At 69.5% G+C, this 54,079-nt stretch carries 52 protein-coding genes and 2 pseudogenes (1 of these 54 only partly in view); 26 read left to right on the plus strand and 28 right to left on the minus strand.

Going from position 1 to position 54,079, the window contains the following annotated elements:
- Positions 1-757, minus strand: the 5' portion of a protein-coding gene (locus ACHMXA_RS06425) for an enoyl-CoA hydratase-related protein (protein ID WP_395319431.1). Its footprint begins 59 nt before the window's first position; only the first 757 of its 816 coding nucleotides appear in the window; its start codon is at positions 755-757; its stop codon lies beyond the left edge, outside the window.
- Between the two features lie 32 nt (positions 758-789).
- Positions 790-1,158, minus strand: coding sequence for a DUF2917 domain-containing protein (locus ACHMXA_RS06430; protein ID WP_395319433.1), 369 nt, complete (start codon positions 1,156-1,158; stop codon positions 790-792).
- An 82-nt stretch (positions 1,159-1,240) separates the two neighbouring features.
- Between ACHMXA_RS06430 and ACHMXA_RS06435 the strand changes: the two genes are divergently transcribed.
- Positions 1,241-2,176, plus strand: coding sequence for a LysR substrate-binding domain-containing protein (locus ACHMXA_RS06435; RefSeq protein WP_395319435.1), 936 nt, complete (start codon positions 1,241-1,243; stop codon positions 2,174-2,176).
- Positions 2,177-2,198: 22 nt separating this feature from the next.
- Here ACHMXA_RS06435 and ACHMXA_RS06440 read toward each other — a convergent pair whose 3' ends face one another.
- Positions 2,199-2,714: a fasciclin domain-containing protein gene (locus ACHMXA_RS06440; protein WP_256099054.1), complete on the minus strand. Its 516-nt coding sequence runs from the start codon at positions 2,712-2,714 to the stop codon at positions 2,199-2,201.
- A gap of 474 nt (positions 2,715-3,188) precedes the next feature.
- On the opposite strand from ACHMXA_RS06440, the gene ACHMXA_RS06445 reads away from it, so the two are divergent.
- The 3 genes from ACHMXA_RS06445 (at position 3,189) to ACHMXA_RS06455 (ending at position 4,700) form a co-directional block, all read left to right on the plus strand.
- Entirely contained in the window at positions 3,189-3,413 is a 225-nt protein-coding gene (locus ACHMXA_RS06445; RefSeq protein ID WP_019655612.1) for a hypothetical protein, read from the plus strand.
- Positions 3,406-4,185 carry a hypothetical protein gene (locus tag ACHMXA_RS06450; protein WP_395319438.1) on the plus strand — a complete coding sequence of 260 codons (780 nt, stop codon included), beginning with the start codon at positions 3,406-3,408 and terminating at the stop codon, positions 4,183-4,185. Before ACHMXA_RS06445 ends, ACHMXA_RS06450 begins: the two co-directional genes overlap by 8 nt.
- Before the next feature lie 77 nt (positions 4,186-4,262).
- The gene (locus tag ACHMXA_RS06455; protein ID WP_395321238.1) at positions 4,263-4,700 is read left to right on the plus strand and encodes an EamA family transporter; all 438 of its coding nucleotides are present in this window, start codon (positions 4,263-4,265) and stop codon (positions 4,698-4,700) included.
- Here ACHMXA_RS06455 and ACHMXA_RS06460 read toward each other — a convergent pair.
- Complete coding sequence (locus ACHMXA_RS06460; protein ID WP_395319440.1) at positions 4,690-5,961, minus strand: MFS transporter; 1,272 nt, start codon at positions 5,959-5,961, stop codon at positions 4,690-4,692. The genes ACHMXA_RS06455 and ACHMXA_RS06460 overlap by 11 nt on opposite strands.
- Before the next feature lie 133 nt (positions 5,962-6,094).
- A complete protein-coding gene (locus ACHMXA_RS06465) occupies positions 6,095-8,269 on the minus strand; it encodes a malate synthase G (RefSeq protein WP_395319442.1) in 2,175 nt (724 codons plus the stop codon).
- 211 nt (positions 8,270-8,480) lie between these two features.
- On the opposite strand from ACHMXA_RS06465, the pseudogene hisC reads away from it, so the two are divergent.
- Positions 8,481-9,464: pseudogene (gene hisC, locus ACHMXA_RS06470) on the plus strand (histidinol-phosphate transaminase); the annotation flags it as partial.
- A 12-nt stretch (positions 9,465-9,476) separates the two neighbouring features.
- On the opposite strand, the gene ACHMXA_RS06475 reads toward hisC, so the two are convergent.
- Positions 9,477-10,217, minus strand: a complete 741-nt coding sequence (locus tag ACHMXA_RS06475) for an IclR family transcriptional regulator (protein WP_395319444.1) — start codon at positions 10,215-10,217, stop codon at positions 9,477-9,479.
- 120 nt (positions 10,218-10,337) lie between these two features.
- Between ACHMXA_RS06475 and ACHMXA_RS06480 the strand changes: the two genes are divergently transcribed.
- The 6 genes from ACHMXA_RS06480 to ACHMXA_RS06505 all read left to right on the plus strand — a co-directional run bounded on the left by ACHMXA_RS06480 (position 10,338) and on the right by ACHMXA_RS06505 (position 16,971).
- Positions 10,338-11,276, plus strand: a complete 939-nt coding sequence (locus tag ACHMXA_RS06480; protein WP_395319446.1) for a hydroxymethylglutaryl-CoA lyase — start codon at positions 10,338-10,340, stop codon at positions 11,274-11,276.
- Positions 11,269-12,459 carry a CaiB/BaiF CoA transferase family protein gene (locus ACHMXA_RS06485; protein WP_395319448.1) on the plus strand — a complete coding sequence of 397 codons (1,191 nt, stop codon included), beginning with the start codon at positions 11,269-11,271 and terminating at the stop codon, positions 12,457-12,459. The genes ACHMXA_RS06480 and ACHMXA_RS06485 overlap by 8 nt, the downstream gene beginning before the upstream one ends.
- Before the next feature lie 4 nt (positions 12,460-12,463).
- Positions 12,464-13,444, plus strand: coding sequence for a Bug family tripartite tricarboxylate transporter substrate binding protein (locus ACHMXA_RS06490; RefSeq protein WP_395319450.1), 981 nt, complete (start codon positions 12,464-12,466; stop codon positions 13,442-13,444).
- Positions 13,445-13,486: 42 nt separating this feature from the next.
- Positions 13,487-14,413: a LysR family transcriptional regulator gene (locus tag ACHMXA_RS06495; protein ID WP_176665982.1), complete on the plus strand. Its 927-nt coding sequence runs from the start codon at positions 13,487-13,489 to the stop codon at positions 14,411-14,413.
- 61 nt (positions 14,414-14,474) lie between these two features.
- Positions 14,475-14,927 carry a DUF2214 family protein gene (locus ACHMXA_RS06500; RefSeq protein WP_395319453.1) on the plus strand — a complete coding sequence of 151 codons (453 nt, stop codon included), beginning with the start codon at positions 14,475-14,477 and terminating at the stop codon, positions 14,925-14,927.
- A 7-nt stretch (positions 14,928-14,934) separates the two neighbouring features.
- Entirely contained in the window at positions 14,935-16,971 is a 2,037-nt protein-coding gene (locus tag ACHMXA_RS06505) for a spermidine synthase (protein WP_395319455.1), read from the plus strand.
- Positions 16,972-17,061: 90 nt separating this feature from the next.
- On the opposite strand, the gene ACHMXA_RS06510 is transcribed toward ACHMXA_RS06505, so the two are convergent.
- Complete coding sequence (locus ACHMXA_RS06510) at positions 17,062-17,406, minus strand: hypothetical protein (RefSeq protein WP_176665985.1); 345 nt, start codon at positions 17,404-17,406, stop codon at positions 17,062-17,064.
- Positions 17,407-17,537: 131 nt separating this feature from the next.
- Between ACHMXA_RS06510 and argS the strand changes: the two genes are divergently transcribed.
- From argS to ACHMXA_RS06545, 7 genes are all read left to right on the plus strand, one after another.
- Complete coding sequence (gene argS / locus ACHMXA_RS06515) at positions 17,538-19,223, plus strand: arginine--tRNA ligase (RefSeq protein ID WP_395319457.1); 1,686 nt, start codon at positions 17,538-17,540, stop codon at positions 19,221-19,223.
- Positions 19,224-19,234: 11 nt separating this feature from the next.
- Positions 19,235-20,011 (plus strand): SPOR domain-containing protein, encoded by a 777-nt coding sequence (locus ACHMXA_RS06520; RefSeq protein WP_395319459.1) that lies wholly within the window; start codon positions 19,235-19,237, stop codon positions 20,009-20,011.
- 157 nt (positions 20,012-20,168) lie between these two features.
- The gene (locus ACHMXA_RS06525; RefSeq protein ID WP_176665988.1) at positions 20,169-20,816 is read left to right on the plus strand and encodes a thiol:disulfide interchange protein DsbA/DsbL; all 648 of its coding nucleotides are present in this window, start codon (positions 20,169-20,171) and stop codon (positions 20,814-20,816) included.
- Positions 20,817-20,968: 152 nt separating this feature from the next.
- Entirely contained in the window at positions 20,969-21,694 is a 726-nt protein-coding gene (lptA, locus tag ACHMXA_RS06530; protein WP_395319462.1) for a lipopolysaccharide transport periplasmic protein LptA, read from the plus strand.
- Complete coding sequence (lptB, locus tag ACHMXA_RS06535; protein ID WP_395319464.1) at positions 21,691-22,485, plus strand: LPS export ABC transporter ATP-binding protein; 795 nt, start codon at positions 21,691-21,693, stop codon at positions 22,483-22,485. The genes lptA and lptB overlap by 4 nt, the downstream gene beginning before the upstream one ends.
- 21 nt (positions 22,486-22,506) lie before the next feature.
- Positions 22,507-24,096, plus strand: a complete 1,590-nt coding sequence (gene rpoN / locus ACHMXA_RS06540) for an RNA polymerase factor sigma-54 (protein ID WP_395319466.1) — start codon at positions 22,507-22,509, stop codon at positions 24,094-24,096.
- A gap of 126 nt (positions 24,097-24,222) precedes the next feature.
- Positions 24,223-25,797: a phospholipase D family protein gene (locus ACHMXA_RS06545; RefSeq protein ID WP_395319468.1), complete on the plus strand. Its 1,575-nt coding sequence runs from the start codon at positions 24,223-24,225 to the stop codon at positions 25,795-25,797.
- 10 nt (positions 25,798-25,807) lie between these two features.
- Here the strand turns inward: ACHMXA_RS06545 and ACHMXA_RS06550 are convergent, their stop codons facing one another.
- The 6 genes from ACHMXA_RS06550 to ACHMXA_RS06575 all read right to left on the minus strand — a co-directional run bounded on the left by ACHMXA_RS06550 (position 25,808) and on the right by ACHMXA_RS06575 (position 30,709).
- A complete protein-coding gene (locus ACHMXA_RS06550) occupies positions 25,808-26,452 on the minus strand; it encodes a LysE family translocator (protein ID WP_176665993.1) in 645 nt (214 codons plus the stop codon).
- A gap of 40 nt (positions 26,453-26,492) precedes the next feature.
- On the minus strand, positions 26,493-26,861 hold the full coding sequence (locus ACHMXA_RS06555) for a hypothetical protein (RefSeq protein WP_395319470.1): 369 nt from the start codon (positions 26,859-26,861) through the stop codon (positions 26,493-26,495).
- Between the two features lie 10 nt (positions 26,862-26,871).
- Complete coding sequence (locus tag ACHMXA_RS06560) at positions 26,872-27,519, minus strand: YceI family protein (protein ID WP_176665994.1); 648 nt, start codon at positions 27,517-27,519, stop codon at positions 26,872-26,874.
- A gap of 79 nt (positions 27,520-27,598) precedes the next feature.
- Positions 27,599-28,189 carry a YceI family protein gene (locus ACHMXA_RS06565; RefSeq protein ID WP_395321240.1) on the minus strand — a complete coding sequence of 197 codons (591 nt, stop codon included), beginning with the start codon at positions 28,187-28,189 and terminating at the stop codon, positions 27,599-27,601.
- Between the two features lie 2 nt (positions 28,190-28,191).
- Complete coding sequence (locus tag ACHMXA_RS06570; RefSeq protein ID WP_395319473.1) at positions 28,192-28,785, minus strand: cytochrome b; 594 nt, start codon at positions 28,783-28,785, stop codon at positions 28,192-28,194.
- Positions 28,786-28,876: 91 nt separating this feature from the next.
- Positions 28,877-30,709, minus strand: coding sequence for an ATP-binding protein (locus ACHMXA_RS06575; RefSeq protein ID WP_395319475.1), 1,833 nt, complete (start codon positions 30,707-30,709; stop codon positions 28,877-28,879).
- An 82-nt stretch (positions 30,710-30,791) separates the two neighbouring features.
- On the opposite strand from ACHMXA_RS06575, the gene ACHMXA_RS06580 reads away from it, so the two are divergent.
- Positions 30,792-32,039 (plus strand): class I SAM-dependent RNA methyltransferase, encoded by a 1,248-nt coding sequence (locus ACHMXA_RS06580; RefSeq protein WP_395319477.1) that lies wholly within the window; start codon positions 30,792-30,794, stop codon positions 32,037-32,039.
- Here ACHMXA_RS06580 and ACHMXA_RS06585 read toward each other — a convergent pair.
- Positions 32,025-32,513, minus strand: coding sequence for a surface-adhesin E family protein (locus ACHMXA_RS06585; protein ID WP_395319479.1), 489 nt, complete (start codon positions 32,511-32,513; stop codon positions 32,025-32,027). The genes ACHMXA_RS06580 and ACHMXA_RS06585 overlap by 15 nt on opposite strands.
- A 116-nt stretch (positions 32,514-32,629) precedes the next feature.
- On the opposite strand from ACHMXA_RS06585, the gene ACHMXA_RS06590 reads away from it, so the two are divergent.
- The gene (locus ACHMXA_RS06590; RefSeq protein ID WP_395319481.1) at positions 32,630-33,061 is read left to right on the plus strand and encodes a putative toxin-antitoxin system toxin component, PIN family; all 432 of its coding nucleotides are present in this window, start codon (positions 32,630-32,632) and stop codon (positions 33,059-33,061) included.
- A 28-nt stretch (positions 33,062-33,089) separates the two neighbouring features.
- Here ACHMXA_RS06590 and ACHMXA_RS06595 read toward each other — a convergent pair whose 3' ends face one another.
- Positions 33,090-34,010, minus strand: a complete 921-nt coding sequence (locus ACHMXA_RS06595) for a hypothetical protein (RefSeq protein WP_395319483.1) — start codon at positions 34,008-34,010, stop codon at positions 33,090-33,092.
- Entirely contained in the window at positions 34,007-35,704 is a 1,698-nt protein-coding gene (locus ACHMXA_RS06600) for an FMN-binding glutamate synthase family protein (protein ID WP_395319485.1), read from the minus strand. Before ACHMXA_RS06600 ends, ACHMXA_RS06595 begins: the two co-directional genes overlap by 4 nt.
- Positions 35,705-35,759: 55 nt before the next feature.
- On the opposite strand from ACHMXA_RS06600, the gene ACHMXA_RS06605 reads away from it, so the two are divergent.
- Together ACHMXA_RS06605 and ACHMXA_RS06610 are read left to right on the plus strand one after the other, a co-directional pair.
- Positions 35,760-36,554 carry a UPF0149 family protein gene (locus ACHMXA_RS06605; protein WP_176666002.1) on the plus strand — a complete coding sequence of 265 codons (795 nt, stop codon included), beginning with the start codon at positions 35,760-35,762 and terminating at the stop codon, positions 36,552-36,554.
- Positions 36,555-36,609: 55 nt separating this feature from the next.
- Complete coding sequence (locus ACHMXA_RS06610; protein ID WP_395321242.1) at positions 36,610-37,800, plus strand: nitrate/nitrite transporter; 1,191 nt, start codon at positions 36,610-36,612, stop codon at positions 37,798-37,800.
- On the opposite strand, the gene ACHMXA_RS06615 is transcribed toward ACHMXA_RS06610, so the two are convergent.
- Genes ACHMXA_RS06615 through ACHMXA_RS06625 form a run of 3 tightly spaced genes read right to left on the minus strand, consistent with a single transcriptional unit; the run spans position 37,790 to position 39,545 of the window.
- Positions 37,790-38,113: a GNAT family N-acetyltransferase gene (locus ACHMXA_RS06615; protein ID WP_395319487.1), complete on the minus strand. Its 324-nt coding sequence runs from the start codon at positions 38,111-38,113 to the stop codon at positions 37,790-37,792. The two genes, ACHMXA_RS06610 and ACHMXA_RS06615, sit on opposite strands and share 11 nt — an antisense overlap.
- Positions 38,110-38,607 carry a nuclear transport factor 2 family protein gene (locus ACHMXA_RS06620; protein WP_395319489.1) on the minus strand — a complete coding sequence of 166 codons (498 nt, stop codon included), beginning with the start codon at positions 38,605-38,607 and terminating at the stop codon, positions 38,110-38,112. The genes ACHMXA_RS06615 and ACHMXA_RS06620 overlap by 4 nt, the downstream gene beginning before the upstream one ends.
- A 41-nt stretch (positions 38,608-38,648) precedes the next feature.
- Positions 38,649-39,545, minus strand: coding sequence for a LysR family transcriptional regulator (locus tag ACHMXA_RS06625; RefSeq protein WP_395319491.1), 897 nt, complete (start codon positions 39,543-39,545; stop codon positions 38,649-38,651).
- Between the two features lie 99 nt (positions 39,546-39,644).
- Between ACHMXA_RS06625 and ACHMXA_RS06630 the strand changes: the two genes are divergently transcribed.
- Positions 39,645-40,829 carry an Acg family FMN-binding oxidoreductase gene (locus tag ACHMXA_RS06630; RefSeq protein ID WP_176666006.1) on the plus strand — a complete coding sequence of 395 codons (1,185 nt, stop codon included), beginning with the start codon at positions 39,645-39,647 and terminating at the stop codon, positions 40,827-40,829.
- A gap of 43 nt (positions 40,830-40,872) precedes the next feature.
- Here the strand turns inward: ACHMXA_RS06630 and ACHMXA_RS06635 are convergent, their stop codons facing one another.
- Complete coding sequence (locus ACHMXA_RS06635) at positions 40,873-41,397, minus strand: CinA family protein (RefSeq protein ID WP_395319494.1); 525 nt, start codon at positions 41,395-41,397, stop codon at positions 40,873-40,875.
- A gap of 5 nt (positions 41,398-41,402) precedes the next feature.
- Positions 41,403-41,930: a phosphatidylglycerophosphatase A gene (locus ACHMXA_RS06640; RefSeq protein ID WP_395319496.1), complete on the minus strand. Its 528-nt coding sequence runs from the start codon at positions 41,928-41,930 to the stop codon at positions 41,403-41,405.
- A gap of 209 nt (positions 41,931-42,139) precedes the next feature.
- Between ACHMXA_RS06640 and ACHMXA_RS06645 the strand changes: the two genes are divergently transcribed.
- Positions 42,140-43,597, plus strand: coding sequence for an MFS transporter (locus ACHMXA_RS06645; RefSeq protein WP_395319498.1), 1,458 nt, complete (start codon positions 42,140-42,142; stop codon positions 43,595-43,597).
- A gap of 10 nt (positions 43,598-43,607) precedes the next feature.
- Here ACHMXA_RS06645 and ACHMXA_RS06650 read toward each other — a convergent pair whose 3' ends face one another.
- Positions 43,608-45,323, minus strand: a complete 1,716-nt coding sequence (locus ACHMXA_RS06650; protein ID WP_395319500.1) for an FAD-dependent oxidoreductase — start codon at positions 45,321-45,323, stop codon at positions 43,608-43,610.
- A 20-nt stretch (positions 45,324-45,343) separates the two neighbouring features.
- Complete coding sequence (locus ACHMXA_RS06655) at positions 45,344-46,375, minus strand: Bug family tripartite tricarboxylate transporter substrate binding protein (RefSeq protein ID WP_395319502.1); 1,032 nt, start codon at positions 46,373-46,375, stop codon at positions 45,344-45,346.
- Positions 46,376-46,472: 97 nt separating this feature from the next.
- On the opposite strand from ACHMXA_RS06655, the gene ACHMXA_RS06660 reads away from it, so the two are divergent.
- Positions 46,473-47,369 carry a LysR family transcriptional regulator gene (locus tag ACHMXA_RS06660; protein ID WP_395319504.1) on the plus strand — a complete coding sequence of 299 codons (897 nt, stop codon included), beginning with the start codon at positions 46,473-46,475 and terminating at the stop codon, positions 47,367-47,369.
- Between the two features lie 34 nt (positions 47,370-47,403).
- Positions 47,404-48,114 (plus strand): DUF3053 domain-containing protein, encoded by a 711-nt coding sequence (locus ACHMXA_RS06665; RefSeq protein ID WP_395319506.1) that lies wholly within the window; start codon positions 47,404-47,406, stop codon positions 48,112-48,114.
- 24 nt (positions 48,115-48,138) lie between these two features.
- Here the strand turns inward: ACHMXA_RS06665 and thiL are convergent, their stop codons facing one another.
- From thiL to apaG, 5 genes and pseudogenes are all read right to left on the minus strand, one after another.
- Positions 48,139-49,095, minus strand: a complete 957-nt coding sequence (gene thiL / locus ACHMXA_RS06670; RefSeq protein ID WP_395319508.1) for a thiamine-phosphate kinase — start codon at positions 49,093-49,095, stop codon at positions 48,139-48,141.
- A 30-nt stretch (positions 49,096-49,125) separates the two neighbouring features.
- Positions 49,126-50,334: a YbdK family carboxylate-amine ligase gene (locus tag ACHMXA_RS06675; RefSeq protein ID WP_176666015.1), complete on the minus strand. Its 1,209-nt coding sequence runs from the start codon at positions 50,332-50,334 to the stop codon at positions 49,126-49,128.
- The gene (locus tag ACHMXA_RS06680) at positions 50,331-51,602 is read right to left on the minus strand and encodes a cation:proton antiporter (protein WP_395319510.1); all 1,272 of its coding nucleotides are present in this window, start codon (positions 51,600-51,602) and stop codon (positions 50,331-50,333) included. The genes ACHMXA_RS06675 and ACHMXA_RS06680 overlap by 4 nt, the downstream gene beginning before the upstream one ends.
- Positions 51,599-53,580, minus strand: a pseudogene (locus ACHMXA_RS06685) (site-specific recombinase). Before ACHMXA_RS06685 ends, ACHMXA_RS06680 begins: the two are co-directional and overlap by 4 nt.
- A gap of 64 nt (positions 53,581-53,644) precedes the next feature.
- Positions 53,645-54,040 carry a Co2+/Mg2+ efflux protein ApaG gene (gene apaG / locus ACHMXA_RS06690; protein ID WP_176666018.1) on the minus strand — a complete coding sequence of 132 codons (396 nt, stop codon included), beginning with the start codon at positions 54,038-54,040 and terminating at the stop codon, positions 53,645-53,647.
- Positions 54,041-54,079 lie beyond the last annotated feature (39 nt).

The following is a 54,079-nucleotide window of genomic DNA, read 5'->3' on the forward strand; positions in this document are numbered from 1 at the left end:
AGCTGGGCTTGTCGATCAGCTCGCGCTGGCGCTCGCTCTCGTAGTGCAGCTGTTCCTTCAGCGTGTGGCGCTCCGAAGCCTCGAAGGCTTCGCGCGCCTCGATCACCGCGTGCGCCGGCAGGCGGGCCAGGCGCTGCGCGATGCCCTTGGCCTCTTCGAGCAGTTGCCCGTCATCCACGCAGGCCCAGATCAGGCCCCATTGCACTGCGCGGCCCGCGCCCACGCGCTCGTCGAGCAGTGCCATGCCCATGGCGCGGGCTCGGCCGGCGCGACGCGGAATGGCCCAGGTGCAGCCCAGGTCCGGCACGATGCCCAGCTTCGGCAGGAAAGGCAGGTAGAAGTAGGCGCTGCGTGCCGCGATGGTCACGTCGGCCGCGAGCGCCAAGCCCACGCCCGCACCGGCGGCCGGACCGTTCACCGCCGCGACCACCGGCACCGGCAGCGTGCGCAGCGTCTCGATCAGCGGATTGCTCAGACTCTGCATCCACTCGGCGGTCTGCGTGCCGAGCGACTTGCCCTCTTCGGGCGGCGCCATCGCGCTCAGGTCGGCGCCCACGCAGAAGGCCTTGCCGGCGCCGGTGAGGATCACGGCGCGCACCGATCGGTCGTCGCGGATGCGTTCCAGCGCGTCGCGCAACTCGACCTGCAGGCCGTGCGCGATGGGGTTGAGCTTGGCGGGCAGGTTCAGCGTCAGCGTTGCGATGCCGTCGGCCTGCTCCTGGAGGATGAAGGGTTGTGCGGGGGTGTCGGAACTCATGGCATCGATGGTTCGATGCGCATGGGGCCCGGTCAAGCCGGGGACAACCCGTGGGGCCGCAGTCGCCATGGCGACCATGCGCGCGGCGAAGGCGCGGGCAGCGGCATTGCGGCCGGGCGTGCGTCCGACACCGTGATGCACGACGGCTCCAGCGCCGACACCAGCACGCGCCGGTGGTCGCCGCCCTCGAAGCGCTCGCCGGGCTCCAGCACGATGTCGCGCGTGTCGCTGTCGATGGTGATCCACACCGAGCCGCTGCGGCATTCGATGCCCACGCCTGCGCCGTCGGGCACGGCGAAGACCGAGCGCTTCGGCAGGCTCACATGGAAGCGGGAAGTGCTGGACGAGAAAGTCACGGAGGGAAAGGAAGAAGAGGTGGAAGAGGAGGACGAGGTGCTCATGGCAAGCTCCATTGCATTCACTATGCGAATGAATATAGTGAGCCGAGTCCCTCTTTGCACACGGTCATTTGGAACTCGTTGCATGCGTACAGAGAATGCGAAAGCCCCCGGCGCCGTCGGCGGCGAACTTCCCCCGCTCGAACTGCTGCGCAGCTTCGAGGCGGCAGCGCGACGGCTGAGCTTCACGCTGGCGGCCGCCGAACTGCACCTCACGCAGTCGGCCGTCAGCCGGCAGATCCAGCAGCTGGAGGCCAGCCTGGGCGTGCTGCTGTTCGAGCGTCGCCACCGCGCGCTGTCGCTCACCGAGGCCGGCGGCGTGCTGCAGCGCGCCGTCACCGACAGCCTGGAGCGTTTGCGCGACGCCACCGCGCGGGTGCGCGCGAGCTCCGCGCCGCGGCAGGTGGCGATCACCACCACGCCGGGCTTCGCGTCGATCTGGCTCATACCGAAGCTGGCGCGCTTCACCGGCAGCCATCCGCAGGTCGACGTGCGCGTGTCGGCCACGCTGGACGTGCTCGACCTGGAAAGCAGCCGCATCGACCTCGCGGTGCGCTTCGTGCCCATCGGCCGTGGCGTGGGGCCGGCGCTGTTCGAGGAGTCGGTGATCCCGCTGTGCGCGCCGCAGGTGGCTGCATCGCTGCGCGAGCTGTCCGATTTCTCGAAGCTCACGCTGCTGACGGTCGAGTACCCCGACCACGGCGAAGCGCCCACCGCCGACTGGGAGCCCTGGCTCAAGGTGATGGGGCTGGACGACCTGCGCATGAAGAGCACGCTGCGCTTCACGCAGTACGCCGATGCCGTCTCGGCCGCAGTGGCGGGCCAGGGCGTGGTGATAGGCCGGCTGCCGCTGCTGAGCGAGCTGGTGCGCGACGGCCGGCTCGTGGCGCCGCTGGGCGAGGGCGTTGCCTCGCACCGCGGCTACTTCATCGAGATGTCCAGGCGCGCCGCGGGCAACCGCGACGCGCAGGAGTTCGCGCAGTGGCTGCGCGACGAGGCCGAGGCCGCGCAGCGCAATTGACGAAAGCGCAGAGCCGGGTCGGTCAACCCGGCAGCAGCACCTTGTTCACGACGTGGATCACGCCGTTCGACTGGTAGACGTTGGCGATCGTCACCGTCGCCGTGCCGCCCTTGGCGTCGGTCACCAGCACGTTGCCGCCGCTCATCGTCGCTGTCAGCGTGCCGCCGCTCGCGGTCTTCAGCGTGGCCTTGCCGCCGCCTGCGTTGATCGCGCTCATGAGCGCAGCGCCATCGAGCTTGCCGGGCACCACGTGGTAGGTCAGCACCTTGGTCAGCGTGGGCTTGTTCTCGGGCTTGAGCAGCGTGTCCACCGTGCCGGCGGGCAGCGCCGCGAAGGCCGCGTTGGTGGGCGCGAACACGGTGAAGGGGCCGGGGCTCTTCAGCGTGCCGACGAGATCGGCTGCCTTCACGGCGGCGACCAGCGTGGTGTGGTCCTTCGAGTTCACGGCGTTGTCGACGATGTCCTTCGTCGGGTACATCGGCGCGCCGCCGACCATCGGGTTCGATGCGCCGCTGCTGCTGTTGCCGCTCATGCCCATGCCGCCTGCGCAGGCTGCGAGAAGGACAGAGACGCTGGCTGCGATCACGAGTTTCTTCATTGAAGTCTCCTGGAAAGATGATGGATGGTTCGTTCTCGAGGCTCTCTGTGGAAACCGCCAACAGCTCGGAGGCGCGATGCGCTTGAACCTGATACGCCACCTGCGCGCGATTGGATTCATTCGCCTGCCACGTAGGCTTTGCGCCACACAAGCGATGCGCGGCACTTGCGCATCGAACGCGTGCTCGACAGAATCCGCCCTTCGTTTTTCAGCAACAGTTTTTGCTCCCTTCGCGCCCGGCGACGATCGACCTCCCGGGTGCCACACCAATCCAATGAACCGTTTCCTGAACACCTGACCCGCACACCGACCGCCCCGGCCGGACGTGCATCCATGCATCCGCCGAGGCCCATCGACAAAGGCCCCGCGCAGCCATTCGCCGGGGCTTTTTTGTTTTTCGGAGTGTGTGCACATATGAGTGCTCAACGAAGGGCCCGCGACGACGACAAGCGTCTGGGCCGGTTCTATTTCTCGGTGCCGAACGCGGCACCCCGCAACCCCGTGGTGGCCGCACTGGCACGCCGTGAAGCGAGCCAGAAGGCCGGCCGCCACCTGCGCACCCACAGTGCCGAGCGGCGCGCGCAGAAGGTGGCGCTGCAGAAGGCAGCGCGCAGCATCGGGAGGTCCGACGATGCGTGAAGACATGGACAAGGTCATCGTCGAGCGGCCGCGAAGCGGCTGGCGTGTGCAGGGCGACGGACGCAAGTGGCGCAACGGCAAGGAGGCAGGTTCGCGCATCGGCATGAAGCGCGGCTACAAGCACAGAAAGTGGCTCAACGAAAACCTCGCGCCGCTCAAGCGCTGGCTGCACAAGCAGGTGCACCGGCCTTGGGACAAGGTGTATGCGGAGCTGTGCAGCGGCATCGACAAGCGCAGCACCGTGCAGGCGCACATCTTCGAGCACATCGAGGACTTCGTGGACCGCGGCGCGGTGATGCGAGATGGCGAAGTGCTGGTGCGCGCTTCCCGGTGGGGGCGCGGCGATCGCGTTCCGCTGGAGGAGGCCTCCAGGGTGGAGCTTTTCGTGCATCCGGTCACCGGCATCCTGCTGCCCAATCGACGCGTCGCACAGGCGCGGCAGCGCGAACGCGGCGAGAGGAACGGGCAGCATGGAAAGAATGAGGAGCTGTCGTTCGTCGAGATCGACGAACTCACGCAATGGCACCGCGTAAACGGCGACTGGTTCGAGATCACCTTGGCAACCACGCCGCCGATGAAGGCGCCCGGTGTCTGGGACAAGCGTTTCGACGTGCTGCGACGCTGCTTCGTCAGGACCACGTGTGCATGGGGCCGGCCGGAGTTCGGCGAGTCGAGCAACCAAGTCATGTACGGTCGCCCCGACGTCTATGCCGCAACCAAGCGCCAGCTCAGCCGCAAGGAGATCCGCGCGCGCCTGGGCGAAGACGCCTGACGCCGTTCGTCAGGTAGAGCAAAGTCGCATCGCGCATGATGAAGACGCCCGCGCTGTCGCCGATGAAAGAAAGCACGATGAACCTCGCCGCCTCGAACTGGTTTCTCTGGGCCGTCCTGTCGGCCGTCTTTGCCGCGCTGACGGCCATCCTCGCCAAGCTCGGCCTGGCCGGCGTCGATTCCGACATGGCGACGCTGGTGCGCACCGTGGTCATCTTCGCGGTGCTGCTCGTGTTCGTGAACGCCACCGGCAAGTGGACGAACCCGCTGCAGCTGTCGCCGCGCACCTGGCTCTTTCTCGTGCTCTCGGGGCTCGCGACCGGCGCGTCGTGGGTCTGCTACTTCCGCGCGCTCAAGGTGGGCGATGCCTCGCGCGTCGCGCCGGTCGACAAGCTCAGCGTGGTGCTGGTCGTGCTCTTCGCCGTGATGTTCCTCGGCGAGCGGCCCTCCGGCCGCGAATGGGCGGGCGTGGCGATGATCGCGGGCGGCGTGCTGATGCTCGCGATCAAGCGCTGAGCTGCGCCGCCGGCCGTGCGGACGCACGCGGCAGCAGGAAGAACGCCAGGTTGCCCGCGGCCAGCATGCCCGCCACCGTGAAGAACACAGCGCGGAACGGCTCGACGCCATTCGCCACGGCCCACGACGCGGCCACGCCGGTGGTCCACTGCATCAGCGAGACGCCGAGGAACATCGCCATGTTCATCAGCGCCATCGCGCGCCCCGTCATCGCGGCCGGGTAGGCGTTCTTGGTGTACGCGTACTGCAGCACGCTGTAGCCCGAGAGAAGGCCGTAGACGATCGGCAGGCCGATGTCGATCGCACGCGAATGCGTCAGCGCCATCGCGCCGAACATCAGCGTGCCCGCGAGCGCGCAGCCCATCATCCAGCGCGTGCGCCGCGCGCCTCCCGGGTCCATGCGGCCGAAGAGCGTGGGGCTGATCATGCCGGCGACCGTCATCACCAGCGCGACGTTGCCGCTCGCCACCAGCGAGAGGCCGTGCCGCTCGTGCAGCACCGGGCCGAGCCACAGCCCGCGCAGCGTGATGAAGGCCGCGTACGACACGCAGGCGAAGCACAGCAGTCCCAGCGTATGCGGCATCGCGAACAGCGGGAGCAGCTCGCGCACGGCCTTGCGCAGCGACTGGCGCTCCGCCCGTTCCGGCAGCGCGATATCGGCCGCGCGCGCAGGCTCGCGCACGCGCCAGAAGATCAGCAGCCACGAAAGCACCGCGAACGCCGCCAGCACCGCATAGCCCACGCGCCACGACGAAGCCTCGATCAGCAGCGCCAGCGGCGTGCCGGTGAACAGGATGCCCATGCCAGCCAGGCTCATCACCAGCCCCGACATCGCAGTGAAGCGCGAGGCATCGAAGTGCCGCGCGATGAACACCGTGCAGGCCAGGAAGGCCGGCGCGCAGCCCACGCCGACCAGCGCCTGCCCCAGCAGCAACGCGTGGAAGTTCGGCGCCATCGCGCACAGCACCGCGCCCGCGACGGCCAGCGGAAAGGCCGTCAGCACCGTGCGGCGCACGCCGAAGATGTCGATCGACACGCCCATCGCGAGCTGCATGATCCCGAACATGAAGTGGAAGGTGCCCGCCCAGGTGCCGAGCTGCTGCGGCGTGAGCCCGAAGTGGCTGGTGAGCGGCGTGGCCATCATGGCCCCGACGGTGCGGAAGGCCTGGCTCAGGGCGAAGGCGGTGGCCAGGGCCACGAGCATGGCGGCCGTGGAGGAAGACCAGCGCGGCGGAGGCGGCGATGCCGCGTTCGTGTTCATCGGGGAAGAAGGGCGGGAGGCGAAGGGGACCTCGTCGATGCTAACGGCAGGCCGCCCATCATGCAGAACGGCGCCCGAGGGCGCCGTTCGTGCGTGCGTCAGGCCCGGCGCGACGCCGGGCCGGCGAAGGAGATCAGGCCTCGCCCTTCACCTTCAACCGCCACGCATGCAGCAGCGGCTCCGTGTACCCGCTCGGCTGCTCGATGCCTTTGAACACCAGGTCCTGCGCCGCCTTGTAGGCAGCCGAGGCCGTGAAGTTGCCGGCCATCGGCTGGTACAGCGGATCGCCCGCGTTCTGCTCGTCGACCACCTTGGCCATGCGTTGGAAGGTTTCGTCGACTTGCGCCTTCGTCACCACGCCGTGCAGCAGCCAGTTGGCGATGTGCTGGCTGGAGATGCGCAGCGTGGCGCGGTCTTCCATCAGGCCGACGTTGTGGATGTCGGGCACCTTGGAGCAGCCCACGCCCTGGTCGATCCAGCGCACCACGTAGCCGAGGATGCCCTGCACGTTGTTGTCGATTTCCTGCTGGCGCTCTTCGGCGCTCCACTTGGCTTCGGCGGCGATCGGCACCTGCAGCAGGGCGTTGAGGATGTTGTCGCGCTCGGCGTCGGCGTCGATCTTCTCCAGCTCCTGCTGCACCGCGGTCACGCTGACCTGGTGATAGTGCAGCGCGTGCAGCGTGGCGGCGGTGGGCGAGGGCACCCAGGCGGTGTTGGCGCCGGCCTTGGGGTGGCCGATCTTCTGCTCGAGCATGGCGGCCATCAGGTCGGGCATGGCCCACATGCCCTTGCCGATCTGAGCCTTGCCGCGCAGGCCGCTGGACAGGCCGACGAGCACGTTGTTCTTTTCGTAGGCGCCGATCCACGCGCTGGACTTCATGTCGCCCTTGCGGATCATCGGGCCGCCCTGCATGGCGGTGTGCATCTCGTCGCCGGTGCGATCGAGGAAGCCGGTGTTGATGAAGGCCACGCGCGCGGCGGCCTCGGCGATGCAGGCCTTGAGGTTCACGCTGGTGCGGCGCTCCTCGTCCATGATGCCCAGCTTCACGGTGTTGGCGGGCAGGCCCAGCAGCTGCTCGACGCGGCCGAACAGTTCGCTGGCAAAGGCCACTTCGGCCGGGCCGTGCATCTTCGGCTTGACGATGTAGATGCTGCCGGTGCGCGAGTTGCCCTTGCGCTTGAGGTCGATGGTGGCGATGGTGGTGGTGACCACGGCGTCGAGGATGCCTTCCGGAATTTCCTTGCCGCCTTCGTACAGCACGGCCGGGTTGGTCATCAGGTGGCCCACGTTGCGCAGGAACATCAGCGAGCGGCCGTGCAGCTTCAGGGGCTTGCCGTCGGCACCGGTGTATTCGCGGTCGGGGTTCAGGCCGCGGGTGAAGGTCTTGCCGCCCTTGGCGACTTCTTCCGTGAGCGTGCCCTCGACGATGCCCAGCCAGTTCGAGTAGGCGACCACCTTGTCGGCCGCGTCGACCACGGCCACCGAGTCTTCCAGGTCGAGGATGGTCGACAGCGCGGCTTCGAGCACCAGGTCGCTCACGCCGGCCGCGTCGCTCTTGCCGATGGGCGTGGAGCGGTCGATGCGGATGTCGAGGTGGATGCCGTTGTGCTTCAACAGCACCGACGAAGGCGCGGCGGCGTCGCCCTGGTAGCCGACGAACTGCGAGGCATCGGCCAGGCCGGTGCTGCTGCTCTGCAGCGCGACGACCAGCTTGCCGTCCTTCACGCTGTAGCCGGTGGCGTTCTTGTGCGAGCCGTTGATCAGCGGCGCGGCCTGGTCGAGCACGTTGCGCGCGAACTCGATGACCTTGGCGCCGCGCACCGGGTTGTAGCCCTTGCCCTTCTCGGCGCCGCCGGTCTCGGGAATCGCGTCGGTGCCGTAGAGCGCGTCGTACAGCGAGCCCCAGCGGGCGTTGGCCGCGTTCAGCGCATAGCGTGCGTTGAGGATCGGCACCACCAGCTGCGGGCCGGCCTGCAGCGCGAGTTCGGAGTCGACGTTCGCGGTCGTGGCCTTCACGCCCTTGGGCTGGGGCAGCAGGTAGCCGATCTTCTCGAGGAAGGCGCGGTACGCCGGCATGTCGGCGATGGGGCCGGGGTTCTTCTTGTGCCAGGCGTCGAGCTCGCTCTGCAGGCGGTCGCGCTCGGCGAGCAGGGCGACGTTCTTCGGCGCGAGGTCGTGGACGATGGCGTCGAAGCCCTTCCAGAAGACGTCGCTGGCCACGCCGCTGGCGGGGAGGACCTTGTCCTCGATGAAGCGATGGAGCTCGGTCGCGACCTGGAGGCCGTGGGCGGTGGTGCGGGCGGTCATGTGGGTTTCTCCTTGAGAAAGATGCAATCCTGGGATGAACTTTATTCGATACTTTGCTGGCGAGTAAGAGCCTGAATCGGGATTTATCCGTGACAAAAATAGAGGTAATCGACGGGCGCTCCCTGGGGGCGCAAAGGGTAGGCACTGATAAGAAGGCCCAAGCTGCCGGATATATTTAACTTCTTAAGTAAATCCGCGATTTCAGCGCCCAGCTTCCATGATCCTCCTGGCCTCCAATGAAAACCCCCTGGGCATGCCCGAGTCGGCCCGCCGCGCCGCTGCCGAAGCGCTCGCGGGCGCCGGCAACTACCCCGACAGCAACGGCACCGCGCTGAAGAACGCGCTGGCCGCCCGGCTCGACGTGCCCGCCGACTGGCTCACGCTGGGCAGCGGATCGAGCGAGATCCTGGAACTCGCGGCGCAGGTGAGCCTGAAGCCGGGCGAGGGCGTCGTGTATTCGCAGTACGGCTTCATCGTCTACGCGCAGGCCGCCGCGCATGCCCATGCGCACGCAACTGTCGTGCCGTCGCGCGACTTCGGCCACGACCTCGACGCGATGCGCGCGGCCATCGGCGAGGACACGAAGCTGGTGTTCGTCGCCAACCCCAACAACCCGACCGGCACCTTCATCGACGCCGCGCCGCTGCTGGCCTTCCTGCAGTCGGTGCCCGCGCACGTGACGGTGCTGCTGGACGAGGCCTACACCGAATACCTCGCGCCCGCGCAGCGCTACGACAGCATCGAATGGGTGCGGCGCCTGCCCAACCTGATCGTGGCTCGCACCTTCTCCAAGGCCTTCGGGCTGGCGGGGCTGCGCATCGGTTACGGCGTGTCGCAGCCGACGCTCGCGGCGCGCATGAACGCGCAGCGCCCGCGCTTCAACGTGACGACCCCGGCGCAGGCCGCCGCGGTGGCCGCGCTGGCCGACACGGACTTCCTCGCGCGCACTTATGAACTCAACACGGCCGGGCGCGACCAGCTCGCCGCCGGCTTCAAGGCGCTGGACCTCGAATACGTTCCCTCGTCCGGCAACTTCCTGATGGTGCGGGTCGGCGATGCGCAGGCGGTGCATGCGCGCCTGCTGGCCGCCGGCATCGAGGTCTCGCTGCTGGGACCCTACGGCCTGCCCGAGTGGCTGCGCGTCAGCATCGGGCTGCCCGAGCAGAACCAAGCGGTGCTGGCCGCGCTGCGTTGACCGGTCGCTTGCTCAGACCTGTCCGCTGAGCTCCTTCGCTGCCGCACGCACCGGCTCGATGTAGCCCTCGTCGTAGCGATGCGTGGGCATCGTCAGCGTGACCGCGGCCGCGAGGCTGCCGTCGGCATGGAACACCGGCGCCGAGATGCCGGCCAGCTCGGCGGTGCGGTCGCCCACCAGCGCGCACCAGCCCTGCGCGCGGATGGTGTCGTAGAGCTTGCGCTCCTTCGCGCCGCGCGGCAGCTCGTCCTGCGGGCCGAAGGCGATCAGCACGCGCGCGCCCGCGCCGCGGTCGTTGGGCAGCAGGTCGCCGGCGCGCACGTGGTCGCGCACCACGTGCGGCGAATCGATGCGGAACTGGCACAGCCGCACCCAGCTGTCGGCCTGGGGCTGCCGCACGTGATACGCCGCGCTCTCGCCGGTGGCCGCCACCAGCGCGCGCAGCACGGGCAGCACGATGCGGTCGAGCGACTGCGACGCCGCGTAGAGGCCGTGCAGCCGCGCGATCTCCATGCCCAGCGCGTAGCGGCCGTCGTCCTGCCGGCGGATCAGCCGCGCATGCTCCAGCGAGGCCAGCAGCCGCAGCACGGTGCTCTTGTAGAGCTGCGTGCGCTCGGCGAACTGCGCGAGCGACAGCGCCTCGTCGCCCGGCTGGAAGGCCGACAGCAGGCTCAGCGCGCGATCGACCGCGGCCGCGCCGCCGGGGGCGGCATTGAGGTCGGAGACGGATTCGGTCTGGGCTTTGCGGGGCATGACAAGGAGCAGCAGGGAACGGCTTGGCTTGACAGCCGGAGCGGATCGGCGGTCTAATTCTGTTTAACGGAATATAGTTCTGTAAGACAGAACAGTCAAGCCCAAGGAGACAGAAATCCGATGACAACCCCCGACGTCCTCATCAGCGAGGTCGGCCCCCGCGACGGCCTGCAGTCGGTCAAGGCCACCATGCCCACGGCCGACAAGCTGCGCTGGATCGACGCGCTCTACGCGGCCGGTGTGCGCGAGATCGAGGTCGCTTCCTTCGTGCCCGCCAAGCTGCTGCCGCAGATGGCCGATGCCGCCGAGGTGGTGCGCCATGCCGTCACGCTGCCCGGCCTGGTGGTGATGGCGCTGGTGCCCAATCGCAAGGGCGCGCAGGCCGCGCTCGAGGCCGGCGTGCACAAGCTGACCATGCCGGTGTCGGCCAGCGTGGCGCATTCGCTGGCCAACGTGCGCAAGACGCCCACCGAGATGGTCGAGGAGGTGCGTGCCATCTCCGAACTGCGCCGCGAGATCGCGCCGCAGGTGAAGCTGGAGGCCGGCATCTCCACCGCCTTCGGATGCACGCTGCAGGGCCTGGTGCCCGAGGACGACGTGATCCGCCTGGCCGCGCAGTGCATCGAAGCGGGCGCCGACGAGTCCGGCCTGTCCGACACCGTGGGCTACGCCAACCCCGCGCAGGTGCGCCGTCTCTTCAAGCGGCTGCGCGCGGAGATCGGCAGTCACGCAGGCGCGGCCCACATGCACAACACGCGCGGCCTCGGCATCGCCAACTGCCTCGCGGCCTGGGACGAGGGCGTGCGCACCTTCGACGCGTCGCTGGGGGGGCTCGGCGGCTGCCCCTATGCGCCGGGCGCCTCGGGCAACGCGGTCACCGAAGACCTGGTCTTCATGTTCGAGGCCATGGGCGTGCGCACCGGCATCGACATCCAGAAACTCATCGCGGCGCGCGCGCCGCTCATGGCCGGCCTGCCCGGTGAGCCGGTCTACGGCATGACCCCGGAAGCCGGATTGCCCAAGGGCTTCGTCCAGGAACACAACGCACAACATGTCTGAAGCCAATCCCCTGCCGTACGCCGGCGTCCGCGTCGTCGAGTTCACCCACATGGTCATGGGCCCGACCTGCGGGCTGCTGCTGGCCGACCTCGGCGCCGAAGTCATCAAGGTCGAGCCCATCGAAGGCGACAGCACGCGCCGCCTGCTGGGTTCGGGCTCGGGCTTCTTCCCGACCTTCAACCGCAACAAGAAGAGCATCGCGCTCGACCTGAAACAGCCCGAGGGCGTGGAAGCCGCGCTGCGCCTCGTCGCCACCGCCGACATCGTCAGCGAGAACTTCAAGCCCGGCACCATGAAGAAGCTGGGGCTCGACTACGACACGTTGAGCAAACTGAATCCGCGCCTCATCTACGTGAGCCACAAGGGCTTCCTGCCCGGCCCCTACGACCACCGCACCGCGCTCGACGAGGTGGTGCAGATGATGGGAGGCCTGGCCTACATGACCGGCCGCTCTGGCGACCCGCTGCGTGCGGGCACCAGCGTGAACGACATCATGGGCGGCATGTTCGGCGCCATCGGCGCGATGGCCGCGCTGCGCCAGCGCGACATCACCGGCAAGGGCTGCGAGGTGCAGTCGGCGCTGTTCGAGAACAACGTGTTCCTGGTTGCGCAGCACATGATGCAGTTCGCCGCCACCGGCAAGGCGGCCGACCCGATGCCCAGCCGCATCTCGGCCTGGGCCGTGTACGACGTGTTCACGGTGAAGGACGGCGAGCAGATCTTCCTGGCGGCCGTGAGCGACAAGCAGTGGACCATCTTCTGCAAGGCCTTCGGCCTCGACGAGATGCTGGCCGACCCGCGCCTGAAGACCAACAACGACCGCGTGCTGGCGCGCGAATGGATGATGCCGATCCTGCGCTCGCACCTCGCGAACCACAGCGCCGCGGAGCTCGCCGCGGTGTTCGAGAAGAACGAGCTGCCCTTCGCACCCATCACCAGGCCGCAGGAGCTGTTCGACGATCCGCACCTCAACGCCACCGGCGGCCTCGCGCCGGTGCGCATGAACGACGGCAGCATGGCCAAGGTGCCGCTGATGCCGTTCACGCTCGACGGCGAACGCCCGGGCATCCGGCTGCAGCCGCCGCACATCGGCGAGCACGGCCGCGAGCTGCTGAAGGAAGTGGGCTACAGCGACGAGGACATCGCTGCGCTCCAGGCAAGACACATCACACTCGGAGACTGACCTCATGTTTTTCAATGCACGGCGCGCCTTGCTGGCGTGCGCCGCGGCCGCCGCATGGCTGAACGCCGCCCCCGCCCTTGCCGACACCGCCTGGCCCGACAAGCCGGTGCGGCTCATCGTTCCCTACACGCCCGGCGGCGCCACCGACATCGTGGCGCGGCTCGTCGCGCAGAAGCTCGCCGACGACACCAGGTGGACCTTCATCGTCGACAACCGCGCGGGCGGCAACGGCAACATCGGCATGGACGTGGTGGCGAAAGCCAAGCCCGACGGCTACACCATCGGCCTGGGCCAGACCGCGAACCTGGCGATCAACCCGACGCTGTTCCCGAAGATGCCCTACGACGCATTGAAGGACCTGGTGCCGGTGTCGGTCGTGGCCTCGCAGCCCGTTGTGCTGGTGGTTCGCGCCGACGCGCCGTTCAAGACGCTGGCCGACCTGGTCTCCGCCGCGAAGGCCAAGCCGGGCGAGATCCGGCAGGCGCTCGCTGGCACCGGCACGCTGGGCCACATGGCCGGCGAGGTGCTGGCCAAGCGCGCGGGCTTCAAGGTGCTCAACGTGCCGTACAAGGGCGCCGCGCCGGCCATCACCGATCTGCTCGGTGGCCAGACCGACTACATGTTCGCCACGCCGCAGGGCGCGTTGTCGATGGTGAAGGGCGGGCGCCTGCGCGCGCTGGCCGTCACCTCGGCCAAGCGCCTGCCGGTGATGCCCGACGTGCCGACAGTGGCCGAGAGCTACAAGGGCTTCGAGGCGGTGGACTGGAAGGCGCTGGTCGCGCCGGCCGGCACCAGCCCCGACATCGTGAAGAAGCTCAACGCCGCCGTCGACAAGGCGCTGGCCAAGCCCGCGACCATCTCGCAGCTGCTGGCCGAGGGCAGCGCGCCCGTGGGCGGCAGCCCGGAGCAGGCCGCCCAGTACATCAAGGCCGAGCACGCGCGCTGGGGCGCGGCGGTGCGCGAGGCGGGCGTCCGGCCCGAATAGGAAAGGCGCTCTCCAGGTGGCGGGCGATATAGTTCCCGCCCCATGGACCGCCTGAAGCAACTCGAATCCTTCGTCTCGGTCGCGACCCGCGGCAGCCTCACGGCCGCGGCCAAGGCCGAGGGCGTGGCGCCCGCGATCATGGGGCGTCGGCTCGACGCGCTGGAAGAGCGCCTCGGCGTCAAGCTGCTGGTGCGCACCACGCGGCGCATCACGCTCACGCACGAAGGCAGCGCCTTCCTCGAAGACTGCCAGCGCCTGTTGACGGAGTTCGCCAACGCCGAGGCCAGCGTGAGCGCCGGCGGCCTCAAGGCCAGCGGCCACCTGCGCGTGACGGCGCCCGCGGGCTTCGGCCGCCGCCACGTCGCGCCGCTGGTGCCGCGCTTCCATGCGCTGCACCCCGAGGTGACGATCTCGCTGAATCTCAGCGACCGCGTGGTCGACGTCACCGGCGAGAGCTTCGACTGCGCGGTGCGCGTGGGCGACCTGCCCGATTCGTCGCTGGTGAGCGTGCGCCTGGCCGACAACCGCCGCCGCTGCGTCGCCACGCCGGAGTTCGTGCGCCGCCACGGCAAGCCCAGGCATCCGAGCGAGCTCTCGCGCTTCGCCTGCCTCACGCTGTCGAGCGACGCCTCGCAGACGCGCGGCTGGGCTTTCCGCGTGGTCAACGAGGAGGGCAACCAGGAGCTGATCCACCTGCGCCCGAGCGGCCCGCTCGACTGTTCCGACGGCCAGGTGCTGCACGACTGGTGCCTCGCCGGCCACGGCATCGCGTGGCGCAGCACCTGGGAGGTCGAGGCCGAGATCGACGCCGGCCTGCTGGTGCCGCTGCTGGAGGAATTCGCGGCGCCGCCCAACGGCATCTACGCGGTGTTCGCGGGCGCCAAGCACATGCCGCTGCGGGTGCGGCTGTGGCTTGATTTCCTCAAGGAGCAGTACGGCAACCCGGATTTCTGGGGAGGAAGGGCCTGAGGCGCACGGTCGGCGTCACAATCTGTTTGCATTTGCAACCCACGAGTAGAAAGCCTCACCGATGACGCTAGAAGCCATCCTTGCGTACCTTCACCTGCTCGCCATCCTGACGATGGTCGTCTTCATTTCCAGCGAGGCCGCGCTGTGCCGCGTGCAGTGGCTCAACGCGGCGGTGGTCGAGCGGCTGGCCAAGGTCGACATGGTCTACGGCATCGCCGCCATCGCGGTGCTGGCCACCGGCATCGCGCGCACCTGGTGGGGGATGAAAGGCGCGGCCACCTACTGGACCAACCCGCTGCTGCACGTGAAGCTGGGGCTCTTCATCATCGTGGGCGTGCTGTCGATCTTCCCGACGCTCACCTACTTCCGCTGGCGCAAGACGCTGCGCGCCACCGGCAAGCTGCCGCCCGAGGCCGAGATCGTCAAGACCCGCAAGCTGGTGATGGTCCAGGCGCACCTGATCGCGCTGATCCCGCTGGTGGCGGTGTTCCTGGCACGGGGCTTCGGCAAGTAGGCGCGGCATGGGGCGCGCCGGCATCCAGCTCCTGTTTGCCGGAACGATCTTCAGCAGCGCGTTCCTGCTGTTCCTGGTCCAGCCGCTGATCGCGAAGCAGATCCTGCCGTGGTTCGGCGGCTCGGCCGCGGTGTGGTCGGTCTGCATGGTGTTCTTCCAGGCCGTGCTGCTCGCGGGGTATGCATATTCCGACTGGGTCGCGCGCCACCTGCGCATGCGGGCGCAGGCCGTGCTGCACGTGGGGCTGCTCGTCGCGAGCCTGGCCTTCCTTCCGATCGTGGTGGGCGCGCAGTGGAAGCCGACCGGCGCCGAAGACCCGGCCTGGCGGATCCTGGGCCTGCTGCTCGCCACCATCGGCCTGCCTTACTTCCTGCTTTCCACCACCGGGCCGCTGGTGCAGTCGTGGGTGGCGCGCACGCCTTGGGGCACGCAGGTGTACCGCTACTTCTCGCTGTCGAACCTGGCCTCGCTGCTGTCGCTGCTGAGCTATCCGGTGCTGATCGAGCCGTTCAGCACGCTGCGGCAGCAGGCGCATGGATGGTCGTGGGGCTACGGCGCGTTCGTGCTGCTGTGCGCGGGCACGACGCTGTACATGGCGCGGCGCTGGCCGGCCGAGGTCGTGCCGCCGCAGCCGCCCGGGCAGGCCGCCGCGCCGGACCATCCGCCGCGCCCCGCCGACTACCTGCTGTGGCTCGCGCTGCCAGCGCTGGCTTCGTGGCTGCTGCTGGCCGTGACGAACCACATCACCCAGAACGTCGCCGCGGTGCCCTTCCTGTGGGTGCTGCCGCTGTCGCTGTACCTGCTGACCTTCGTGCTGTGCTTCGAGAGCGACCGCTGGTACCGGCGCGGCTTGTTCCTGCCGCTGGCGGCCGCCATGCTGCTGCTGTGCGCGTTCGGGCTGCAGCATTCCATCGGCGCCGACGTGCGCACCGCGCTGCCGCTGTACGTGTCGGGGCTGTTCGTGCTGTGCATGTTCCTGCACGGCGAGACCGCCAGGCTCAGGCCGGGGCCGCGCTATCTCACGCGCTTCTACCTGATGCTGTCGCTGGGCGGCGCGCTGGGCGGGGTGATGGTCGGGCTGGTCGCGCCGCACGTGCTGGCGGCGTACTACGAACTGGGGTTCGGGATGATGCTGACCGCGCTGGCGGCGGCCGCCGTGCTGCGCCGGCGGCTCTGGCTGCGGGTGGGCTGCGTGGCGCTGGCGGCCTGCTGCACATTCTTCCTGCTGCGGCAGATCGCCAGCGACAACATGGGCGTGCGCAGCCTGCAGCGCAATTTCTACGGTGCGCTGCAGGTGTACGACACGAAGCGCGATCCGCCCTCGGACAGCACGCGGCAGCTGGCGCACGGCTCGGTCAAGCACGGCTCGCAGTTCCTCGACCCGGCGCGACGGCGCGAGCTCACCACCTACTACGGCCGGACCTCGGGCATCGGCCGGGCCATCGCGGCGGCGCCGGACGGGCCGCGCCGCGTGGGCCTGATCGGGCTGGGGGCCGGCACGCTGGCGGTCTACGGCCGCGGCGGCGACGTCTATCGCTTCTACGAGATCAATCCGCAGGTGTTCGCGCTGGCGGACAGGGAGTTCAGCTTCCTGCGCGACAGCGCCGCGCGCATCGAGCGCGTGCCGGGCGACGCCCGGCTGGCGATGGAGCGCGAGCCGGTGCAGGGTTTCGACGTGCTCGCAGTCGATGCCTTCTCGGGCGACTCGGTGCCGGTGCACCTGCTCACGGTCGAGGCGATGGATGCCTACCTGCGGCACATGCGGCCCGACGGCGTGATCGCCTTCCACGTCACCAACCGCTTCCTGGCGCTGGCGCCCGTGATCGCCAGGGTCGCCGGGGCGCGCGGCCTGCACGCGGTGCTGGTGCACGACCTGGCGGAGCAATCCGACTGGCTGCATCGCACCGACTGGGTGCTGGTCGCGCGCGATCCCCGGGCGCTGGCGCGCGAACCCATCCGCTCTGGCGCGACGCCGATCGCCACGCAGCCGGGCCAGAGGCCCTGGACCGACGACTTCAACAACCTGCTGGGCGCGCTGAAGTAGCCCCGCACGGCCCGGAAAAAGAAAAGGCCCGCACGCGGCGGGCCTCTGTTCTCGGATGTCGATGCATCGTTGCACCGACGCGCCATGGCTTCAGGCCTTGGCGTCCTTCTCGCACTTCTTGATGAAGCTGTTCTTGGCGGCGCCGGCCAGCGGCTTGCCGTTCTTGTCGACGGCCTTGGCGGCGCAGGCGGGAGCGGCGGCGGCCTTGGCTTCCTTCTCGCACTTCTTGATGGAGCTGGCCTTGGCGGCGCCGGCGAGGGCCTTGCCGTTCTTGTCCACGGCCTTGGCTTCGCAGCTTGCGCCGGCGGCGGGGGCTGCAGCGGCAGGGGCGGCAGCGGCGGGTGCTGCGGCGGGTGCGGGGGCCTTGTCTTGAGCCTGGGCTGCGCCGAAGGAAAGGCAGATGCCCAGTGCGACCAGGGAAAGGAGCTTCTTCATGGTGATATGTCCTCGCTAGGTTGAGTTGTGACAGGTTCCCCGCCTCGGGGCCGACCATCGTAACGGGCCAAGGCAACGATCGGATGACCATCGTCAACTGCGCCGGGGTTTGCCCCCGGTAAAATTTGCGGATGCTATTGGTCAAACAGGAGCTGCTCGCGGCGCTCGCGAACACGCTCGAATCCCTCTCGCCCGGCGCCGGCTCCAAGGCCGCGTTCGAATCGCCCAAGATGGCCGCGCACGGCGATTTCGCCTGCACGGCAGCGATGCAGCTCGCCAAGCCGCTGGGGCGCAAGCCCCGCGAACTGGGCGAGGAGCTGAGCGCCGCGCTGCTCGCCACCCCAGCGTTCGCCCAGTGGGTCGACGCCATCGAGATCGCCGGGCCCGGCTTCCTCAACATCCGCCTGAAGACGGCCGCCAAGCAGCAGATCGTGCGCGAGGTGCTGTCGGCCGGGAATACTTTCGGCCAACAGCCCGCCACCGGCGAGAAGGTGCTGGTCGAGTTCGTCTCGGCCAACCCGACCGGTCCGCTGCACGTGGGCCACGGCCGCCAGGCGGCGCTGGGCGACGCCATCTGCAACCTGCGCGCCTCGCAGGGCGAGAGCGTGTGGCGCGAGTACTACTACAACGACGCCGGCGTGCAGATCCAGACGCTGGCCAACAGCACGCAGCTGCGCGCGCGCGGCTTCAAGCCCGGCGACGCCGAGTGGCCCAGCGGCGAGAAGGCGGCTGCATACAACGGCGACTACATCGCCGACATCGCGGCCGACTTCAAGGCGAAGAAGACCGTCAAGTCGGAAGACCGCGAAGTCACCGCCAGCGGCGACATCGAGGACATCGACGCCATCCGCGAATTCGCCGTGGCCTACCTGCGCCGCGAGCAGGATCTGGACCTGCAGGCCTTCCGCGTGCGCTTCGACCAGTACTACCTGGAGTCCAGCCTCTACACCAGCGGCCGCGTCGAAGATGCGGTGCGCAAGCTCGTGGCCGCCGGCAAGACCTACGAGCAGGACGGCGCGCTGTGGCTGAAGTCGACCGACTACGGCGACGACAAGGACCGCGTGATGAAGAAGCAGGACGGCACGTACACGTATTTCGTGCCCGACGTCGCCTATCACATCGCCAAGTGGGAGCGCGGCTTCCACAAGGTCATCAACATCCAGGGCACCGACCACCACGGCACCATCGCCCGCGTGCGCGCCGGCCTGCAGGCTGCGGGCGAGGGCATCCCCGAGGGCTACCCCGACTACGTGCTGCACACCATGGTGCGCGTGATGAAGGGCGGCGAGGAGGTCAAGATCAGCAAGCGCGCCGGCAGCTACGTCACGCTGCGCGACCTGATCGAGTGGACCAGCACCGACGCGGTGCGCTTCTTCCTGCTGAGCCGCAAGCCCGACACCGAGTACACCTTCGACGTCGACCTCGCGGTGACGAAGAACAACGACAACCCGGTCTACTACGTGCAGTACGCCCACGCGCGCATCTGCTCGGTGCTGGCCGGCTGGGGCGGCGACGCCGCCTCGCTGAAGGACGCAGACCTGTCGCCGCTGGAAAGCCCGGCCGCCCAGACGCTGATGCTGCTGCTGGCCAAGTACCCGGCCATGCTGACGGCCGCCTCCAAGGACTTCGCCCCGCACGACGTCACTTTCTATCTGCGCGAACTGGCCGCCAGCTACCACAGCTACTACGACGCCGAGCGCATCCTGGTCGACGACGAGAAGGTCAAGCTGGCCCGCCTGGCGCTGGTCGCCGCCACCGCGCAGGTGCTGCACAATGGCCTCGCGATTCTCGGCGTCAGTGCGCCGAGCAAGATGTGAACCCCCTCACCATGAAGAAGACAAGAAGTCAACGCGGCAACATCGTCATCGGCCTGATCATCGGGCTGGTGCTCGGCCTGGGCGTCGCGCTGGGTATCGCGGTCTACGTGACCAAGGTGCCGATCCCGTTCGTGACCAAGACGCAGCGCGGCGGCGCCGAGCAGGACGAGGCCGAAGCCCGCAAGAACCGCGACTGGGACCCGAACGCGCCGCTGGCCGGCAAGGCCGGCGCGCCCAAGCCGGCAACGCCGGCCGCCCCGGCCGGCCCGGTCAACCCGATCACCGGCGAGCCCGCCACCGGCAATACCGCCGCGGCCCCGGCCACGGCTTCGCCGAACACCGCGCCGCCGGTGCCCGTGGTGGTGGCGCCCAAGCCGCCGCGCACCGCACCGACGCCGGCCGAGGCCAACGCCCTGCCGCCGTCGAACGATCCGCTGGGCGACCTGGCCCGGGCTCGTTCGGGCAGCGTCTCGGGCTCCGGCAGCACGACCACCGCGTCGGCCGCGCCGAGCAGCAGCGGCAGCAACGCCGGCAGCAACTCGGGACCCGATCCCTTCATGTATTTCGTGCAGGCCGGCGCCTTCCGCACCACCGAGGACGCCGAGGCGCAGCGCGCCAAGCTGTCGCTGATGGGCGTCGAGGCCAAGGTCACCGAGCGCGAGCAGGCGGGCCGCACCGTGTATCGCGTGCGCGCCGGTCCCTTCAACAAGAAGGACGACGCCGACCGCCTGAAGGAGCGGCTCGACGGCGGCGGCATGGATTCGGCGCTGGTCCGCGTGCAGCGCTGAGCGGCCGTCGTCCGCCCGGCAACCGACACGAATAGCCCCCCAAACTTCGCCGCGCGGCGTTTGCCGCCACCATCCACAGCCTCGGGCGCGCCGGATGCGGGGGAACTCCCCGCCGCGCGCCGGCTCAGTCTGCCGTAATAACTGGAGAGCTCTTTCAATGAAACGTCGTGACTTTTCGCTGGCCGCCACCTCGCTCGGGCTGCTGTCCCTGGGTGTCAACCCGGCCCATGCCCAGGCGCGCGTGCCCAAGGCCGGCTCCGAGTACCTGGTGCTCGACAAGCGGGTGCCGGTCGACGCGCCCGCCGGCAAAGTCGAGGTGGTCGAGTTCTTCTCGTACAACTGCCCGCACTGCAACGACTTCGAACCGTCGCTGGAAGCCTGGCTCAAGACCATTCCGAAGGAAGTCGCCTTCCGCCGCATTCCCGTTCCCTTCGTGGGCAACGACGTCGAGGCCAAGCAGCGCCTGTACTACACGCTCGAAGCCATGGGCAAGGTCGACGAATACCAGCCGAAGGTGTTCAACGCGATCCACGCCCAGCGCCAGAACGTGAACGGCGACGCCAACATCATTGCCTGGGCCACCGCCAACGGCCTGGATGCCGCCAAGTTCAAGGAAACCTTCACCTCCTTCGGCGTGGCCAGCAAGGCCAAGCGCGCCTCGCAGCTGACCGACGCCTACAAGGTGGCGGGCGTGCCCGCGATGGCCGTGGCCGGCCGCTGGTATGTCGACGGTGAAACTGCCGGCAACATGACCAAGGTGCTTCAGGTCGTGAACTATCTCATTGGTGAGGCAAAGAAGGGCTGAGCGCCAAAAGCCGAGCCGTACCGCGCGGTTGCGCGGTGTTTCTGGGAGAAAACCAGAAGGAAAGTCAAGCCCGCCTAGGCGGGCTTTTTCATCTGTGCGTGCGGGGCGGAAGCACTCAGCCGCATACAATGCCGAGCAAGTTTCGTGCCTCTATGACATTGCACTCCTACACCACCACCTCCTTCCTGCGTCGCATCGGCCAGCTGGCCGCCGGCGCCCTGTTGCTGGCAGGCCTCGCGTCGGGCGCCGTGGCCGAGACCGCCGACCGCTCCAAGCCGATGAACATCGAGTCGGACGCAATGCGCTACGACGACCTGAAGCAGACCAGCGTGTTCACCGGCAACGTTTTGGTGACAAAGGGCACGATCATCATCCGCGGCGCGCGGCTGGACGTGCGCCAGGACGCCGAGGGCTACCAGTACGGCGTGGTCACGGCGGCGCCCGGCAAGCGGGCCTACTACAAACAGAAGCGCAACGCGCCCGACGAATGGATCGAGGGCGAGTCGGAAGTCATCGAGTACGACAGCCGCGCCGACAACGTCAAGTTCATCCGCAACGCCACCATGCGCCGGCTGCTCGGCGCCACGCCGAACGACGAGAGCCAGGGCGCGCTGATCGTCTACGACCAGAGCAACGACACCTACACCGTCAACGGCTCCACCGTGCCGCCGAACACCGCCGTCAACGCTTCGGCGCCGGGCGGACGCGTCAGGACCATCCTCACCCCCAAGGCAGCAACCGCCACCGCGCCGGCCGCGGGCGCCTCGGCCCCGGCCGGTGGTGCGAAGGCACCGCCGCCGGCAGCCACCCCGGCACCGGGCAAGGGCCTGCGCCCGAGCACCACGCTCGGCAGTGACCAGGGAGACACGCGCAAGTGATCGAATCCGCAGGAACCCAGGACGCCGGCGGCGCACCGGGCAGCCGCCTGGTCGCGCGCGGCCTGAAGAAGAGCTACGGCAGCCGCACGGTCGTGAAGGACGTCTCGCTCGACGTGCAGAAGGGCGAAGTCGTCGGGCTGCTGGGCCCCAACGGCGCCGGCAAGACCACTTCGTTCTACATGATCGTGGGCCTGGTGCGCGCCGATGCCGGCGACATCACCATCGACGGCGAGCCGATCGCCCACATGCCGATCCACCGCCGCGCCCGCATGGGCCTGAGCTACCTGCCGCAGGAAGCTTCCATCTTCCGCAAGCTCACGGTCGAGGAGAACGTGCGCGCCGTGCTCGAGCTGCAGATGGAGCCCGACGCGAACGGCAAGATGGCGCCGCTGTCGAAGCCGCACATCGAGGAGCGCCTGTCCGAGCTACTGGCTGACCTGCGCGTCGACCACCTGCGCGATTCGCCGGCGCTCGCGCTGTCGGGCGGCGAGCGCCGCCGCGTCGAGATCGCGCGCGCCCTGGCCACGCAGCCGCGCTTCATCCTGCTGGACGAGCCCTTCGCCGGCATCGACCCGATCGCGGTGATCGAGATCCAGCGGATCATCAGCTTCCTGAAGGAGCGCGGCATCGGCGTGCTCATCACCGACCACAACGTGCGCGAGACGCTGGGCATCTGCGACCACGCCTTCATCATCAGCGACGGGCATGTGCTGGCACAAGGCACGCCTTCGGAGATCGTCGACAACGCCGAGGTACGCAGGGTGTACCTGGGCGAGCACTTCCGCATGTAAGGCGCGGGGGCGGTTTCCACCATGAAGCAAGGGCTATCCCTTCGCGTTTCGCAGCATCTGGCGCTCACGCCGCAGCTGCAGCAGTCGATCAGGCTGCTGCAGCTCTCCACGCTCGAACTGAGCCAGGAGGTGGAGCAGATGCTCGACGAGAACCCGTTCCTCGAGCGCACCGCGGAAGAAGCCGCGCGCGAGGAATTCGGGCTCGACACGGCCGACGCGCCGGTCCCCCGCGATGACGGCGGCGAAGGCGAGGGCGACTTCGCCTCCCCGGCCGCCAGCAGCAGCACGAGTTCGTCCGCCGAGAGCGCCTCCACCGCTGACTCCGACGGCCCCGCCGCCGAGATCTCCGAGCGCGAGCCCGACTGGGAGGGCGACGGCACCGTCGACATGGCGCCCGACGACAGCGAATGGGGCAGCGACGCGCCCGCGCGCCAGAACAACCTGGGCGACGACGAGCGCGCCGACGCCACCGAGCTCGCGCGCAGCCAGGAGTCGCTGCAATCCTTCCTGCACCGCCAGGCGCTGAGCCTGCGCCTGAACGAGAACGACAGCGCCGCGCTGCGCTTCCTGATCGAATCGCTCAACGACGACGGCTACCTCGAGGACTCGCTGCCCGCGCTGGCCTCGGGCCTGGCCGGCGACGACAACGACCAGTTCGACGACCTGGTGCATCACTTCCAGGTGGCGCTCGGCCTGCTGCAGAGCCTGGAGCCCGCTGGCGTGGGTGCGCGCGACCTCGGCGAGTGCCTGAGCATCCAGCTGCGCGCCATGGCCAGCGACGACGAGACCGAGGAAGAGGAACTGGTCCGCAAGACGGCGCTGGCCATCTGCAAGCAGCCCATGGAGCTGCTCGCGCGCCGCGACTTCAAGCGCCTGGCCACGCTCACCCGCAGCAGCGAGGAGCTGGTGCGCTCGGCGCTGCAGGTCATCGCGCGGCTGGAGCCCAAGCCGGGCCGGCGCTTCGTCGACGTCGAGCGCAACGTCATCATTCCGGACGTGATCGTCACCAAGACCGGCCGCGGCACCAACGTGAAGTTCCGCGTGATGCTCAACCCCGACGTGATGCCGCGCCTGCGCGTGCACGACATCTACGCCGGCGCGCTGAAGTCGCACAAGGGCGAGGGCAGCCAGGCGCTGTCGCAGCGGCTGCAGGAGGCGCGCTGGTTCATCAAGAACATCCAGCAGCGCTTCGACACCATCCTGCGCGTGAGCAACGCCATCGTCGAGCGGCAGAAGAGCTACTTCGTGCACGGCGAGCTCGCCATGCGCCCGCTGGTGCTGCGCGAGATCGCCGACGAGCTGGGCCTACACGAATCGACCATCTCGCGCGTGACCACCGCCAAGTACATGGCCACGCCCTTCGGCACGGTCGAGCTCAAGTACTTCTTCGGCTCGGCGCTGGGCACCGAGACCGGCGGCAATGCGTCGAGCACCGCGGTGCGCGCGCTCATCAAGCAGTTCGTCGGCTCCGAGAGCGTGAAGAAGCCGCTGTCGGACAGCCAGATCTCCGAGATGCTGAAGGAGCAGGGCATCGAGTGCGCGCGCCGCACCGTCGCCAAGTACCGCGAGGCGCTGCGCATCGCGCCCGCCAACCTGCGCAAAGCCTTGTAATTGGTACACCCCCAGGCTATGCGCACTTCGTGTCGCTTCGCCAACCCCCTTGCAGGGGGCAACACCTGCGGCCCGGCTGAGCCGGTTCCGCGGTGTTCCTTGAATGGATCCGGGTGGCGTTTGGGCATGGCTGTGGTGCTCGCCATGGTCGTGCTGTTTGTCGCCGGCTGCGCCACGCTGCCCGACGAGGCGCCGCGCACGCCGACCAAGGCCATCGCCGTCTCGGCCGACACCGCCTTGGGCAAGATCGCGCTGGCCTCGCAGCCCGACCCCGACCTGAGCGGCTTCCGCCTGATGCCCGGCGGCGACTTCGCCTTCGACACCCGCATCCAGCTGGCCCGCCGCGCGCAGCGCACGCTGGACGTGCAGTACTACCAGATCGAGAACGACGAGACCGGCCGCTACCTGCTGCGCACCCTGCGCGACGCCGCCCAGCGCGGCGTGCGCGTGCGGCTCTTGATGGACGACCTCTACACCTCCGGCGAAGACGAACTGCTGCTGGGCTTCGCCGCCACGCCCAATGTGGAGCTGCGCCTGTTCAACCCCTTCCCGGCCGGCCGCGGCAGCCTGCTGAAGCGCTTCACGGCCTCGCTCTTCGACTTCAGCCGCGTCAACCGCCGCATGCACAACAAGCTGTTCATCGCCGACGGCGCGATGGCGGTGGCGGGCGGGCGCAACATCGGCAACCAGTACTTCAGGCGCACGGCGGGCGAGAACTTCATCGACCTCGACACCTTCGTCACCGGCGCGCTCATTCCCCGCCTGGGCAGCCTGTTCGACCAATACTGGAACAGCGTCTACGTGCGGCCGATCCAGTCGGTGGTGGGCAGCGGCCTCTCGCGCGAGGAGCTGCAGCAGCGCTTCGAGCTCGCCACCGGCCCCGACACCACGCCCCCGCCGCCCAGGCCCGCGCCCAACGACCTGCTGGGCTACAGCCCGATGGCCGAAGACCTGGACGCCGGCAAGCTCGGCCTGATCTGGACCACCGCCGAGGCGTATGCCGATTCGCCCGAGCGCGTGATCGGCAAGACCGCTTCCTACGGCGGCGTGCCGCTGCTCGACGTCGACAGCGTGCGCTACAACGTGGTCGAGCAGATGCGCCGCGCCCGCTCGGAAGTGACCATCGTCTCGCCCTACCTGATCCCGGGCCCCTCGGGGCTGGAGGTGATGCGCGAGATCCGCGGGCGCAACGTGAAGATCAGCGTGGTCACCAACTCGCTGGCCGCCACCGACGAGCCGCTGGTGCACACCGCCTACCGCCGCTACCGGCCCGACATGCTCAGGCTGGGTGCCGACCTCTACGAGCTGAGCACCAACCGCACCCGGCGCAGCGTGCGGCTGGGGCTCTTCGGCACCTCCGTGGGGAGGCTGCACGCCAAGTCGGCGGTGATCGACCGGCGCATTCTTTTCGTCGGCTCGATGAATTTCGACCCGCGCTCCGAGACGTACAACACCGAGATCGGCCTTTTCATCCGCAGCCCCGAGATGGCCCAGCAGGCGCTCAAGATCATCGACGTGCTCAAGCAGCAGGGCGCCTACAGGCTGCGCTTTGCCGAGGGCAGCAACCAGTCGCGCATCGAATGGGTCAGCGACGAGGGCGACGGCAGGGCCACCGTGCTGACCGAGGAGCCCGATTCAGGCTTCTGGGACCGGACCATGCTGGAGATCCTGGCGCCGCCGACGCCGGAGAGCCTGCTGTAGCCCCGCAGCCTCAGGTGCCGCGCACGGCCGACCACACGAGCCGCAGCCCCAGCAGCCCCATCACGCCGCCGGCCGCGCGGTCGATCCAGGCCTTGTAGCGCAGGTAGGCCGAGCGCGGCGCCGCCGACGAGAGCGCCAGCGCCACGATCGAATACCAGCCCGTCTCGATGCAGAAGATCACCGCCGGCACCGCGAGCGCCAGCACCAGCGGCACCTCGCGCGGCAGGAAGGCCGCGAAGATGCTCGCGTAGACCACTGCCGTCTTCGGGTTGCTGACTTGCGTGGCGAGGCCCAGCAGGAAGGTGCGCCGGCCGCGTCCCTGCGGCCCTTGCGGGCTGCCCGGCTCCTGTGCCACGGCCAGCGGCTGCCGCGCGCCGCGCCAGATGCGCACGCCCAGGTACACGAGGTACGCCCCGCCCAGCCCCTTGATCGCCAGGTACAGCGCCGGCACCGCGAGGAACGCCGCCTGCAGCCCCGCCAGCGCCGCGATCGCGAAGACCAGCCCGCCCGCGCCCATGCCCAGCGCGGCGGCGAGCCCATCGGCGCGCGAAGTCACGGCCGTGCGCGCCACCATCACGAAGCTGGGGCCCGGGCTCATCGCGCCCACGGTCATGGCGCCGGCGATGCCGAGAAGGGCGAGGGTGGTGTCCATCATTCAGGCTCCTTGGTTGTCTCCCGGCGCAGATTGCCCGGCCTCACAAATTCTTCCATTCCTCGACGACGATCTGGAACGGGTCTTCGTACAGCAGCTTGCCTGGGTTTTGCGAGCGAAGCATCCTGACTGCGATGTCATGCTGGACCAGCAATGCCGCGAGGCTGCGCATCTGCCGGATCGACTCCGTGGCGCCGTCCTTGAACCAGGCTACGGAGTTCCTGGACCAGCCGGCACTCGAGAACGGAGGGCAGGGCAGATTCGCGTTGAACCATGCGTAGATCGTTTCGAGCTGCTCTTCTTCCACTGCCGTGAGTTCACCCTTGTCTCGCAGGATGCGTGTCTCGGTGACGAGCCCGCTGAGCTGCCGGTGATCTTCTTCGTCGCCTCCAACCACGAACCGGATGAACATGGGCCAGCCGTCACTGCACATTGACCGCCTCGACCTGCACCAGCAGCTTCACCTTGTTCTCGAAGCCGAAGTTCAGGCCCCAGGTGATGCCCCAGTCGCTGCGCTCCACGGTGGTCTCGAAGTCGCCGCCGCACACCTGGCGGTTGATCAGCGGGCTCAGGTAGCAGTTGAAGCGCACGGCCTTCAGCGTCACGGGCTTCGTCTGGCCCATCAGCGTGAGCTTGCCGGGCACGTCGACCACCTTGTCGCCGGAGAACTCGATGCGCTCGGCCACGAAGCGGCCGGTCGGAAACTCGGCCACGTTGAAGAAGTCCTTGCTCTGCACGTGGCGGTTGAGCAGGTCGACGCCGGTGTTGATGGAGCTGATGTCCATCGTGATGTCGACCTTGCCGCTGGTGCCGGTGCCGTCGATCTGCACCGAGCCGTCCTTGGTGCTGAAGCGGCCGCGGTTGGTGGTGGTGCCGTAGTGGCCCATCTCGTACATCACGAAGGTGTGGGTCGGGTCGATCACGTAGTTGGCGTTCTTGGCCGGGCCGCCCGCGGGCTTGGCGGGTGCCGCCGGCGCGAATTCCGAGGGCAGCTGCGCCTGTTGTTGCGCCGTGACGCTGCCGGTGAATGCGGCGGCCGACAGGGCCGCGGCGAGGAGGAGCTTTTTCATGGCGTTGTCTGCCTGAGTCATGAAAGAGAGGAAAGAAGAAATCCGGGATGTCCGCACGAGGAGGGAAAGGGCTCCAGCCTCACAGGGGTCCGAGCCCCGCGAGCGTGAACCTGAAGCGCACCTGCACCTCGTTGCCGACCACCGAGGTGTCGGTCCATTCGCCGTCGCCCACCTTGTAGTCGAGCCGCTGGATCGTAAGGCTTCCGGTGGCCACCGAGTAGTTGCCGCCGGGCGCCGGCGCGATGCTGACGGGCACCGTCACGTTCTTCGATATGCCCTTGATGGTGAGCTTGCCCGCCATCTCGAACCTGCCTTCGCCCAGCGCCTTGATGGCGCTCGACTGGAAGCTGGCCTGCGGGAAGTGCGCGGCGTCGAACCAGGGCTGCCTGGGCAGTTCGGCGTCGCTCATCGGTACGCCGAATCCGGCGCTGGCCGTGTCGATCTGCAGCGCGACGCTGCCGCCCTCGGGCTTCTTCGGGTCGAAGGCGACCTGCGCGTCGAACTTCTTGAACGAGCCTTCCACCGGCACGCCTATCTGCTTGCTGACGAACACGATCTGGCTCTTGTCGGCCACGAGCTTCGCGGCCGGGGGCTGCGCGCCGGCCGGCAGCGCCATGGCGGCGAGGGCGAGAGCCAGCACCAGGCCGGAAAGCGGGGGCTTCATCTTCATCATCATCGGGAGGATTCCTGGCGTGGCCCGGGCCACATGCGTTTGAGAAGGCCGTCGCGGTCGATCCAGTGGTGCTTGAGCACCGCCGCCACGTGCAGCAGCGTGACGCCAGCCAGTGCGAAGGCGCAGTTGCGGTGCAGCGGCTGCAGCATCGCCTCGGCGAAGTCGTGGTCGACCGGCACGAAGTCGGGCAGCTGCAGCACGCCGAACCACGCGACGGGCATGCCCATGGCCGAGCTGTAGGCCCAGCCGGAAATCGGCACCGCGAAGAACAGCAGGTACATCAACGAATGGCTGACGCGGTAGCTCGCCAGCTGCAGGCGCGACATGCCCGCGGGCAGCGCCGGCGGGGGGTGTCCCAGCCGCCACAGCAGGCGCAGCGCCGACAGCGCGAGGATGGTGATGCCGGCCCACTTGTGCCAGTTGTAGACCTTCAGCCGCAGCGGCGAGAACGGCAGCCCCGTCATGTAGAGCCCCACGCCGAAGGAACCGACGATCAGCACCGCCAGCAGCCAGTGCAGCGCGATCGCGAGCGGGTCGTAGCGCAGGCCGCGCGGGTCGGCGGCCAGGGGGGCGGAAGGCGTGTCGGTGGACATCGGAGGCGGAGGCTGCGGGCCTGTACGCGGTGTGCGCGGAGCATATCCCGGAAGCGATGACAGCACGGCCCGTGCCAGCTCCCGCGCGCCCTCAGCCGCGCGCCTGCTGCACGCCCAGCAGCATCCGGCGCAGCTCCTCGGGCTGCACCGGCTTGCGCAGCGCATGCCAGCCGTGCTCGGCGGCCAGCCGCTGGGTGGCTTCGGTGATGTCGGCGGAGATCAGCGCGATCGCCAGCGAGGGCTTCTGCTGCTGCAGCTTCGCCGCCAGCGCGATGCCGTCGAGGGCGCCGGGCAGGCGGATGTCGCACAGCGCCGCGTCGAGCGCGTGCAGGTCGGCCAGCGCCAGCGCCTCGGCGGCGCTGGCGTAGACGTGCGGCTCGACCGCCCACTGCTGCAGCAGTGCGGCGAGGCTGTCGGCCACCACGGTGTTGTCCTCCACCACCAGCACGGCGAGGCCGGGGCCCAGCCTGCGCGTTGCGCCGGGGCCGTCGTCCGCTGCGCCAGAAGAAGTCGAGGAGGCCGGGGAGGCCGAGGAGGTGGATGGCTGCACGGCCGCCTGCGCGTCCTCGGGCGCGGCGGGCAGCTCGAAGCCGAACACCGAGCCCCGCCCCGGCGTCGAGCGCAGCGTCACCTCGATGCCCAGCTGCGCCGCCAGCCGCCGCACGATCGCCAGGCCCAGGCCGTGGCCGCGCTGCAGGTTGCGCTCGACGTTGCCGATCTGTTCGAAGTCGTCGAACACGCGCTGCTGCGCTTCGGGCGGAATGCCGATGCCGTTGTCGCGCACCTCCACACGCCAGGCCCGGGCGCCCTCGCGCCGGCGGGCGCGCACCGCCAGCAGCACGCGCCCGCGCGGCGTGAACTTGACGGCGTTGTCGACCAGGTTGGCGAGCACGCGGCGCAGCGACACCGTGTCGCTCCAGGCGATCGCATCGGGCGGACAGCGCACCAGCACCCGGCCGTTGCCGGCCTGCCGCGCGAGCTCCTGCAGCAGCGGCGCCAGCGCGACGGCGGTGGGGCGCAGCGGGTCGACGGCAGCCTCGATGCGGCCGATTTCCAGCAGCTGGTTGGTCAGCCCTTCGAGCGCCTGCTGCGCCCGCGCCAGTGAACCCACCGTGTGCTGCACCGCCTCCATGCTCGCGCCGTCGTTCAGCTGGTGGCGCAGCACCTCGGCCTGCAGGCCGATCGCCATCACCGGCTGGCGCAGGTCGTGGTTGGCGGCCGAGAAGAAGCGCAGCCGCTCGGCCTGCGCCTGCTCGGAGGCGCGCAGGCCGGCCAGGGCCTGTTCGCGCAGGCTGTGCTCGTTGAGCCGCAGGCCGATGTTCTCCTCGAGCTGCCGCGAGCGCTCGGCCACCAGCTTCCACATCATCGCGGTCAGGCCGATGCCGATCACGGCCACCGCCGCCATCACCGGCGCGCCCAGCCAGAGCCCGGTGACGATGATCGGCGCCAGCAGCAGCGTGATCGCCAACTGCGTGGCCGGCGTGTAGAACGACACCGAGAAGGCCGACGACAGCGTCATGCCCATGATGATCACGCCCAGCAGCAGCTGGAGGTCGACGCGCGCGGGGTTGAACAGCAGCACGCCGGCCAGCCCGTGCGCCAGCTCCCAGATGGCGGTGCGCAGCGTGTGCGTGCGCTGCGCCTCGCGCAGGCTGGCGGGCGTGAAGGGTTCCGGCAGCCGCTGCGGGAAGAAGCCCCGCATGACGGTCACCCCGGTGACCAGCGCGATCCACGCCAGCGCGCGCACCAGCGAGAACTGCCAGGCGAAGAGCGCCGCCACGCCGCAGTTCAGCAGGTACTGCACCAGCAGCACCGGCCCGATGGGCTTGATGGACAGCCGCAGCACCTCGCACTGGATCGCGAAGCTGTCGCTGCCGTTGCCGGCGGAGGACTGCGCTGGCGGGGATGCGGGGGTGGGAGTCATCGGCGAATCGACTATATAGAGAAGGTTTGCAGCGCGGCGACAATGGAGTCCCCTAGTCGGGCTTCCCGATGGCCTACTTTCCGTGAACGATCTCTCCTTTTTCCTGCCTTGCGCCGCCGGCGTCGAGGAATTCCTCGCCCAGGAGGTGCACGCCCTGACCGGCCGCGCCGGCCAGGACCTGCTCTCCCTGCGCGGCGGCGTGCGCGTGCGCGCCGGCTGGCGCGATGGCCTGAAGCTCAACCTGCACAGCCGCCTCGCGCAGCGCGTGCTGGTCGAACTGGCCCACGGGCCCTACCGCAACGAGAACGACCTCTACGCCATCGCCAGCGGCGTGGCCTGGGAGATCTGGTTCACGCCCAAGCAGACCTTCAAGATCGAGACCACCGCCCAGCACAGCCCGCTGCAGAGCCTGAACTTCGCCACCCTGCGCATCAAGGACGCCATTGCCGACCGCTTCCGCGCCAAGGCCAACGGCGTGCGCCCGAGCATCGAGACCCAGTGGCCCGACTGCCGCGTGTTCGCCCACCTGACCACCGACACCTGCACGCTCTACATCGACACCAGCGGCGAGCCGCTCTTCAAGCGCGGCTGGCGCCAGGACAAGGGCGACGCTCCGCTGAAGGAAACCCTGGCCGCCGCCATGCTGGCCGCCAGCGGCTGGTGGAACCCCGAGACCGGCGAGGTCGCGGAGCAGCCGCTGTACGACCCCTGCTGCGGCAGCGGCACCATCGCCATCGAGGCGGCGCAGATCGCGCGCGGCATCGCGGCCGGATCGCTGCGGCGCTTCGGCTTCGAGAAGCTGCTGCCGTTCCAGGCGCACGTGTGGTCGGCGATCAGGCAGGAGGCCAAAGAGGCTGAGGGGGCCGCGGCCGGCAGCGGCACCCCGGTGTTCGGCTCCGACGTGTCGCACCGCATGGTCGACTTCGCCCAGCGCAATGCCGAGCGCGCCGGCGTGGCGCAGGCCGTCGAGTTCCGCGGCGGCGACGCGCTGCAGCGCATGCCGCCGGCCGAAGGCGGCGTGATCATGCTCAATCCGCCGTACGGCGAGCGCATCGCCGTGGGCGGCGTGGCGGGTGTGTCTGGCGGGGGCCGCTCCGGCGCGCGGGAGGCGGCGCAGTCCAGCGAAGGCGATGGCGGCGACTTCTTCCCGCAGCTCGCCACCCACTGGAAGAAGAACTACGCCGGCTGGACCGCCTGGGTGCTCACGCCCGACCTGAAGCTGCCGAAGCTGATGCGCCTGAAGGAGTCGCGCCGCGTGCCGATGTGGAACGGCCCCATCGAATGCCGCCTGTTCCGCTTCGACATGGTCGCGGGTTCAGCGCGCGGGTAGCGCTGGCTCCACCTCGGGCCTGGGCTGCTGCTGTTGCTGCGGCTCCCTGGCTTCCTTCGGCCGCACCGCGCAGGCCGCGTTGATCGTGCGCGTGACGAGATCGCGCGCGCCGGCCAGCGTCACGGGGCGCACGTCCTCTTCCTCCTCGTAGTGCTTCACCGCGACCGGTTCGCCCACGAAGTTCGGGTGCCCGAAGTAGCTGACGTTCACATAGCGCGCGCTGCGGGCATCGCAATCGACCTTGGCCCGGGCCTGGAAGGAACGGTATTTGATGCCGTCGCGGCTCGTGCGGTTCTGCGGCAGGCTCATGCGAAGGCTCACCAGGCGCTTCGAGCCGTCGGCCTCGACGCTGGTCGGGTCGACCTGCACGTAGCTCGCGGCCTCGTCGCCGGGCGTGCCCGCCAGCGTCAGCCACTCGGCCCGGGCGCCGAAGGACGCGAGCAGGGCGAGGCAGAGCAGCGGAAGGCGTTTCATGAAGGAAGGCGGGGGATGGCTGGAGTTGGCGGAGTCCGATTGTCGTCGGCCCGGCCGACGAAAGCCTGACGGCGGCATCGCATGGTGCAACATCGGCGCTATTCCCCGCACATTCCATGACATTGACAGAACCCGCCAGCCTTGTCGTCATCGACACCAACATCGCGCTCGACCTGCTGGTCTTCGAGGACCCGGCCTGGGGCCCGCTGACCGCGCGGCTGGCCGCCGGTGAACTGCGCTGGCTGGCCACCGCCGCCATGCGCGCCGAGCTCGAGCGCGTGCTGGGCTACCCGCTAATCGTCCGGCGCATGGCGCAGCGCGAACTGCAGGCGCCGGCGGTGCTGGCCGACTTCGACGCGCGGGTGCACGTGGTCGAAACCGTTCCACCGCGCGCGCCCTGCGTGTGCAGCGACCCCGACGACCAGGTCTTCATCGACCTGGCCGTGGCGCACAAGGCGCTGCTGCTGAGCAAGGACCGGGCGGTGCTGTCGATGAAGAAGCGGCTGGCGCTGCGCGGGGTGGTGGTGCAGGCGGCGTTCGGGGTGTAGAGGCCGCGCTGCTGCACGATGCCGGGCCCTAGTTCGCAGGTCCGGCGCCAGGCTGCAGATGCCACCGCCCCAGCAGCCGCGCCACGGCCCGCACGCGCTGCGTGTCCCGCCCCCAGCGCCGGCTCGCCGGCAGCTTCTGCGCCCACTTCATGCGCCTGGCCGCGTTGGCGATGCGCTCGCGCACCTCCTCGCCCACGCCGGCCAGCGCCGCGTGCCAGTGCTGGCCGGCAGCCTGCGGCGCGGCGGCCTCGAGCATCATGGCGGTGGAGTGCAGGTAGCTCAGCCAGTCGCGGGCCTGGCATTCGGCCAGGGTCATGACCTCGGCGGGGTCGTCCTCGAAGTCGATGTAGCCGATCACGCCGTCGGGGCACTGCACGAGGTTGCGGTCGAAGGCCTGGCTCAGGTGCTGGCCGCGCATGTGCACGGCGGCGATGGCGGCCAGGCCCTCGCGCCATACCGACAGCAGCGCGGCGGGGCCGGCTGCGGCGGCCTGGTCGAGCCGCTCCTGCAGCACGACCGTCGCGCGGCCGCTTTCGCCCAGGTCGGAAATGAGCAGGCCGTCGGGCTGCTGCGCGAGCACCACCGGCACGCGCAGGCCGGCGGCCGCGAGCTGCTTCAGGCGCCGCGCCTCGGTGGCGATGGCCGCCTCGCCGCCCGGGTTGGGCACCGGCTTGATGATGTCCAGCCGCGCCATGCGCGCGACGGCCGCCATCACGCGGTAGCCCCACTTGCCATGCCGCGGGCCGGCCTTCTCGAGCCACACGCGCTCGCTGCCGAAGCGGTGGCTGGCCACGTTCTTCTGCTGCTGCGGCAGGGTCGTGCGCAGGAACTCCGCATAGTCGCCGGGCGCCGGCGGGTTGGGGGAAAGCGCGTCCAGGGGCGCGGGCGCCGAAGCTGCGCCCTTGCGCGATTGCGGGCGCCGGCTGGCGCCTCTACTCAGTGGGTTCATGCGGCCATTGCGAAGCCCGCCACCAGCCCTTGCGGGCCCTGCGTGACGGGCTGGAAACTCTCTGCACTGGCCAGCGGCCAGTAGGTACGGAAGACATTGTGCTGCTCGTCGAGCGGGCCGAGCAGGGCGCCCGGCTGCACCTGCATCACCAGGTTGCTCAACAGGCGCACCTCGGTGTCGGAAATGCGGCGCACGATGTGGTGCGCGGTGATCTGCTGCGGATGGTCCAGGCCCGCGGCCTGCACCAGTTCCTGCAGCGCGTGCAGCGTGCTGCGGTGGAAGTTGTGCACCCGCTCGGCCTTGGTCGGCACCACCAGCGCCTTCTGGCGCAGCGGGTCCTGCGTGGTCACGCCCGTGGGGCAGTGGCCGGTGTGGCAGCTCTGCGCCTGGATGCAGCCCAGGGCCATCATGAAGCCGCGCGCGGCGTTGCACCAGTCGGCGCCCAGCGCCATCATGCGCGCCACGTCGAAGGCGGTGATCACCTTGGCGGCGCAGCCGATCTTGATGCGGTGGCGCAGGTTTACGCCCACCAGCGTGTTGTGCACCAGCAGCAGGCCTTCCTGCAGCGGCGCGCCCACGTGGTCGCTGAACTCGACCGGCGCCGCACCGGTGCCGCCCTCGGCGCCGTCGACCACGATGAAGTCGGGCGTGATGCCGGTCGTCTGCATCGCCTTGACGATGCCGAACCATTCCCACGGATGGCCCAGGCAGAACTTGAATCCGGTCGGCTTGCCGCCCGACAGCTCGCGCAGCCGGGCGACGAAATGCATCATCTCCGTGGGCGTGGAGAAGGCGCTGTGCGAGGCGGGCGAGATGCAGTCCACACCCACCGGCACGCCGCGCGCGGCCGCGATCTCTGGCGTGACCTTGGGGGCAGGCAGCACGCCGCCGTGGCCGGGCTTGGCGCCCTGGCTCAGCTTGATCTCGATCATCTTCACCTGCGGATCGCGCGCGTTGGCTGTGAAGCGCTCCTCGCTGAAGCTGCCGTCGTCGTTGCGGCAGCCGAAGTAGCCCGAGCCGATCTCCCAGATCAGGTCGCCGCCGTGCACGCGGTGGTGCTGCGAGATCGAGCCTTCGCCAGTGTCGTGCGCGAAGCCGCCCATCTTCGCGCCCTTGTTGAGCGCGAGGATGGCGTTGGCCGAGAGCGCTCCGAAGCTCATCGCCGAGATGTTGAACACGCTCGCGCTGTACGGCTGCGTACAGACCTGCGCCGGGTTCGCGCCGGCCGGCTGCGGCGTGCCGCCGATCACGATGCGGAAGTCGTGGTCGGCCAGCCTGGTCGGCCTCATCGAGTGGTTGATCCACTCGTAGCCCGCGATGGTCACGTTCATCTGCGTGCCGAAGGGGCGGTTGTCAGGGTCGCCCTTGGCGCGCTGGTACACCAGCGAGCGCTGGGCGCGCGAGAAGGGCGCGGCCTCGGAGTCGCTCTCGATGAAGTACTGCCGCATCTCGGGCCGAATGAACTCCAGCAGGAAGCGCAGATGGCCGATCACCGGGTAGTTGCGCAGGATGGCATGCCGCGCCTGCCGCAGGTCGTGCACGCCGGTACCTGCAAGTACCGCAAAGACGGCGACACCGATCCAGGCCAGCCACAGATGGGGCGAAACCAGCACGAACGCCAGGCATGCCACCAGACCGGCCACGCACAGGGCGAAAGCGCTGTAGCGCGCCGGAAACGGAATAATCGTGGGCATAGAAATAGTCTCGACCGTGGCCTGCTGCATCATAGAGGGCTGCCTCGAACTTGCCATGACGACCATTCCCGACCCCATTTCGCCCCCCGACAGCACCCCCGCAGCCCGCACTCCCCTCGGCCCCGACGATTTCGACGCCCTCGACCAGGCCCTCGACGCCATGCGCGAGCACGACGAGGAAATCCCCCAGTGGGAGTTCTGCGAGGGCTTCATGGCCGCCCTGATCTGCACCCGCCGGCCCATCATGCCGTCCGAATACTGGCCCGTTCTGCTGGGCGACAGCTTCTCGTCAGCCCAGCACATGGAGTTCGTCTGGAACTGGAAGCGCCGCTGGATCGAGATCGAGGAGGGCCTCGACGCCCCCGTCGAAACCCTCGACGACGAACGCAGCTGGCAGCCCGAGGTGCTCGACACCCGCGGCGCCATCGCCTCCCTGCCCGAGGAAGAGCGCGCTGAAGTCGCCGGCGAGGCCATTCCCGCCTTCGCCCAGGTCTGGGCGCTGGGCTTCATGTACGCCGTGGAGAACTGGCCCGAGGACTGGGCCGAGCCGCGCGACAAGGACGCCGCGCGCATGCTGAACGACGCGCTCGACAACATCGTCGCCCTCACCGAGGACGACACCGGCAAGCCCGTGCTGTCGATGTACAGCGACGACGCCCCGCCCAGCGTGAGCCAGCAGCGGCTGGACGACTTCGGCGCGGCCATCTGGGCGGTGTATGACTTGCGCCAGCTCTGGAAGAGCCTTGGGCCGAAGGCCGAAACGATCCGCAGGGAAGCCACGCCCGGCCGCAATGATCCCTGCCCCTGCGGCAGCGGCAAGAAATACAAGAAGTGCCACGGTGCCACCTGACAGCGGCACGACTGGCAGTGTTGATGCGCCCCTGACGCCGCGCGCGGCCTGGGCGATGGTCCTGGCGCTGTGCGCCGGGGTCGCGCTGAGCCAGGCGTTCCGCACAGTGGGCGCCATCATGGCGAGCCCGCTGCAGGCCGATTTCCATCTTTCCGCACAGGCCCTCGGGATCTTCTCGGGGGCTTTTCATTTTGCGTTCGGCGCGATGCAGCTCTTCATGGGCATCGGCATCGACCTGCACGGCGTGCGCCGCACGGTGCTGGTGGCCTTTCCGGTCGCGATCGCCGGGGCGCTGCTGTCGGCGGTGTCGTCCAGCTACCTGGTGCTGGTGGCGGGGCAGGCGCTGATCGGCGTGGGCTGCGCGCCGGCCTTCCTGGTGTGCACGGTGTTCATCGCGCGGCATTTCCCGCCGGCGAGCTTCGCCACCGTGTCGGGCATGGTGCTGGCCGTCGGCGGCGTGGGCATGCTGGCCACCGGCACGCCGCTGGCGTGGCTGGTGCAGGCGTATTCATGGCGCGCGGGCTTCCTGGTGCTGGCTCTCGCCGCGGCGCTGGCGTGGCTGGCGATCTGGTTCTGGGTGCGCGAGCCCATCGCGGCGGCCGACGGCAAGCGGGAGTCGATTCCCCAGGCGATCCGCCAGTTCGGCGCGCTCTTCGCGATGCCGCACACGCTGGGCATCATGGTGCTGGGCGCGGTCACGTATGCCGCCTTCATCTCGCTGCGCGGCCTGTGGCTGGGCCCGCTGATGATGGAGCGCCATGGCTACTCGCTGGTGCAGAGCGGCAACGTGGCGCTGGCGGTGTCGGTGATCTCTCTGTTCGGCGCGCCGCTCTTCGGCCGGCTCGACCGCAGCGACGCCACCTCGCGCCGCCGCTGGATCGCGATCTGCTGCCTCGGCTACGCCGGACTCTTCGCGCTCATCGCCGTGCTGCATTCGGCCTGGCTCGACATCGCCGGCATGGTGCTGATCGGCGTGCTCTCGGGCTTCATCGTCTGGCAGTACGCCGACGTGCGCGGCGCCTACCCGGCCACGCTCACCGGCCGCGCGATGGCCGTGTTCACGATGGCGATGTTCCTCGGCGTGGCGTTCATGCAGTGGGGCACGGGCGTGGCCGCATCGATTGCAGCGGCGCACGGCGCCGATCCGCTGACGGCCGTGCTGGGCACGATCGCCGTGCTTCTGGTGGCGGGCATCGCGGCCTTCGCGTGGCTGCCGGCACCGAAGGCAGGCTCCGTCAGATCTTGAAGGCGCGCTGGATGTCCGGCCGCACCAGGTCGGCGTACTCGCGGTGCTTGCGGATGTAGCCCGCGATGAACTGGCACACCGGAATCACGTGCAGAGCCTTAGCGCGAGCCTCGCCGAGCACATGCTTCGCGATGCCCGAGCCCACGCCCTTGCCCTCGAACTCGGGCAGCACCTCGGTGTGCGTGAACATGATCGCGTCGGTCAGCAGGTTGTATTCGGCGTAGCCGGCCAGCTTGCCGCCGAGCGTGGCTTCGTATCGGTGCTGCGCTTCGTTGTTGGAGAAGGCGAGGGCAGTGTCGTTGGTGTTGCTCATGGCTGTCGTGCGAGAAAGGTTGCGAGGTTGGCTGCCGCGGTGGCGCGCACCTTGTTGCGCAGCATGGGGCTCCAGCCTAGCAGCAGCCCCGGCGTGCCGAGCGCCTGGCGCGACCAGGTCCAGAAGGCAAAGGTGTCGCGGTGCGTGGCGATCAGGCCGTCGGGCGTGAAGGTGAAGCGCGCGTCGATGCTGTTGTCGACGATGCGGCCGGTGGCGGTGAAGCGGTAGTGCGCGTCCCAGTGGGCGCTGCCGGTGCCGTCGTCGTTCGCCTTCACGTCGCGCCAGGTCAGCTTCCATACGTCGGCGCCCTTGGCCTTGGTGCCGCCGGCCAGCATGCGCCACATGCCGCCCACCTCGCGCCGTCCGCGCAGCGAGAAGGCCTCGTCGTCGAACACCGCGTCGGGCGCGTAGCAGGCTTCCATGGCGGGTGCGTCTAGCTTGGCGAAGGCGCTGTAGAAGCGCTCGATGGTCTGGGCGTTGGTGGCTGCTGTCATGAGGCCTCTTGGCTCTTGGAGTTGGTCGGAGCGGCGCGGCGTCAGATCGACGCCGGTATGTGGCGCGCGAGGAAATCATAGACCGCGCGGATGCGCCGGTCGGTGCGGATCTCGCGGTGCACCGCGAGCCACACCGGCAGCGACTTGATCTTCAGCTGCGGCAGCACGCGCACCACCGAGCCGTCGGTGCGCGCGAGCGACTCGCTGACGAAGCCTATGCCCATGCCCTGGCGCAGCGCTTCCCAGTAGGCGCCCATGTCGTCGGTGCGGAAGCAGAAATGCTCGCGCAGCAGCGGCGTGCCCAGCTGGGCCGACATGCGGATGATGGTGTCGATGCTGTCGTAGCCCAGCACGTCGTGCCGGTACAGGTCGGCCGTCTGCCTGGGCGTGCCGCGCCGCCGCAGGTAGTCGACGTGGGCGAAGGCGCCGAGCGCGAAGGTGCCGATGCGGCGCGCCACCACCGTGGCCGCGGTGGGCTGCGACATGCGGATGGCGATGTCGGCCTCGCGCTGCAGCAGGTTGCTGATCTCGTTGGTCGACACCAGGTCGACCTGGATCTCGGGCAGCTCCTGCCGCATCCGCACCAGCAGGCTGGGCAGCATCTGGCGCGCGGTGGCCTGGCTCGCGGAGATGCGCACCGAGCCCGCGACGGTCGCGTGGGCGCCCGAGACACTGCGCGACAGCGCGAGCGCGCCGTTCTCCATGGCGCGGGCCGACTCCGCCAGGCGCGTGGCCATGGCCGTGGGCCGCAGCCCCCGGCCGGTGCGCTCGAACAGCACCACGCCCAGCTGCGATTCCAGCTCCGCGATGTGCCGGCCCAGCGTCGGCTGGCTCCCGCCCAGGGCGCGCGCGGCCGCGAGCAGGCTGCCGTGGTCGAGCGCGGCAAGGAATGCACGCACGAGCCGCCAGTCGAAGCCGAGTTCGTTTTCGGAGCGCATCGCAGGTCGGTGGATATGGCGGAGGTATTCAGTTCCGCATAGCAGTTATGAAAGCTTAAGCGATTGTTAATTGCTGCCCCGCTTTCGATAATCCGCCCGATGGATGAGCGAAGAAACTTTATCCGGCTGCTGGGAGGCGGCGTTGTGGTGGCGGCGGGTGCGGCCGCGCTGGCAACCTGGTGGCTGAACTCCGACATGCCCGCGGCCGCGCTGGAGATATGGAACGGCCCGGGCGACGAGCCCGATGCGCGCAAGCGCGCCGTCGCGTACGCCGTGACGGCCCCCACCGCCTACAACCGCCAGCCCTGGCTGGTCGACCTGCGCGAGCCCGACGCCATCGTGCTGTATTGCGACCGCGAGCGCGTGCAGCCCGAGACCGATCCGTACGGCCGCCAGATCATCATCGGCCACGGCGCCTTCATCGAGCTGCTGGTGATGGCGCTCGCGCAGCAGGGGCTGCAGGCCAGCGTGCAGCTGTGGCCGCAGGGCGAGCTGTCCGGCGAGCCGAGGCTCTGGCCGCACGTGCCGGTGGCGCGGCTGCGGCTGGCGGGCGGCGGCGTGCCCGATCCGCTGTTCGCGCAGGTGCTGCGGCGGCGCACGCCCAAGCAGCGCTTCGACCTCACGCGGCCGGTATCGGCCGACATCCTGCAGGGCCTGACCTCCATCGCGTCCGCGGGCGGCATGGTGAACTCGGCCGGCACGGTGGACATGGCGCGCGTGCAGCCCCTGCGCAAGCTCTGCGCGGCGGCCGCGCGGGTGGAGCTCACCACGCCCGGCACGGCGATGGAGAACCTGCAGCTGCTGCGCGTAGGCCCGCAGGAAATCCTCGCGCACCGCGACGGCTTCTCGATCAACGACCCGGCGCTGCGCATCGCCGTCGCGCTGGGGCAGTTCGACCGGCGCGCGCCCGCGTCCGAGGACAGCCTCTCGTTCCGCCGCACGCTGCAGCTGTTCGAGGACCAGGCCAACACGGCGATGGGCTTCGTCTGGCTCAGCACGCGCGGCAACAGCCGCACCGAGCAGATCGCGGCCGGCCGTGCCTACATGCGCCAGCAGCTGCGCGCCACCGACCTGGGCCTGGGCATGCACCCGATGAGCCAGCCGCTCGAGGAATTCGCGGAAATGGCGCCGCACCGCGCGGCCGCGCACGACATGCTGCTGGGCTCCGCGTTCCAGGGCGGCGCGCAGGGCCCGACGGTGCAGATGATCTGCCGCCTCGGCTACCCGATGGCGCCGGTGCCCGCGGCGCCGCGCCGTGCGCTCCCGGGTTTCATGATGGCCTGAAGCGGCACCGCGCGGCACCGCGCCGCACTGGGCGCCAGCGTGCTCAGCGCGCGAGCAGCAACTCCACCAGCGTCTGAAGCGCGTGATGCACCGTGGCCGCGCGCACGGTGGCGCGGTCGCCGTCGAAGCGGCGGCGCTCGGTGCGCACGTCGCCGTCGACCGACCAGCCGAACCACACGGTGCCCACGGGCTTGTCGGGCGTGCCGCCCGTGGGGCCGGCCACTCCGGTCACCGCCAGCGCCACGCGCGAGGGCGGCGAATGCGCGATCGCGCCCGTGGCCATGGCGCGCGCCACCGGTTCGCTGACGGCGCCGTTGGCGGCGATCACGCCCGCGTCCACGCCCAGCAGCGCGGTCTTGGCCTCGTTCGAATAGGTGATGAAGCCGCGTTCGTACCAGGCGCTCGAACCGGCAAGGTCGGTGCAGGCCGCGCCGATCAGCCCGCCGGTGCAGCTCTCGGCCGTTGCCAGCATCCAGCCCTTTTTCTGCAGCAGGCCGGCCAGGGCCAAGACCAGTCCGGCCGTGTCCTGGTCCGCGAGCGCGGTCGTCGGGGAGAGGGAGGATTCCATCGGGCTCACCATGCGCGCCACAGCGCAATGACCAGCAGCGTGCAGAAGGCCGCCACCAGGTCGTCGAGGATGATGCCGAAGCCCGCGCGCCACCAGCCCACCTGCGTCGAGTCGCGCTGCTTGAAGAGCGAATCGGCCCAGGCCACGGGGCCGGGCTTGGCGGCATCGAAGAAGCGGAAGAGCGCGAAGGCGACCGTCTGCGCGAGCAGGCCGGCCGGCGTGACCAGCCACAGCACGATCCAGAAGGCGATCACCTCGTCCCACACCACGGGGCTGGGGTCGGCCACGTTCATGTCGCGCGCGGTCACGGTGCAGGCCCACCAGCCGAGGGGCAGCGAGGCCGCGATGATCCAGCCGATGGTGGCGGTCGTGAACCACAGCTGCATCACCGAGAACGCGACCCAGGCCCACAGCGTGCCCACCGTGCCGGGCGCGAGGCGCGAGAGGCCGGAGCCGAAACCCAGCGCGATGAAGTGCGCGGGGTGGGACAGCAGGAAGCTCAGGGTGGCACGGCGCATCGAGGGTTGGGGCATGGCGCCGGAGGTCGTTGTGGACGAGGACGAAGAAGAAGTGGGGGAAACGGCTTGCATCGGGGCACGAGTGTCGCGCATCTGCGGCGGTGCCGGTTCGGCTCGGCTTTATTTATCAAAGCAATAGCTTGTTTAATTCGCGTGCGGCGCCTAGTATCCGGGCTCCTTTCGAACTTGTCCGATCCCAACCTCGCGCCAGCGCGATGCCTGCCATGCCTGCCTCTCCAGCCTCGTCCGCCGCCCTGCAACCCCCTTCATCTACCGCCGCCTGGGGCGAGCTCTTCAGCGGCCGCAACGGCTGGCGCGCGCTGGCGCTCACGGGCGGCGTCGCGCTGCACGCGGTCAACGTGCACATCGTGACCACCGTGCTGCCCTCGGTGGTGCGCGAGATCGGCGGGCTCGACTGGTACGCCTGGAGCACCACGCTCTTCGTGATCGGCTCGATCCTCGGCGCCACGCTGTCGGTGCGGCTGCTCGCGGTGCTCGGCCCGCGCGGCGCCTGCCTGGCGGCGCTGGCAGTGTTCAGCGCGGGCTCGGTCGGCTGCGCGCTCGCGCCGGCCATGCCGTGGATGCTGGCGGGCCGCACGGTGCAGGGGCTGGGCGGCGGGCTGCTCGCGGCGCTGAGCTACGGGCTGATCCAGCTGGTGTTCGAGCAGCGGCTGTGGCCGCGCGCGGTGGCGCTGGTGTCGGGCATGTGGGGCGTGGCTACGCTGTGCGGGCCGGCCGTGGGCGGGCTCTTCGCGCAGGCCGGGCACTGGCGCTGGGCCTTCTGGTTCCTGCTGCCGGTGGCGGTGGCGCAGGCGCTGCTGGTGCTCGTGCAGCTGCGCCCTTCGATGGGCGTGAAGCACGAGCGGGCCGACACGCCGCCGCGCGTGCCGGCATTGCAGATCGGCCTGCTCGCGGCCTCGGTGCTCGTGATCGCGGCCAGCGGTCTCGTGTCCGACCTGCTCTGGCAGGCCGCGGGCGTCGCGCTGGGTCTGGCCATCGGATTCGCGGCCACCCGCATCGACGGGCGCGCCACGGTGCGCGTGCTGCCGCGCGGCGCCTATGCGGTGAGCGCGCCGCTGGGTGCCATCTACGCGAGCGTGGCGCTGCTGCTCATCGGCAGCACCACCGAGATCTTCGTGCCGTATTTCCTGCAGCTGCTGCACGGCCACTCGCCGCTGGCGGCGGGCTATCTCACGGCGGCGATGGCGGGCGGCTGGAGCGCGGGCTCGCTGCTGTCCTCGGGCCGCAGCGGCGCGAAGGCCGACCGCATGCTGCGCACGGGGCCCGTGGCCTGCACGCTGGGACTCGCGGCGCTCGCGTTCCTGCTGCCGTCGCCGGGCTTCATCGGCGAGGGTTTCGAGACCGTGCTGATCGCCATCGCGCTGGCGGCCGTGGGGCTCGGCGTGGGCATCGGCTGGCCGCACCTGATCACGCGCGTGATGGCGCTGGCGCCGAAGGGCGAGCAGGGCCTGGCCTCGGCCTCGATCACCACCGTGCAGCTCTACGGCATGGCCGTGGGCGCTGCGGTGGCAGGGCTGGTGGCGAACGCTGCGGGGCTCAGCGTGCCGGGCGGTGTGGACGGAGCCAAGTCGGCGGCCGTCTGGCTGTTCGCGGGCTTCGCCTTTGCCCCGGCTGCGGTGGCGTGGCTCGCCTATCGCGTCGTCGCGCGGCGCGGCTGGTGAAAACAGTGGCTCAGGCCACCACGCCTTCCCACGCCAGCGCCTTGCGCCGCGCCCGGACGCGCTGGCCTTCGCCGCGCAGCGTGCCCACCAGGTCGTAGACCTCGGCCGGCAGGTGCGCGCCGCGCCAGGCCACGTGCTGGTCGGCGCGGCACAGCACGAGGCGGTGCGTGTAGGCCTTGGGTACGTCCTCCGTCTCGATGTCGAGCACCGTGAGCGGCATGCCGTAGGCGGCCGCGGCGCGTTCGAGCGGACGCACGTCCACGCTGCGGTCGAAGCGCAGCATGGTGTAGCCGGGGCCGAAGGCGTCGTAGAGCGAGCGGCCGTCGGCCAGCCAGAAATGCGGCGCGCGGCAGCCGGGCACGGTGGAGGGCGTGAACTCGCCCATGGAGTAGGGCGGCGCCATGTGCTCGCCGTCGGCAACGATGATCGGCGAGCCGCTGTAGAAGTAGCCGAAGTTCAGGCCGCCGCAGCAGAACTGCTGCACGTTGAGCTCGTAGGCCTCGTGGCCGACTTCGGCGCGCAGCGCGTCGCCGGCGGGGCCGGGCTCCTCGATGTTGTGCGGCACGGCGCGCCGCGCGCGGATCATCTTCTGCGCATGGTTCATCGCGAAGTTCGACACCTGCTCGGTGATCGGCAGCCGCTCGGCCTCGTAGGCGTCGAGCATGGCCTCGTCGCCCCAGCCCTGCACCACCGCGCCCAGCAGCCACGAAAGGTTGAGCGCGTCGGCGATGCCCGCGTTCATGCCGTACCCCGCGTAGGGCACCCACAGGTGCGCCGCGTCGCCCGCGAGGAACACGCGGCCCTCGCGGAAGCGGTTCGCCACGAGGCGTCGGCCGATCCAGTCTTCCTTGCTGATGACTTCGTACTCGAAGCCGGGGCCCACGCCGAGGATGCTGCGCAGCGACTGGTCGCGGTCCACCGAATCGAACTCGGGCTCCTCGGCGTTCAGGTGGTTGTGCACCAGCCAGGTCTCGTGCCCGTCGATGGCAAACATCGTGCCGCAGCGGCGCGGGTTCATCGCGTAGTACGACCACGCCGGCTTGCCCGGGATGAGCGCGCGCAGCCCCGGCGCCCGGATGAGGGTCGACTGCACGCGCTGGATCACCGCCGTGCCCTCGAGCTTCGCGCCGATCTGCTTGCGCACCGCCGACGAGCCGCCGTCGCAGCCCACCATGTAGCGGCAGCGGATGCTGCGGGTGACGCCGCTGTCCATGTCGGTGGCGATCGCGGTCACGCCGGCGTCGTCCTGCGTGAAGCCCGCGAACTGCGTGCGGTTGAGCAGCTGCACGCCCGGCAGCGCGGCCGTGTGCTTCAGCAGGATGGGCTCCAGGTAGATCTGGTTGATGCGGTGCGGCGGCTCGGGCGTGGGCCACCATGCGTCGGGGCCTTCGGTCTCGGTGTAGCGGTCGCGCCGGCACGGGATCGGGATGCGCGTGAGCTCGGTGCCGGTGACGGTGGTGCGGAACACCACGTCGTTGGGGTAGTCGGCCGGCAGGCCCGCGTCGCGCAGCTTCTGCGCCATGCCCAGGCGGCGGAACTGCTCCATCGTGCGCGAGGCCACGTGGTTGCACTTCACGTTCGGCGGCTCGGCGAAGCGGCGCGTCTCGCAGATCACGACCGAGACGCCGCGCGAGGCAAGGTCCATGGCCAGCGTGAGGCCGACGGGGCCGGCCCCGACGATCATCACGTCGGCCTGCAGTGCTGAGGTGTCGTTGTGGTCGGTCATGTTCTGGCGGATGCCTGTCGTCAGTCGAGCCGGATGCGGGCGGCCTGGATCACCTTCGCCCATTTCTTCGTTTCCGACTGGATGTACGCCTCGAAGGCCTCGGGCGAGGTCGGTGCGGGCTCCGCGCCGAGGTTGCGCATCGTGGCCTTGATCTGCTCGTCGCCGAGCGCGGCGTTGATCTCGGCGTTGAGCCGCGCGACGACGGGCGCGGGCGTGCCGGCGGGCGCCACGACGCCGAACCAGCCGGTGGAGTCGTAGCCCGCGAGCCCGGCCTCGGCCACCGTGGGCACCTCGGGCAGCATCGGCACGCGCTGCGCGCTCGTCACCGCGAATGCGACCAGCTTGCCGGCCCTGATCTGCTGCAGCGATGCGGGCAGATCGACCAGCGCGAGCGGAATCTGCCCCGCGATGGCGTCGAGTGCCGCCGGGCCCGAGCCGCGATAGGGCACTTCCACCAGCTTCACGTCGGCCATCTGCGCGAAGAGCGCGGCCGACAGGTGCATGGCCGTGCCGTTGCCGCCATGGCCGATCGACAGCGTGCCGGGGCTGGCCTTCGCCAGCGCGATCAGCTCGCGCTGCGTGCGCGCGGCGACGGACGGATGCCCCACGATCACGAAGGGCGTGGCCGCGACCATGCCCACGGGCTTGAAGTCCTTCACCGGATCGAAGGGCATCTGCGCATAGAGGCTCACGTTGGCCGTCAGTGCACCCGCGGCGCCCAGGCCCAGCGTGTAGCCGTCGGCCGGCGCCTTGGCCACCAGCGAGAGCCCCACGTTGCCGCCCGCTCCGGGCTTGTTGTCGATCACCACCGGCTGCCCGAGCTTCTCGTTGAGGCGCGGCACCAGCAGGCGCATCACCGCGTCGGCGCTGCCTCCGGGCGGGAAGGTCACGACGAGGCGGATGGGCCTGTTGGGGAAGTCGCCAGCAGGCTGAGGCGGCGACGAAACCGTTTGCGCGAAGGTCCTGCCGCCGGTCAGTGCGGCGCCGGCTGCAGCGAACAGCAGTTGCCGGCGAAGCGCGCTCTTCCCGTGGGCAAGAGGTGCAGCTGCCATCAGGACTCCTTGAATGTGATGCGTCTTTTGAATGATTGAACGATGGCGGGATTTATTCGTAAATCAAGAAATTTCTAATGAAATATCATCTTTACTGATGAATGCGAACTTCAGTCCTACGATCCGCCAGCTGCGCGCGTTCCTCGCCGTCTACCAGCTGAAGAAGCTCAGCGCGGCGGCGCAGCGGCTGTTCGTCACGCAGTCGGCGGTGAGCATGCTGATCCGCCAGCTCGAGGAGGGGCTGGACACGCGCCTGTTCGATCGCACCACGCGCTCGCTCAAGGCCACGGCGGCGGCCGAGCAGATGATGGCCACGGTCGAGCGCATCCTGCGCGACGTGGATTCGCTGTCGAACGACTTCCGCGAACTGGCCGCGCTCGAACGCGGCCGCGTCACGCTCGCCATCACGCCCACGCTCGCGGCCCTGCTGCTGCCCGATGCCATGCGCGCCTTCAACGAGCAGCACCCCGGCGTGCGCGTGCTGGTGAACGACTGCGCGCCCGACCAGTTCATCTCGCGCATCATCGGCGAGCACGTGGACTTCGGCATCGGCACGCCCGAGCGGCCCGGCGCCGAGGTCGAGGTGCAGCGCCTCATGCGCGACCACCTCGCCGTGGTCTGCCGCGAAGACCATCCGCTGGCCAAGGCCCGCGTGGTGCGCTGGAGCGACCTGGGCGGCCACCCCCTCATCACCGTGCGCCCCGGCTACGGCGTGCGCCCGCTCATCGACGGCACCGCCGCCGAGGCGGGCGTGGCGCTCGACGTGGTGAACGAGGTGTCGTTCCTTTCCACCGCCATCTGGATGACGGCGGCCGGCATGGGCGCGTCGATCATGCCCTCGGCCTTCGCGCGCGCGGAGGCCGACCCGTCGCTGGTCATCAAGGTGCTGAGCTCGCCGCGCGTGGCGCGCGACATCTCCATCGTCACCAAGCGCGGCCATTCGCTCTCGGCCGCGGCGCGCGCCTTCGTCGAGGCGCTGAAGCGCTCCCTATAATTTTTGAGGAACAACAACACAGGGGGCTCGACCCATGAGAACTTTCATTCAACGTCTCGGGGCCATGTCGCTCCTCGTCGCCTTCAGCCTCGCGCTGGTGGCCTGCGGCAACAAGGAGGCCGAGCAGCGCAAGGCCTTCATCTCCTTCCTGCAGACCCGCGTGCTCGACAAGCCCGGCCTCCGCGTGCCGGTGCCCACGGCCGAAGAGAAGGCATCGTTCGGCGACTACGCGCAGCACTACGCGGTGATCACCGACTTCAACGAAGGCATGAACAAGTCGGTGAGCCAGCCCATGACGCAGATCATGGCCAAGGGCGCGCTGCGCTCCATCGCCGACCTGCCCGCGCGCCGCGACGACCTCAAGGCCGCGAAGGACGGCCTCGGCGGCCTTCGCACCGCGCTCGACCAGCAGTCCGCCAAGGCCGACGCCGCGCACGCGCAGCTCAAGCAGCCCGACGACCTCAAGCAGGTCTACGACAAGGCCTTCGAGAAGACCGTGACCACGCCGTCCGCCACCTTCAAGGAAGTGTTCCCCGCGCTCGACAAGGTGTTCGACAGCGCGCTGGCCATCGGCGACTTCATCGAGAAGAACAAGTCCAAGATCCAGATCAGCGGCAGCAGCGTCGCCGTGACCGACCCGGCGGTGCAGGCCGAGCTCAACAAGATGCTGCAGCAGTTGAACGGCCAGTCGGCCGCCATCAACGCGGCGCAGCAAAAGATGCAGGCGGTGGTGCGAGGCTCGTGACCTCCACCGATCGGCGGCCGCGTATCAGACGAAGTGGTCGAACGAGCCGAAGCGCTGCGACACCGGCGCGCCGGCCGAGTCGACGATACGCAGGCCGGCGTCGGCCTCGATGCGGCCGATGCGCGTGACGCGCGTTGAACTGTCCATGCCTGCCTGCCCGACCGCGTTGCGCGCCGAGGCGGGCGCGGTGAAGACCAGCTCGTAGTCGTCGCCGCCCGAGAGCGCGCAGGTGCGGCGCAGTTCCTCGCCCAGGTTGCCGGTGTCGACCGAGATCAGCGCAGTGGCCGCGTCCACGTCGAGCGTGGCGCCCACGCCGCTCGACGCGAGGATGTGGCCCAGGTCGCCGATCAGCCCGTCGCTCACGTCCACCGCCGAAGTGGCGATGCCGCGCAGGGCCTGCCCGAGCGCCACGCGTGGCGTGGGCTGCTCCATGCGCCTGCGCGCCGTGTCGAAGGCGTCCGCCGGCAGCGCGATCGTGCCCCGGAAAACCTCCAGCGCCAGCCGCGCCTCGCCCGGCGTGCCGCTCACCCAGATGTCGTCGCCCGCGCGCGCCCCCGAGCGCAGCAGCGCCGCGCCAGCCGGCACTTCACCGAACACGGTGATGCAGATGTTGAGCGGGCCGCGCGTGGTGTCGCCGCCCACCAGTTCGCAGCCGTGCATGTCGGCCAGCGCGAACAGCCCGCGCGAGAAGCCTTCGAGCCAGGGCTCGTCCACGCCCGGCAGCGCCAGTGCGAGCGTGAAGGCCAGCGGCTTCGCGCCGCAGGCGGCCAGGTCGCTCAGGTTCACCGCCAGCGCCTTGTGGCCCAGCCGGGCCGGATCGACGGTGGAAAGGAAGTGCCGTCCCTCGACCAGCATGTCGGAGGACACGGCCAGCTGCATGCCGGCAGCCGGCGCGAGCAATGCGCAGTCGTCGCCCACGCCCAGCGGCGAGCGTGTGGCGGGGCGCTTGAAGTAGCGTGCGATCAGGTCGAATTCACCCATGGGGGTAGAGCATAAGCGCTGCGGCGCGGCTCAGCCCTGCCCGCGGAACCTCAGCGCCGCCTGCCGCACCACCTCGGCCAGCAGCCGTTCCTTGCCCTGTTTCTCGCGCAGCCAGCGCGCGTCGTTGCGGTTCGATTCCACGCTGGTGCGCAGCTCACCCAGCGCCTTGGTGGCGTTGAGCGCCTCGCTGTGCCATTCGAGCTGGGTCATTGTCATCAGGATGTGGTCGCGCAGCGGCATGTGCTGGCCGGTGGCCGGGTCGACGTACACCGCGTCGAGGCCGAAGCGGCAGGCCTGGAAGCGGTTGTAGGTGTAGACGAGGTAGTCGTCTTCCGTCGGCTCGAAGGGCTGCTCCTGCAGGAACCATGCGGCCAGCGACTGCACGTAGCCGGCGAGCGCGGCGGCGCGCTCCACCGTGAGAGGCGTGTCGAACACGCGGATCTCGATGGTGCCGAACTCGGGCTTGGGGCGGATGTCCCAATAGAAGTCCTTCATGCTGCGCACGACGCCGGTGCGGGTCATGCGCTCGAAGTAGGCCTCGAACTCCTTCCAACTGGTGGTGAAGGGCGCGCGGCCCGACAGCGGGAACGCGAACACCGAGTTCAGCCGCGCAGAGTCGAACTGCGTGTCCTGCCCTTGCACGAAGGGCGAGGAAGCCGACAGCGCGATGAAGTGCGGGATGTAGCGCGACATGCGGTGCAGCATCAGGAGCGCCGCATCGGCATCGGGACAGCCGATATGCACGTGCTGGCCGAAGATGGTGAACTGCTTGCTCAGGTAGCCGTACAGCTCCGACAGCTCGCGAAAGCGCGGCTTGTCGTAGATGCGCCGCTCGTGCCACTGCTGGAAGGCGTGCGTGCCGCCGCCCACCACCGCGATGTTGAGCTTGTCGGCATTGCGGATGAGCGCCTCGCGGATGGGCGAGAGCTGCGTGATCACGTCCTGCGCCGAATGGCAGATGCCGGTCGAGATCTCGATCATGCTCGACGTCATCTCGGGCACCACGCTGCCGGGCAGCGGGGTCTGGGCCATGAGGCGCAGCATGTCCTCGGCGTAGGGGGCGAGGTCGTAGTCGTGCGTGTTCACGAGCTGCAGCTCGAGCTCCACGCCGAGCGACAGCGCCTCCGACTTGTTGAAGGGCTCGAGCTTGACCGCGCGGCTCTCGGGGTCCGCTGGCAGCGGCGCCGAGCGCACGTCGTCGCTGTCCGGGTCGATGGGGGTGGCTGCGGTGGTGCTCATCGCTGCGTGTCCTCGGTGATGCTGAAGGCCCGTGGCGCCCAGGGCACCGAACTCTCTCCCACCGCGTGGATGGCCAGGGTGGCGAGCACCGCGCCCACCACCTCCATCAGCAGGATCGACGGCAGCGCCACCTGCGTGATCATCGTGCCCAGCAGCGGCGAGGCGGTGGCGAAGTTGGAGGCGATGAGCAGCGCGATCGACGACAGCGGCGACATCGCGCAGCCGACCCAGAAGGCCTGCTTCCAGCTCGCGCCGCTGCCGGGGTTGGCGACCGCCACGCCGGCGATCTTGGTCAGCAGGCGGATGCCGATGACGGCCAGCACCACGCTGGCCACCGGCAGCGTCCAGTCGGCCTGCGCCGCGACGATGGACACCAGCACGAACATCAGCATGGTCAGCAACGAGGAGGCCGTGCCCAGCTGGCGCTGCCAGGCCCAGGGCTTGGGGTTGAGCGTCTTGAGCAGCACGCCGCCGATCAACGCCGCCAGCGGGGCGGAGCCGCCCACGTGCGCGGTGAGCGCCGCACCCGCCGCGATGATCGCCAGCAGCAGGATGGACGTGTTCTCGCTCGACGGGCTCATCACCCGCAGGGCGGAGCGCAGCGCCAGCGCCATGATCGCGCCCACCACGAAGGACAGGCCCAGCACCACCGCCACCGGGTAGAGCTTCTGCAGCATGGTCTGCGGCGCGCGCTCGATCAGGCCCGCCTGCGCATAGCCCAGCGCCAGCGCGTAGAAGGTGTTGAGCGTGGCCAGCGTCATTGCGCGCTCGGTCACGGGACCGGCGGCGCGGGTGTCGATGATCACGCGGCTGAGCACCGCCGGCGAGGCGACGATGGCCATCAGCGCGATCGGGTTGGCCACCGGCTCGGGCAGGCCCAGCAGCGTGAGCACCCAGTACACGCCGAAGTAGGTCAGCGTGGCCTCGAGCAGGCTCTGCACCAGCACCATCGGGTTGTGGCGGAACCAGCGCAGCGGCAGCCGCCCGCCCGCCTCGAACAGCACCACGGCCGCGCCGAGCTCGAGCAAAAAGAGGCTGATGCCGCGCAGCGGCCAGATCGCGCCCTCGAAGCCGGCGAAGCCGACCACGGCGCCCACCAGCGAATAGCCGATCACCTTGGGTAGCCCGAGGTAGCGTTGCACGAGATGGCCGGAGGCCGCCGCCGCCGCCAGCAGCAGCGACCAGAGCACGGTGGGCAGGCCGGCCGAGGGGCGCACCCACTCGGACCAGAAACCCAGCAGATCGTTGAGGAAGCTCGTCAAATTCATCCAGGAAGGAAAAAGCTCACCGGACGGCTGCGCCAGCGGGCCCAGATCGCGCTGCGGATGCGCGGTCACCGAGGCTCACGCTGTGCGCGCGCAGCGCCAGGCGGAAAGCGAAGTAGAAACTCACGCTCACATTGAGCGCGCCAATGACCGGGATCGCCGCCACCGCCCACCACAGCGCAGGCTGCTGCAACACCGATAGGCCGATGGATGCCGCCGCGGCGGCGATCTGTCCGGCCGACAGTGTCACGTGCCGCACGTCCAGCCCGAGCCCGAAGAAACCCGCGAACGCGGGCAGCAGCCCGAGCATGAGTCCCAGCGAGATGTTGGAGGCGAAGCCTGAAATGTTGGTGCGCATGAAATCGGCCCAGCGGCGGGCCCGTGCGGCGCCGAGAAAAGCGCCGATGCGGGGGTTGTAACGCATTGCAGAGTCCAGCCGATGCAGGACAAAGGCGTTTTCTGTCCATCCGGCGATGATGCTGGCCGAAAACAGCAGGATGCCGGTGATTGCCGCGAAAAGCGCGGTCGGGCCGGCCAGCGACAGCGATTTCAGCGTGGCCGCCGCGTGGGCGGCGTCCAGTAGCGGCCGCTCCAGCGCCAGTTGCGCCAGCAGCGCGATGGCCGCCACCGTCGGCACCACCACCAGCACGTTGCCCAGCACCGCCGCCACCTGCGAGCGCACCAGATTGGCGACTTCGTCGACGAAATCGTCCACCGCCGCGTCCGACTTGATGTCGCGCAGCCGCGCCGCCATGGCCGGCGCCGTCATCGCGGGCTGCTTGGTGGCCAGCGTCAGGTGCAGCAGCTGGATCGCGACGAAGCTGGCCGCGTACATCAGCCCCGAGCCCAGCCCGCTCCAGAAGGCCGACAGCCCCAGCGCGTAGATGCCGAACTTCAGCAGCACCGTGAGGGCAGTGAAGGCGCCGCCGCCGGCCGCCTTCTTCACCATCTGCAGGTAGCTGGCGCGGTCGCGGGTGATGTAGTGCTCGCCGGTCTCGGCGCTGCGCTCGGTCACCTTGGCGGCCAGCATCGACGAATTGGAGGCGATCAGCGCCCGGATGCTGTTGCGCTCGCCGCCGGCCAGTACCAGCCGCCCCACCAGCCGCGCCACGCTGGGCCCGGGGTTGGGCGCCATCAGGCAGTCGAGCAGCTCGCGGATGCGCAGCACCCGCTCGCGCAGCTGGCGCAACCGGAACACCAGCCCGACCGAGATGCCGTTGTCCTCCAGGTGCGTATAGACCGAGGCGGCGCCGGCGCGGCAGGCGTCCAGCCGGTCGCGGAAGGCCACGAAGGCGGCCTGCAGGGCCTCTTCGTCGCGCGGCTCGCCAGGGCGGTCGAACATCTGCTCGCGCAGCTCGTCCAGGTCGGCCATCAGCGAATGGAAGGGGCGCGTCTCGCCGACCGCATCGGTGCTCATGCGCAGGCGCAGCTCGGGCGAGAAGCCCGCGGCCACCACCTGGCTCGCACAGTAGGTGACGGCGTCCATCACCGTGTGGCGCCAGCGCGGGGCGCCGTCTTCGTCGAGCGCAGCGTCGGACAGCAGCGCGCCGATGCGGGCGAGCTGCGCCTCGTCGAGCAGCGCGATCCAGCCCGCGTCGAACACGCCGGGCAGCACCATGCGGAACAGGTCCGATGCATCGGTGGTCTCGGGCGTGCCGGGCAGGATCTTGCGGCGCAGCCGCTCGCTCAGCTCGCTCGCGAAGGCGGTGCGCGGGGCGAAGCCGTAGTCGGCCAGCAGCGTGGTCAGGTCGACCGTCTGCGTGAAGGCGCGCCACCAGGCGCGCAGCCGCTCGCGCAGCTCGGGCCGTGCCTCGACGGCGTCCAGCAGCAGCTGCACGCGGCCGATGGCGGCCTGCGGCGAGGCGCGGTCGCCGCGCACCCAGTCGAAGATGTTGATGAGCCAGATGTGGCGCTGCGCCACATCGGCCGCGGGGTCGAGGCCGGCAAGCAGCCCCTGCAAGTCGCGCGATGCGGCAGCCATGTCGGGGGGCGGGAGAAAAAGGGGAAGGGGCGCGCTGTGCCCAGGGCGTCAGCGCATCGGGGAATCAGTGCAGGACACGGGAGACGGGGGCTCCGCCGATGTCGGCCTCCAGCACGAACATGGGGATCGGCACGTCGAAGCGGTCGCCTTCCTCCGTCACCACGAAGTAGCTGCCGTGCATCGTGCCGCTGGGCGCCTGCAGGCGGCAGCCGCTGGTGTAGCGGAAGGTCTCGCCTGGCGCCAGCAGCGGCTGCTGGCCGATCACGCCCAGGCCCTTGACCTCCTGCGAATGCCCCGAGGCGTCGTTGATCAGCCAGTGGCGCGCGATCAGCTGGGCGGACACCGGACCCGTGTTCGTGATGGTGACCGTGTACGAGAAGGTGTAGATGTTGTCCTTGGCCGAAGACTGGTCGGCCAGGTAGCGCGGCTCGACTTGTACGCTGAAAGGGCTGTGTGACATGGGGCGGATGGTAACGGAGGCTAACGGAGGCCTTTTGTC

This window comes from Variovorax sp. UC74_104 (assembly GCF_044055375.1).
GTDB lineage: Bacteria > Pseudomonadota > Gammaproteobacteria > Burkholderiales > Burkholderiaceae_C > Variovorax.

Bases quoted from the DNA above. Each gene is read 5' to 3' on its own strand.
- ACHMXA_RS06485 (WP_395319448.1), top strand. From the start codon at position 11,269: ATGTCTGAAGCCAATCCCCTGCCGTACGCCGGCGTCCGCGTCGTCGAG.
- ACHMXA_RS06460 (WP_395319440.1), bottom strand. From the start codon at position 5,961: ATGAACACGAACGCGGCATCGCCGCCTCCGCCGCGCTGGTCTTCCTCC.
- ACHMXA_RS06575 (WP_395319475.1), bottom strand. From the start codon at position 30,709: ATGACTCCCACCCCCGCATCCCCGCCAGCGCAGTCCTCCGCCGGCAAC.
- ACHMXA_RS06570 (WP_395319473.1), bottom strand. From the start codon at position 28,785: ATGTCCACCGACACGCCTTCCGCCCCCCTGGCCGCCGACCCGCGCGGC.
- ACHMXA_RS06595 (WP_395319483.1), bottom strand. From the start codon at position 34,010: ATGAACCCACTGAGTAGAGGCGCCAGCCGGCGCCCGCAATCGCGCAAG.
- ACHMXA_RS06465 (WP_395319442.1), bottom strand. From the start codon at position 8,269: ATGACCGCCCGCACCACCGCCCACGGCCTCCAGGTCGCGACCGAGCTC.
- apaG (WP_176666018.1), bottom strand. From the start codon at position 54,040: ATGTCACACAGCCCTTTCAGCGTACAAGTCGAGCCGCGCTACCTGGCC.
- ACHMXA_RS06655 (WP_395319502.1), bottom strand. From the start codon at position 46,375: ATGGCAGCTGCACCTCTTGCCCACGGGAAGAGCGCGCTTCGCCGGCAA.
- ACHMXA_RS06545 (WP_395319468.1), top strand. From the start codon at position 24,223: ATGGCTGTGGTGCTCGCCATGGTCGTGCTGTTTGTCGCCGGCTGCGCC.
- ACHMXA_RS06640 (WP_395319496.1), bottom strand. From the start codon at position 41,930: ATGCCCCAACCCTCGATGCGCCGTGCCACCCTGAGCTTCCTGCTGTCC.
- ACHMXA_RS06475 (WP_395319444.1), bottom strand. From the start codon at position 10,217: ATGCCCCGCAAAGCCCAGACCGAATCCGTCTCCGACCTCAATGCCGCC.
- rpoN (WP_395319466.1), top strand. From the start codon at position 22,507: ATGAAGCAAGGGCTATCCCTTCGCGTTTCGCAGCATCTGGCGCTCACG.
- ACHMXA_RS06435 (WP_395319435.1), top strand. From the start codon at position 1,241: ATGCGTACAGAGAATGCGAAAGCCCCCGGCGCCGTCGGCGGCGAACTT.
- ACHMXA_RS06455 (WP_395321238.1), top strand. From the start codon at position 4,263: ATGAACCTCGCCGCCTCGAACTGGTTTCTCTGGGCCGTCCTGTCGGCC.
- ACHMXA_RS06645 (WP_395319498.1), top strand. From the start codon at position 42,140: ATGCCTGCCTCTCCAGCCTCGTCCGCCGCCCTGCAACCCCCTTCATCT.
- ACHMXA_RS06565 (WP_395321240.1), bottom strand. From the start codon at position 28,189: ATGAAGATGAAGCCCCCGCTTTCCGGCCTGGTGCTGGCTCTCGCCCTC.
- ACHMXA_RS06605 (WP_176666002.1), top strand. From the start codon at position 35,760: ATGACGACCATTCCCGACCCCATTTCGCCCCCCGACAGCACCCCCGCA.
- ACHMXA_RS06620 (WP_395319489.1), bottom strand. From the start codon at position 38,607: ATGACAGCAGCCACCAACGCCCAGACCATCGAGCGCTTCTACAGCGCC.
- ACHMXA_RS06675 (WP_176666015.1), bottom strand. From the start codon at position 50,334: ATGAGCACCACCGCAGCCACCCCCATCGACCCGGACAGCGACGACGTG.
- ACHMXA_RS06615 (WP_395319487.1), bottom strand. From the start codon at position 38,113: ATGAGCAACACCAACGACACTGCCCTCGCCTTCTCCAACAACGAAGCG.
- ACHMXA_RS06440 (WP_256099054.1), bottom strand. From the start codon at position 2,714: ATGGGCATGAGCGGCAACAGCAGCAGCGGCGCATCGAACCCGATGGTC.
- ACHMXA_RS06450 (WP_395319438.1), top strand. From the start codon at position 3,406: ATGCGTGAAGACATGGACAAGGTCATCGTCGAGCGGCCGCGAAGCGGC.
- ACHMXA_RS06585 (WP_395319479.1), bottom strand. From the start codon at position 32,513: ATGAAACGCCTTCCGCTGCTCTGCCTCGCCCTGCTCGCGTCCTTCGGC.
- ACHMXA_RS06630 (WP_176666006.1), top strand. From the start codon at position 39,645: ATGGATGAGCGAAGAAACTTTATCCGGCTGCTGGGAGGCGGCGTTGTG.
- ACHMXA_RS06445 (WP_019655612.1), top strand. From the start codon at position 3,189: ATGAGTGCTCAACGAAGGGCCCGCGACGACGACAAGCGTCTGGGCCGG.
- ACHMXA_RS06490 (WP_395319450.1), top strand. From the start codon at position 12,464: ATGTTTTTCAATGCACGGCGCGCCTTGCTGGCGTGCGCCGCGGCCGCC.
- ACHMXA_RS06430 (WP_395319433.1), bottom strand. From the start codon at position 1,158: ATGAGCACCTCGTCCTCCTCTTCCACCTCTTCTTCCTTTCCCTCCGTG.
- ACHMXA_RS06510 (WP_176665985.1), bottom strand. From the start codon at position 17,406: ATGAAGAAGCTCCTTTCCCTGGTCGCACTGGGCATCTGCCTTTCCTTC.
- ACHMXA_RS06555 (WP_395319470.1), bottom strand. From the start codon at position 26,861: ATGTTCATCCGGTTCGTGGTTGGAGGCGACGAAGAAGATCACCGGCAG.
- ACHMXA_RS06495 (WP_176665982.1), top strand. From the start codon at position 13,487: ATGGACCGCCTGAAGCAACTCGAATCCTTCGTCTCGGTCGCGACCCGC.
- ACHMXA_RS06650 (WP_395319500.1), bottom strand. From the start codon at position 45,323: ATGACCGACCACAACGACACCTCAGCACTGCAGGCCGACGTGATGATC.
- ACHMXA_RS06500 (WP_395319453.1), top strand. From the start codon at position 14,475: ATGACGCTAGAAGCCATCCTTGCGTACCTTCACCTGCTCGCCATCCTG.
- ACHMXA_RS06520 (WP_395319459.1), top strand. From the start codon at position 19,235: ATGAAGAAGACAAGAAGTCAACGCGGCAACATCGTCATCGGCCTGATC.
- ACHMXA_RS06660 (WP_395319504.1), top strand. From the start codon at position 46,473: ATGAATGCGAACTTCAGTCCTACGATCCGCCAGCTGCGCGCGTTCCTC.
- lptA (WP_395319462.1), top strand. From the start codon at position 20,969: ATGACATTGCACTCCTACACCACCACCTCCTTCCTGCGTCGCATCGGC.
- ACHMXA_RS06505 (WP_395319455.1), top strand. From the start codon at position 14,935: ATGGGGCGCGCCGGCATCCAGCTCCTGTTTGCCGGAACGATCTTCAGC.
- argS (WP_395319457.1), top strand. From the start codon at position 17,538: ATGCTATTGGTCAAACAGGAGCTGCTCGCGGCGCTCGCGAACACGCTC.
- ACHMXA_RS06665 (WP_395319506.1), top strand. From the start codon at position 47,404: ATGAGAACTTTCATTCAACGTCTCGGGGCCATGTCGCTCCTCGTCGCC.
- ACHMXA_RS06525 (WP_176665988.1), top strand. From the start codon at position 20,169: ATGAAACGTCGTGACTTTTCGCTGGCCGCCACCTCGCTCGGGCTGCTG.
- ACHMXA_RS06560 (WP_176665994.1), bottom strand. From the start codon at position 27,519: ATGAAAAAGCTCCTCCTCGCCGCGGCCCTGTCGGCCGCCGCATTCACC.
- ACHMXA_RS06610 (WP_395321242.1), top strand. From the start codon at position 36,610: ATGGTCCTGGCGCTGTGCGCCGGGGTCGCGCTGAGCCAGGCGTTCCGC.
- ACHMXA_RS06590 (WP_395319481.1), top strand. From the start codon at position 32,630: ATGACATTGACAGAACCCGCCAGCCTTGTCGTCATCGACACCAACATC.
- ACHMXA_RS06600 (WP_395319485.1), bottom strand. From the start codon at position 35,704: ATGCCCACGATTATTCCGTTTCCGGCGCGCTACAGCGCTTTCGCCCTG.
- ACHMXA_RS06550 (WP_176665993.1), bottom strand. From the start codon at position 26,452: ATGATGGACACCACCCTCGCCCTTCTCGGCATCGCCGGCGCCATGACC.
- ACHMXA_RS06625 (WP_395319491.1), bottom strand. From the start codon at position 39,545: ATGCGCTCCGAAAACGAACTCGGCTTCGACTGGCGGCTCGTGCGTGCA.
- thiL (WP_395319508.1), bottom strand. From the start codon at position 49,095: ATGGGTGAATTCGACCTGATCGCACGCTACTTCAAGCGCCCCGCCACA.
- ACHMXA_RS06480 (WP_395319446.1), top strand. From the start codon at position 10,338: ATGACAACCCCCGACGTCCTCATCAGCGAGGTCGGCCCCCGCGACGGC.
- ACHMXA_RS06635 (WP_395319494.1), bottom strand. From the start codon at position 41,397: ATGGAATCCTCCCTCTCCCCGACGACCGCGCTCGCGGACCAGGACACG.
- ACHMXA_RS06680 (WP_395319510.1), bottom strand. From the start codon at position 51,602: ATGAATTTGACGAGCTTCCTCAACGATCTGCTGGGTTTCTGGTCCGAG.